We start from the raw sequence: 56,350 nt of genomic DNA on the forward strand, positions 1-56,350 counted from the left end.
GGTGGAGCGGGCTCCGAAGCCAGAACTGACGTCCGGCAGCCTTGACGATGTCATCCGCCAGACCTTTGACGCACTCCGAACGGCCTACAGCCTGGCGCCGGCGCTCCTCCCCCTCCTGCTCACGCAACCGGTGTCACACCCGGCAGCATTGGAGGCCTACGACCGTTTTGCCGAAGCGTTTGAGCTCGCGGGGACGCCAAGGCATCTTGTCCTTCCCGTTTTGGAAACCCTTGACAGCGCCGCGATCGGCGCGAGCCTCGACGCGATAACCATGGAATCCGCTTGGAGCATCAAGGAAGAGGATCACGGCACCTTTCCCCATCTGACCGCGGCACAGAGAGCCGTGGCAGAGCACCCCGTGGACCGCTTCAGCTTCCTTGCCGATGTCCTTTCGGCAGGATTGCGGGCCGCCATCAGAGACGCCTGATCCTTCCCGGGCAGGCGTCGAACACCCGAATACAACCAGGAGTCATATCTTGACCACGCCCGAGCCCACAGATCTCATCATCCTCTCGTCCCGTATTCTCTACGGCGAGGAGCTCAAGGAAACGGCCGGCTTCGTCGCGGTCTCCGATGGCCGCATCGTCCTCGTCGGCCGAGCCGAGGCAGCCGAAGAATGGACTGCGCTGGCCAAGCACGTGGTCGACGTCGGCGATGCAACAGTATGCCCGGGCCTGATTGACGCCCACATCCACCCCATCGCCGGGGCGGACATCGCACGTGGCCTTGACCTGAACGGAATCACCGAGCTCGACGCCGTTCGCGCCGCCCTTGTAAAACACGCAGCCTCCACGGGCCACACCGTTGGTTCCGAGTGGCTCTTCGCCTGGGGGCTCGACCCGATCATCTTCGGGGAGGCAAGCTTCAACAACTCCCTCTTCGACGGAATCCTCGATGACGAACTCGTGTTCATCACCCTCTTCGACGGCCACGCCGCGCTCGTTTCCGACGCCGCCCTCAACCTCGCCGGCATCACCGGAGCGGAAGAGCTGCCGAGTACCGGCTATGTCGGCGTCGACCAGCTCGGCAAGCCCAACGGCATGCTCTACGAAATGGCTGCCCAGGACCTCGTCCGCAGCATCCTGCCCCAGCGCTCCTTCGAGCAACGCGTCGACGAACTCGAGAAACTCCTGCGTTCCATGGCCGAGTCCGGGCTGGTAGCGGGCCACATGCTTGACTTCGGCGTCCCGGAAACCATTGAGGTGCTGGAGGCCCTCGAGCTCCGAGGGGATCTCGGCATCCGGCTGCGGATCTCCCCGTGGCTCATGCCCGGCGCCACCGATGAGGATCTGCGGGCCATGCTCGCGATGCAGGGCCGGCACGGCAGGCGCTGGCACGTTCACGGGATCAAGCTCATGATGGACGGCACCATCGACAACGGAACGGCCTGGCTTTTTGAGCCAGACACCCACGGAGAATCCCTCCATCCGCTCTGGCACGATCCTGAGGCCCTAGCAGCAGCCATGAGGTTCTTCCACGAACACCGGATACCCACAACCACGCACGCCATTGGCGACAAAGCCGTCTCCTTCGTCGCGCGGACCATCGGAGACCTTCCCAAGAACGGCACGGTCCACCGGATCGAGCACATCGAGTCCATCCCGGATTCAGTCCTGGAAGAGATCATCCACGCCGGCGCCACCACGAGCCTGCAACCGACCCACTGCACCCTCTACAGCCGCGCCGACCACACAGACAACTGGTCTCGCAGGCTCGGCACCGAACGGGCCAACCACGCCTGGCGGACCCGCGACCTGCGGGACGCCGGAGCCGTCGTTGCCCTCGGTTCGGACTGGCCCATCGCTCCCTTCGACCCGCGGGCCATCATCGCCTCAGCCCAGACACGACGTCCAGCGGGAAGGCCGGACGTCCCACCCGTCCAGCTCCAACAGGCACTGTCCGCGCGTTCCGCGCTCGAAGGCTACACCAGCCAATACTGGCGGTCAGTTGGTGAAGAAGGCGGAATCGTTGAGGAGGGGGCCCGCGCCGACCTGACGGTGGTAGGGCACAATCCACTGACAACAGAGCCGGACGAGTTCGCCCAGACTCCGGTGATCCTGACCGTGGTTGACGGGAAAGTTGTTGTTGATAACCGTCTGGCCCTGGCAACGGGAATCGTTCACGTCGGTCAGGCATAGTTCCAGGCCACCGGGACGAACGCCCCGGCTTGAGCGCCTTGACGATGCCCTCACGGTGCTGGCGTCCGGCGTAGCGGAAGCTGTTGCGGATCAGGTGCACGTTATGCCGACGTCGGCATAACGTGCATAGTGGGTATCCGGTTAGCTCAGGTAGTCTGGCTAGATGTCGAGACCGGATTTTCCGCGGACGATTCTGGAGTTCCAGGCACGGTTTGGTGACGAGAAGGCGTGTCTGGACTATCTGGCTGAGTGCCGCTGGCCGGACGGCTACGTGTGTCCGCGGTGTCAGGGTCGGTATGCCTGGCCCCTGGCGGCGCGGGGACTTTGGGAATGCGCCGCCTGCCGTTACCAAGTCTCGCTGACGGCCGGTACTGTGCTCCACAAGACCCACACAGCGCTGCATTTATGGTTCTGGGCGGCCTACCTGATGACGACGGGTACCCCGGGGATCTCCGCCCGGCAGCTGCAGCGACAGCTCGGATTGTCCCGGTACGAGACGGCGTGGACCATGCTGCACAAGCTGCGCCGGGCTATGGTCAACCCGGAACGCACCTTGCTGACCGGTGAGGTCGAGGTGGACGAGTGCGAGGTCGGCGGTCCTGAGATCGGCAGACGCGGCGGCAGGAGCCTCACAGCCCGGGCCACGCAGGTCGTCGTCGCAGTGGAGGTGCGCGGCCAGGGCTCGGGAAGGGTGCGAATGAAAGTGATCCACGATGCCTCCGGTGACACTCTGACCGGTTTCGTGATGGACACCGTGGCCCCTGGGGCCATCGTGCATACTGACGGGTGGATGGGCTACGCCCCCTTGGCCAAAAAGGGCTACACCCACCGCCCTCGCTCCCAGCGGGCTGCCAAGAAGGCCGGCGACACCGACCCGGTCCTTCCCCGCGTGCACCGCGCCATCAGCAACCTCAAGACCTGGCTGCGGGGAACCCACCGCTCCGTAGGCAATGAACACCTACAGGTGTACCTGGATGAATTCACGTTCCGCTACAACAGGCGCGGCACGCCCATGGCGGCCTTCCAGTCCCTGCTCGGCCTCGGCACTACGCAAGCACCGACGACCTACCGCCAAATCACTGCCCACGATCCGGGATCGGACCCCGTTACCTGAGCTAACCGGATACCCACTACGTGCATTATGCCGACGTCCGGATTATGCCGATGTGGCCTCGGGTTCCGTTTCGGGGCGGGGGTTTTGTGCTGGCGAGGTCGGCATAATCCGGTGAGTTGATCCATGCTTGCCTTTCCGTTCTGGAGAGGAGAGCGTCATGGTCAAGTTGCTGCGGTCGTTAGTGAGCGGGCCGTTGGAACCGCACGTTGAGGGGTTCGCCGAGGAACTGCTTAGACAGGGGTATTCGCGGGCCTCGGCCGAGCAGCACGTCTGTTTCATTGCGCATCTGGATCGCTGGATGCAGGCAGCGGGCGTCAGTCTTGGCGATCTGAGCGGTCAGGTCCTGGAGGTCTATCTGGTTGAGCGCCGTGCGGCCGGTTATCGGGAATACCGGTCAGTGAAGGCCTTGCGGCCGCTCCTGGACTACCTCGTTCGGCTGGGAGTGGTGCCTGTTCCGCCGGAGGTTCCGCTGGGACCGATGGAGGAGCTGTTGTCCCGCTACCGTGTCTGGCTGCTTCGTGAGCGGGGCCTGACCGCGGGCACGGCGCGCGGCTACGTCGACTGCGTGCGGCCGTTCCTTGTGAGTCGTCTGCGCGGTGACGTGCTCGAACTTGCCAGCCTGACTGCAGCCGATGTCACGGGATTCGTTTTGACTGCTTGTTCTGGGCGGGCCGTCGGGTCGGCGAAGTTGATCGTGTGCGCGTTGCGGTATGACGTCCTCGAAGGCCACGTGGCCCTGGATGTTCAGTGCCTGGACCGGATCTATCTCAATGGCTACGTCCCGAACCTGCAGGTCGGCGGTCAGGTCGTTTCGTTCATGACCAGGCATCTGGGCGATCGAATCCCTTCCCCGGCGATCCTGGAAAAGATCGGAACCGTCTTTCGCCGCTCGGTGAATTCCTTTGCCGAGGCCAACCACATCCCGTTGATCCGCTTCGCCAAGGACGACCGCAAGATCGACGTGATGCGACGCTATATGCGCGCGCAGGAAAGGGTTGGCCGGTCCGGAGTCGTCGCGATCGGGGTTGCCCAGGAGTACCAGAATGTTTTCGCCTCCACCCAGCGCCAAGGCACCAACGGAATCCCGTGCTTTGGCTTCCACAAGGCAGACCGGCGGGTGACGTGTTTCTACTTCTATCTCTGGGATGCCGACTTCGGTCCGGCGTTCATCAAGATCTGCGCGTACTTCCCGTATCCAATCAAGGTCTGGATCAATGGGCACGAGTGGGCCAAGCGCCAAGCCACACACGCGGGGATCGCCTTCACCGAACTCTCCAACGGATTCGCCGCTTGCGAGGATCCCCGGTCGCTGCAGGAGATTTGTGACCGACTCGGCCCCGGTAACATCGAGGTTTTCTTCCAGCGCTGGCTCGCCGTGCTCCCCTTGCCGCTGACCGATCACGATGCGGACGCCGGGTACTGGTGGGAGCTGTCCATGCGCCAAGTCGAGATCTCCGGGACCCTCGTCTTTGACGCGCCCCGCCACGCCCGCGGCTTCTTTGAGGCACTCGTCGCGGACAATCTCGATATCGGCCGGCCCGACAGCGTCGAACTCATCTTCACCGGACATGCCCCGCACAGCAGAGCCGGACGACCAGTCAAAGTGGGAACAGTATGTTAAACGAAGATTGTCACCCGGGACACCGACGTGACCGTCAACGCGTTCTACAAGCATTCAAGGATCAAGCAATACCTCAAGGACGGCCGGGCACTGCGTATCGAAACCGTCGTGAACTCACCGGACGACCTGCGCTGCCACCGCCGTCTGGAGCACCTGCCCGAACTGCAGTCCAAAGCCCGTGACATCAACGCCCGGCTGCTCGATACTGAACGCGTCGGGCAGGGCCGTGTCCTTGCGAACCCAGCCTTTGAGCGGGTCGCGCTCCCTACGCTTACCGCGGACGGAAAGAGGGCTCCGGCCTTACGGTTCGGTGACCCCCGGGTCATGGCCCTGCTCGGCGCCTTATGTGTCAGCCTTACCGCCCTCGGATTCACCCATAGGAGCCTGCGAGCCCGGGTGAACCATCTGCTGGGCATCGGACACAGCGCCAACCAAATGAGCTACGACCTTGCCAGGCTGCGCCGCAACGGACTCATCGAACGACGCCCACACACCAACACACCTACAAGCTCACCGCTGATGGGCTACGTGTCGCACTGTTCTACACCAAGGTCCACAACCGGCTCCTGCGCCCCCTCCTCGCAGCAGACAAAGCCCCCGCACCGGCACCACTGCGCCAAGCCCTGGCAACCATCGACCGCCACGTCAACGGCTACATCGACAACGCCCGGATGAAAAACACTGCCTAGAACTCAAGACAAAGATCAAAGTTCTGACCAGCAAGGAACGCTAGGAGCGCGGGTCAGTAGTCGGCCGGGTTCTTAAAACGCCGTGTGAATTGCCGGGGTGCGGGAGGGGTGGCTGGAAGAATCGGGAGTATGAATTCCGGTTCCCAGGATGGCCTTTTTGATGAAGCTCTCGTGGAGCGGGTGGAGCGTTTTGATGACGGGATCGTTGAGGCCGGTGCTGGTGTGAAGAAGCGGTTCAAATCCTTTGAGCCGGACGCGGTGATGCTGGTCCCGCCGTCGCTGGATGAGTGGTTGCCGGGCAATCATCTGGCCCGGTTCATCGCTGATCTGGTGTCCCGGGAGCTGAATCTGTCCCGGTTCTACGGCTCGTATGGGAAGACGAAGGGCCAGCCGCCGTATGATCCGCGGTTGATGGTCCGGGTCCTGCTTTACGGCTACTGCGTCGGGGTGCGTTCCTCCCGGGAGTTGGAGCGGGCGTGCGTGGACGTGGTCGCGTTCCGTTGGCTGGCCGGGCAGCAGGCACCGGATTTCCGGTCCATCGGCCGGTTCCGCAAACGCCATCTCGCGGCGTTGGGGAACGTGTTCCTGCAGGCGCTGGAACTCTGCCGGGCCGCGGGCATGGTCTCCTTGGGCCGGGTTGCCCTGGACGGGACGAAGGTCCGGGCCAACGCGTCCCGGCGAAAGGCGATGAGCTACGGACGGCTGACCGAAAAACAGAGGATCCTCGCCGCGGAGGTCTCGGACATGCTCGCCGACGCCGAGGCCGTGGACAGGGAGGAGGATGCCCGGTTCGGGGCGGATACGCGCGGCGATGAGCTCCCGCCGGACCTGGCCGACCGGCAATCGCGGCTGGCGAAGATGGCCGCGGCCCGCAAACAGCTCGAAGAGGACGCGGCAGCCAAAGCACGCCAAGAGGCGGAGCAGAAAGCCCGGGACCGCGGCGATGACGACGGGGCGGCTGCGGCCAAGGGCGAGGAAGCCGCGGCCAAAGCGGAGGTCAGACCGAGGGCCCAGCGCAATTTCACGGACCCCGACTCCCGGATCATGAAGACCGCAGACGGCTCGTACCACTATTGCTACAACGCCCAGGCCGTGGTCGACGCGGACCATCAGGTCATCGTCGCCACCGATCTGAACAACACCGCGGTGGACGTGCAGCAACTGGTCCCGATGACCGAACGCACCGCCGAAACCCTGGGCCGGATGCCCGCCCAATGGACCATTGATGCCGGATATTGTTCAGCAGCCAACCTCGAACACGTGAAGGAAATCGAGGCCGCCGGCGGGACCGAGTTCTTCATCGCGACCGGCCGGCTCAAACACGGCGAAAAGGTTCCCGAGACGCCCCGGGGCAGGATCCCGGCCACCGCCACACTCCGGGAACGGATGGCGAGGAAACTCAAAACCAAGAAGGGCCGGGCCGTTTACGCGCGGCGCAAGGCGATCATCGAACCGGTCTTCGGGCAAATCCACACCCGCCAGGGCAAACACGTACTCCTGCGCGGCCTCGAACAGGCCAAACACGAGTGGGAACTGATGGCAGGCTGTCACAACCTGCTGAAATTGTTCACTTTCAAAGCCAAAGCCGGTCTCAACGCCCCGGCCGGAGCCTGACCCACGGGCCAAGGCGGCCACGGCTGCCCGGCCCGCGGCCGCTGCCAATCCTCGAAGGAGGCCCACCACCGCCGCGGACAGCCCGGTCATCAAGATGGCAACGTGTCACCGGTCAGTAGACAGGACCACTCCTGGATGACGGAAACCACTACCGCCCCACGCTCCTAGGGGGGAATCTGCCACGCGGGGTCAGCGCCAGCCGAGCTGCGGAGCCACATACTTCAGGATCGACTCGATGACGTGGGCGTTGTAGTCGACTCCGAGCTGGTTCGGGACCGTGAGCAGTAGGGTGTCTGCCGCGGCGATCGCCTCGTCCTCGGCCAGCTTCGCGGCCAGCTCGTCGGGGGCACCCGCGTAGGACCGGCCAAAGACCGCGCGCGTTTTCTCGTCAATGTTGCCCACCTGGTCGGAGCTGTGGCGGTCGCGGGCGAAGTATTGCCAGTCGCGCTCGTCCGTCAGTGCGAAGATGCTGCGGCTGACCGAGACGCGCGGCTCCCGCTCGTGCCCCGCCTCCTTCCAGGCCTGCCGGTAGAGCTCGATCTGCTCGGCGTGCTGGATATGGAACGGCTTGCCGCTCTCGTCATCCTTGAGCGTGGAGCTCTGCAGGTTCATGCCGAGCTTCGCCGCCCAGACGGCCGTGGCGTTCGAGCCGGAACCCCACCAGATGCGCTCACGCAGGCCCTCCGAGTGCGGCTCCACGCGCAGCAGGCCCGGAGGGTTCGGGAACATCGGGCGCGGGCTCGGCGCCGCGAAGCCCTCGCCAGTGAGCACCTCGAGCAGACGCTCGGTGTGCCTGCGGCCCATGTCGGCGTCCGACTCTCCCTCGGCGGGGGCGAAGCCGAAGTGACGCCACCCGTCGATGACCTGCTCGGGTGAACCCCTGCTGATGCCCAGCTGCAGCCGGCCGCCCGAGATCAGGTCGGCCGCGCCGGCGTCCTCCGCCATGTAGAGCGGGTTCTCGTAGCGCATGTCGATCACGCCGGTACCGATCTCGATGCGGCTTGTCCGTGCCCCGATCGCAGCGAGCAGCGGGAACGGGGAGGCGTATTGCTGCGCGAAGTGGTGGACGCGGAAGTAGGCGCCGTCCGCCCCCAACTCCTCGGCCGCGACCGCAAGGTCGATCGCCTGCAACAGCGCGTCGGACGCGTTGCGCGTGCCGGACTCCGGGTGGTCGGTCCAATGGCCGAAGGACAGGAATCCGATGTTTTTCACACCATAAACCAACGTGGGTGACGGCAGTTCTTATTCCCGCGGGGCCTCAGCCTCGCACCCCCTCCCGCGGCACGGGCCGCCTCCGCCACGGCCGGAAATGCGGCCCGTCCGTCGCCTCCCTAACGGGTCGCACAGGGGCAGTGAATCGTTCAGGGTCGCGGTTTCCTGTCGGAGGAAGCGCGACAGTTCCGGCAAGGGTCCCGGCGTCCCGCCGGTCCGTATGGCCGTCTTAAGGATGCCGAAGGCTTCGTGAACCGCCGCCAGCACGCCCGTGCCCTGCGTACTCGATCACAGCCATTAGCCGTGGATCCCGCCGTCTCCCTACGCAGCGGACGGACAGGTCGCCGGCCACGCCGCCGGAAGGAGCACCGGACCAGGACCGTGATCCTGGACCGGCCTGCAGAAGTGACCGGCAGATCAGTACCAGGGCATTGGGGACTTAATCATTGGAAGGGCGGCCGCTCAGCCATTGCCACACTGGTCAAACGGACGACACGCTTCATCGTCCTCGTCCTGGTGCATCTGGCAGGGAACCGCGGTGCTTAGAACCTACGCGACCGGTTGGCTGAATCGATGAGCCCGCTCCCGGCCCATCTGCGTCGTTCCCTGACTTGGGATCAGGGCACTGAAATGGCCTGCCACCAGGACTTCACACGGCGGACCCTCATCCCGGTCTACTTCTGTGACCCCGCCAGCCCCTGGCAGCGCGGCTCTCAGGCGAGTCCCCTGGCAGGCAAGCTGGGCCGCCGTCGTCCACCCGTCGCGTTGATTGGGTGGGTCTGAAACCATCCGGCGGTTGGGTAGCCATGGTCAGGCGAGGGTGGTGAGCCTGAGCGAAGCGACCTTTGCGGTTCCTCCGGTGGTGTACAGCGATACACCGGTGCTGGAGGGGTCCGGGAAGATCAGTTCGGTGAGGGTGACTTCTCCGTCTTGGGCGAAGATCTCCACAGAGCAGTGATCAACGAAAATACGCAGGTTATACGCTCCATCCACGGCACGCAGGGGCGCGGTGTCGATCGATGCAAAGGCGCTGTGGAACGCCGTGTTGCCTGAGACCGTTCGATCCACGAGCAGTCTGCCGTCACCCGGACGGATGCCGATCCTTGTACCTTCGTTGCCGTTGCCGCGGATCACGAGGCCAAATTCATCTGCGGAACCGGGCACAAACGTTACCTCGATGAGTTGCACGGCGCCCCCTCCTGCCACGGAACGGATGCCATCGACGTCGAGCTCTGTGTAGGCAACTGTGCGGGTAAGCGCTGCGGGGTCACTCACTGCCTGCTGGGTGAGGTGCGGTGCCCCTTCGGAGGTGACCAGCGAGACTTCGCGTACAAGCGACATGGGGCTTCGCCACGGGGAGGTTGGAATGTCGTTGCCGTACTGCCAGTTGTTCATCCAGGCCATCATGAGCCGGCGGCCGTCCGGAACGTTGCTGAAGGAAACGGCAGCGTAGTAGTCCCGGCCCCAGTCGAGCCAGTGATACTCGGTCAGGCGCGCCGGATCCTGGTCGCCTTCAGTGACCGTGGTTTCGGACCTGAACGTCACGCCGTCGAATTCGCCAACGAAGTACTGTCCCGCAGATCCTCCGTTTGGCCCGCCGGGATTGAGGTTAACGGTCAGGACCCATCTGATCAGGTCCTCGTTCCCGTCAAGTGGAAGCGGGAACAGGTCAGGACATTCCCAGACTCCGCCGGTGGCGTTGGCGGGCCCGAAACTGCTGAGGTAGTCCCAGCTCTTGAGGTCATCGGAGCGGTACATCACGACGGTGAAATCCAGTGCCTCGACAGCGACCATGACCCAGTAGGATCCGGAAGTGCCGTCGTACCAGAAGACCTTCGGGTCCCGGAACTCGGCCGAGTCCCTGCTCAAGACGGGGTTGCCGTGGTATTTGGACCAGGTGTAGCCGCCGTCGGTGCTCCACGCGAGTGACTGGGCCTGGATCCCGGCGTGCTGTGAGTTCTCCTTGTAGGCACTTGTGTAGATGGCGACCAGGGGTGCAGCAGTTCCGTCGCCGAGTCCGCTGGTGTTGTGCTGGTCGTAGACGACGCTGCCGGAGAAGATGTCCTCGTTTTCGTCGCAGGCAATGGCGACGGGTTGTTCTGTCCACGTGATGAGGTTCGTGGAGGTGGCGTGCCCCAGGACATGTTTCCCCAGACATTCCCGAAGGGGTTGTTCTGGTAGTAGAGGTGGTAACTACCCTCGTAGTAGATGAGGCCGTTGGGGTCATTGAGCCAGGTGTCCTTGCTGGCGTAATGCATCGCCGGCCGGAAAGCTTCACGTGTGGGCGCGGTTACCGCGGTCATGAATCAAAGTCTCGTTTCATTTCGTCTTCCTGAGGAAGGGTGGGGCGGCCTTCCAGCCGGCGAACGGCGCGGGTCGCTGTTCGGCGGTTGGACGGATGCTGGTGTTAGCAGTTGCTCTTGTATCGGTCGTACGTCCGCTTCGCGGCGGGATGCCCCGGCCATGAGCTGGATGTCTTAGGTGATAGAGCGATTTGGAAATGACTCCAAAGGCGGGAGAGGTCGGACTGAGTTAGGGGAAGAGGTTCCGGGCTCCTCCAAAGATCTCAGCCATGGTCCAGGCATCGAAGGAGAGCAGCCTCACGGTACCCTCGGCGGCCAGGCTCACGTGCTCACCGGCCAGGGTCGGGTAAACGCGGGCGGTGAGCGGCTTACCGTTGGCGAAAATTTCGACGGCGGATCGGTCCACCAGGACGCGCAGGTGCACCCGGCCGTCGGGCATCGGGAGCGGTCCGGACTTGTCCTCGACATCAACGGTTGGATCGAGGCTGCTCTGAGTACGGTCGAGGCGGAGTGTGCCTTGGCCGCCGCCTTCCGTGGTCCGGCACAGCTCGATCACTGTTTCCTCCTTGGATTTGCCGGAGACGCCACCGTCAGCCGATCCCAGCAAGCCCAGTCGCAGCACAGCACCAGGCTCGAGCTGCACATCCAGTTCGAGGTCCAATTGGCTGCCGGACACCCCGGTAGCCACAGGTGCCCCGGTACCCACCAGCTCCTGTCCGGGCAGGCCCACATGGTCCCGGCGCAGCTTCTCGATTTCGGGCACGGGCGCGAACACCAGGGTTCCGTCGTCGGCCAGGGTGGTGACGCGCGGAAGGCTCATGACGCCCGACCACCCGGCCTCGATCATCGCGGCGTCGCTGCGGCCCTCCTGAAGCCAACCAAATAAGATGCGTCGGCCGGACTCATCCTGGAATGACTGCGGCGCATAGAAGAACCGTCCACCGTAGTCGAGCCGATGCAGCCCGGCGGGCTCGAAGGAGTTTTCCGAATAGCGGCCGGTCCAGTACAGCGGGTGGCGGGTGTCGCCGTTGTCCCATGCGGAAAAGACCAGCACGTCGGGCGTGTCACCAGAAGTAGGAACCGTACCCAACGAGCCCCCGCGTGCCCGGAACAGGTCCACGCATTCCCACATGGTCCCGGTCCAGTCGGAATCGGCAGGATCGCCCTGTGAGGCGTCGCCGATGAACAGGGGCCCGACGTATTCCCAGGAGCGCAGATCCGCCGACTCGTACAGGAACGCCGTGCCGCCGCGACCACGAATGCCCGAACCTACCAACTGCCGCCAGGTGGAACCCTCGCGCCACACGCAGTGATCGCGATACGCCGTGATGTCCACCCCGGCCGGCGGGGCTGCGATAACCGGGTTCTGAGGCAATTTGCTCCAGCTCAGCAGGTCTGCGGATCCCACGGCAACGCAGGGCAACTCCTGCTCGCCTAGCCGTCCCGAGTACACCAAGGTAGGCGTGCCGCCGTCGTTCACCAACACCCCCGACCAGCAGCCGTCGGCGTCCGGACCTGCGGAAGGTTCCAGCGCCACCGGCTGGTCCGTCCAGTGGACGAGGTCGGTGCTGGTCGCGTGGCCCCACTGGATGCGGTGGTGGAAGGCGCCTTCGGGGTTGTACTGGTAGAAGAGGTGGTAGGTGCCGTTCCATTGGCTCACGCCGTTGGGGTCGTTCAGCCAACCGGCCGGGGACACGAAATGGAAGCGCGGCCGAAGAGGGTCCGCATCGGCACGGGCAATCAGTTCGTCCTGGGGAACGGTGCCGAGCGGGTGCGTCGGTTCAGTCATGCGGAGGCCTTGCTGTCCGTAGGTTCAGTTGCCAGCGCGTGGCCGCCGGCCCCAGCCTGCGGGCGGTAGAGGTGGCAGCGCACCCAGTGGCGGTTTTCGGGGTCGCCCACGCGGTGGCGAACGGGTTCCTCGGCCGAGCAGGTCTGGTTTGGGTCGCCGTCGAAAGCGCAGCTGGTCGAAGCCATCACAGCCTGGCGCAGCTCGGCCCGACGGACGGGATCGTAGGAGCCCGCCCGGGCCGGATCCGGGACGGCAGAGACCAGCAGCCGCGTGTACGGGTGGGCCGGATTGGCCAAGAGATCCAAGGACTCGCCCTCTTCAACGAGCTCTCCCGCGAACATGACCGCCGTCCGGTCCGCGAGGTATCGGGCCGAGGCGAGGTCGTGCGTGATGTAGAGCATGGAGATTCCCTGCTCATCGCGGAGCTTTCGCATCAGGTTCAGCACGCCGATCCGGACCGAAACATCCAGCATGGAGGTGGGTTCGTCGGCGAGGATGACCCGTGGTTCCACGGCAAGGGCCCGGGCAATCGCGACTCGCTGGCGCTGCCCGCCGGAGAGCTCGTGCGGGTAGGAGTTCAGCATGTCGGCCTGCAGGCCCACGGTGGTCATGAGCTCCTCGAGTCGCTGCTGCGTCTCTGTCTCGGAGCTGCCGCCCTTCCGGTGGATCGCTAGCGACCTCCGCAGGAAGTGCTCCACTCTGTGAGCAGGATTCAGCGAGCCGAAGGGATCTTGGAAGACCATCTGCAGTTGGGAGCGGAAGGCTCGCGATGCTTGGAAGCGGTCGCGCTTGAGGACGTCGACGCCGTCGATCAGGATCTCGCCGGAGCTCGGCTTTTCCAGCCGGGCAACGCAGCGGGCCAGGGTGCTCTTACCCGACCCGGACTCTCCCACGAGCGCCACGATTTCGCCGCGGCCAATGGTCAGGTCCACGCCGTGCAGGGCCCGGACGGACTCCCGGGAGAACAAACCACCTATAGGGAAAGACTTTCCTAGTCCGCGGACCTCGAGGGCTGGAGCTTCGGTGTCAGCGGAGGGGCGCTGGGATGACAGTACAGCGTGGCTCATCGTGCGGCTCCTTCCATGATGGCGGTGTCAGCCGCTGAAGCGTCGGCACCGACAGGTGCCACGAAATGGCCGGGTGCCGCTTCGGTGAGGTCCGGGATGTTCCGGAACTTCACGCCGTCGGGCAGTCCGGTCAGCGGAACCCGCGGACCGGTGAGCGGCGGGAACGCACCCATGAGGGCCTGCGTGTAGGGGTGGCGGGGGTTGGTGTAGACGTCCTGGGCTTTCGCGGTCTCCACGATCCGGCCGCCGTACATCACGGCCATGCGGTGCGAGAGCTCCACCATGAGGGACATGTCGTGGGTGATGAAGAGGACGGAGAAGCCCAGTTCGCGTTGGAGTTCCTTGATCTGCGCCATGATTTCCTGCTGCACCACCACGTCCAGCGCGGTGGTGGGTTCGTCGAGGATCAACAGGGACGGCTTGAGCGCCACGGCCATGGCGATCACGGCGCGCTGCCGCATGCCGCCCGAGAGCTGGTGCGGGTAGGACTTGAGGCGTGCGGGGTCGATCCTCACCAATTCGAGCAACTCACCGGCACGCCGCAGCGATTCCTTGCGCGAGTAGCCCGCATGAGTGGTGAAAATATCCACGATCTGCTCGCCGATGGTCAGCACCGGGTTGAGCGAGTTCATGGCCGACTGGAACACCATGGCCACGTCCTGCCAGCGGAAACGCCGCAGCTCCTCCGGGCTCATGGCCAGGACGTCCTTGCCGCCGAAGGAGATGCTGCCGCCGGCGATCTTCGCGGGATCCTTAAGGAGCCGCATGATCGAGTTGGCGATGGTGGACTTCCCACAGCCGGACTCGCCCGCCAGCCCGAACACCTCACCGGTGCCGATGCTGAAGGAAACACGGTCGACGGCGGTAGTGGAGCGGGTGTCGCCGATGTACTTGACGGTGAGGTTCTTGACCTCCAGGACGGGCTCGTGGGAGCCGAAGGAAACTTGGGAGACTGTCACTTGGCGGCGCTCCTTTCGGTGATTTTTGGGGTTTTGATCTTCCGCAGCCGCGGATTAGTGACTTCGTCCACGGCGTAGTTGATGAGCGCCAGTGCGAACGCGACCAGCGCGATGCAGACACCCGAGGGAACAAAGACCCACCAGCTGCCGGTCAGTAGGGCGCCCTCGTTGCCGGCCCAGAAGAGGTTGTTGCCCCAGGAAACGGTGCTCACGTCACCCAGGCCAAGGAACTCCAGGCCTGCCTGGGCGCCGATGCCGTAGATCACGCAGGCCAGCAGGGTACTCATGACGATCGATGCCATGTTGGGCAGGATTTCGCGGAACATGATCCGGCCGGCCCGTTCGCCGGACACCACGGCCGCGGCCACAAAGTCCTTTGAGCGGATGGACAGCGCCTGGGATCGCAATACACGTGCCGACCCAGCCCAGCCGGTGACCACGAGGACCAGGATCACGGTTCCCAAACCCGGCGGCAGGAACGCGGCCAGGATGACAAGGAGGGGCAGTCCGGGCAGGAGCAGGAAGACGTTGGTCACCAGGGACAGTGCTTCGTCAATGAACTTGCCAAAGTACGCCGAGGCCAGGCCCACCAAAATGCCGATGAAGGTGGATGCGAAGCCGACAGTCAACCCGACGAACAGGGAACTGCGGGAGCCGTGGACAGTCAGGGCAAGCACGTCCTGACCTTTGGCCGTGGTGCCGAGCCAGTGCTCGGGAGACGGTTCCAGCGAGGCCATCGCGGTGATCCGCGACGGGTCTCCGGGGAACAGCACGGGGGCCAGCAACGCAAGCGCGATGAACACGAGCATCACGATCATGCCCACCAGGGCCTTCTTGTTGGTGATAAGTCCGTGGACGAAACTGCGGTTGGGCTTGAGGGCAGCTGTGGGCTCAGTGGGCTGCTTGAGAATTGCGGTTGTCATGATGGGTCCCTCAGTTGCTGCGCACGCGCGGGTCGAGGCGGACGTAGAGGATGTCCACCAGGAAGTTGGCCAGCAGCACGGCGGCGGTGATGGTCAGGAACAGGCCCTGCATAAGCGGGTAGTCGAGGCCTTGGACGGCGTTGAGGAGCTGGTAGCCGACGCCGGGATACGCGAACACCACCTCGGTCAGCATGGCACCGCCCACCACGAAGCCTAGGCTCATGCCGAAACTGGTCACGGAGGGGAGCATGGCGTTGCGTGCGGCGTAGCGGAACATGATGCGTCCCGGCCGTAGTCCCTTGGCCTCGGCCATGGTGATGTAGTCCTCGGAGTTGGTTGCGATCATGGTGTTGCGCATGCCAAGCATCCACCCGCCGATCGACACCAGCACGATTGTCAGCGCCGGAAGCACCAAGTGGGCGCCGACGTCGGAAAGGAACTCCCAGGTGAAGCCGGGTTCCACACCGTCACTGAACGCGTGGCGCAGCGGCGACCAGCCTAGGATCACTCCGAACAGGTACAGCGCGCCCATGGCGAGCCAGAAGTATGGGAAGGAGCCGATGAAGATCAACACTGGCGGCAGTGCGGAGTCGATCGCGCCGCCTCGCCGCCAGGCGGCCAGGATGCCGAGCAAGTTACCTACGACGGCGGCAATCACCAGTGCGGTGCCGCCGAGCAGGAGGGTCCAGCCGATCTGGGCGGCGATGACCTCGGTGACCGGGGCGGGGAAGCGGGAAATCGAAATGCCCATGTTGCCCGTGACAATGTTGTGCAGATAGTCGATGTACTGCTCCCAGATGGGACGGTCGTCCACACCGAGCAGCTTACGCAGTGCGTCGATCTGTTCAGGCTGCATCTTGCCCTGGGTACGGGCAAACATGCGCGAGACGGGGTCACCGGGCATGAAGCGCGGGAGCAGGAAGTTCAGGGTGATGGACGCCCAGAAGGCGATCAGGTAGAAACCCAGTCGGCGCAGGATAAAGCGCACGGTTTCCTCCATTCAGGTATTGCGGTAATGGGGAGGGGCGGCATGCCCGGCGCGGTGATCCGGCGCCGGGCATGCCGGGCTGCTGGGCCCTGCGGGGCCCAGCTGTTACTTGCGCGGTTCCAAAGTGGTGAGAATCAGCACCGTGGTAGGAGAACGATCGGAAAGTGTGGCATAAGGGTTGTCCTGCGACGGCCATCCCGTGAAGTGGACGTCCGTGTAGTCGCCCCATTCAGGTCCTGAGAACAGCGGCACCAGCGGGGCGGCGTCGTTGTATTCTTCCTGGAGCTTGTACGCGACGTCCTTCTGCTTGGCTTCATCGCCGGCGGCAACGAAATCCTGCAGGAGCGCATCGGCTTTGGGGTCACCAAAGCGGTGGTAGTTGTCGAACGTCTTGGTGCCGACCGGCTTCACTGTGGCGCTGCCCATGGCATTGTTGAAGTACTTGAACGGGCTGGGATCGTTGGCGCTCCAGACAATGCCGGAGTCAAACGTGCCCTGTTCGTATCCGGCCACCACGGAGGCCCAGTCCGGAGAGTCCACCTTGGCCGTGACTCCCACTGCTTGGAGGTTCTGTGAGATCACGTTGGCTACGGACAGCCAGTCGGAGGAGCTGGCGCCCACGGAGATCTTGAACTCGAAAGGCGTTCCATCCTTCAAGGCGCGCTTGCCGTCGGCCCCCTTGGGGTAGCCGGCTTCGTCCAAGACTTTGTTGGCTTCGTCCACGTTGAGCTTGGTCCAGCTGCAGTTGTCCTTGACGGCCGGGTTCTTCCACTTCTCGTAGTTGCCGGAAAGGCCGGTGCAGTCGGCGGGCTGGGCGTAGCCGCTCATCCCGATCTTGGTCACTTGGTCGCGGTCCACGGCCATGCTGAGCGCCTTGCGCACCTTTGGGTCGTTAAACGGAGCCTTGGTGGTGTTGAGCTGCCAATTGATCATGGCACCCGTGGGCGGGAACCAGTAGTGGCGGTGCTCCTTATCTTTGGAGATGAAGGTCTTCTCGATGTTTGGGATGAACTGGGTGGACCAGTCGACATCCCCGTTGACGCTGGCCAGATTGGCTGCGTCGTTGCCGGACATTGCAAGCATCTTGATGCCAGCAATCTTCTGTTTTTCCGGCTGCCAGTAGTTGGGGTTTTTCTTGAGTGCGTAGGACTGAGCCTGGAAGGAATCGACCTCCGTGTAAGGTCCTGTTCCCACGGGCGTGGCGTTGGCGTCCTTCGCCGGGTCGGCGATCGCAGACCAGATGTGCTTGGGCAGAATGGGTAGCTGGCCCACTTCGTAGAGCGCCGGAGACCAAGGCTTGTTGAAGGTGAAGGTCACCTTGTTGGTTCCCTCGGCGGTGGCGCCGACGAGGTACTCGTAGCCGCCCTTGAGCTTCTTCTGCAGCTCGAACGTGTAGGCGACGTCGTCGGCCACGAGTGGCTTGCCATCGGACCACTTCACACCGTCGCGCAGGGTGAAGGTGATGGATTTGCCGTCAGCAGCAGTCTTCCATTCGGTGGCGAGCCACGGCGTCGTGTCTCCCTTGGCCGGGTTGAAGACCAACAGGGGTTCGTAGATCGCCTGGTTGACCATGGGATTCACCGCGGGCGCAAAGGGATTGAAGTTGCGGTCGAAGGTGCTCATGTCTTCCCGTGGGATGGTGAGCATGGCGTTCGTGTTGTCCGAAGTCGAGGAGCTTGTGCCTGACTTGTTGACGGTGGCTGCACAGCCGGTCAGCAGCAGTGCGCCTACCGCCAGCCCGGCCGCGGTGATGCGGGCAGACCTCAGGAATCGGGGTTGTGTCATGATGGTTATCTCTTTCCTATCTTCATCAGCAAGGTGAAGGGGTGGGTAAGGGTTAGCTCTTCGAAACTTGATTTCGCTGTCAGACCGAAGAGCGTTCTAGCAGCGGACAGTCGACCAATTGCTGGTCGGCAGTGATCGGCTGTCCTGCTGTAAGAGCGGCGAGCGTCTGGACTCCCAGAGCGCCCATTTTTTCGAATGGCAACGCAACCGTGGTCAGCTTTGGCCTGAGGTAGGCCGCAATGAGTTCCTGGTTATCGAAGCCGATCACGGCGATGTCTCCGGGATGGTCAGTCCCCGTTCCTTGATGGCGTCGTAGGCGCCCATCGCCATGCGGTCATTGAGGCAGAACAGGGCAGTTGGCCTTTGATCTTTCGGATAGCGGTCCAGGATTTCGCAGGCCGCCTCGTAGCCCCCATCCGCCGTCGCATGCCCGGACACCACCAGCTCCGGATCCAGTTCCAGCCCGGCGCCCGCGAGTGCTTCTCGTGCACCCTCCAAACGCCCGACGGCCGCGGGAATGTGCGGCTCCAGATTGATGACTCCGATCCTGCTGTGGCCGGCCCGGAGCAAACGATCGACGGCAACCCTGCCGCCCGCGCGCTCGTCCGGGACGATCGAGGGCAGCTTCCCGTCCGCGTCGAAACAATTGATCAGGACAGTGGGAACCTCGTGGGCGCTTTCCGGAACATGCACGCCGCGATGGTATGTTGCCGCGTACAAAAGTCCTTCCACTCGTTGTTCCAGCAGCTTTTCAATTGCTGCATCTTCCAGGCCTTGGTTGGGTCCTACGGCATCGGCCTGGTCGGAAGGCGCGATGAGCAGGAACCGGTGGTCAAGCCAGGCTTGATCCTGGGCGCCCTTGATGATGTCCACCGCAAACGGGGCCGTCACGATCTCGGTGACGAGTCCGTACCAATCACTGCGCTGGGAAGCCAGTGCGCGTGCTCCGGCGTTCGGGCGGTAACCCAATGCCTGCACGGCGTCGTTGATGCGGGTGCGCGTTTCCTCAGAAATGCTGGCGTTTTCGCGGTTGCTCAGCACGAACGAGACCGCCGTACGGGAGACACCGGCGTGCTGGGCGACATCACTCATGGTGACACCCCGCTGCCGCACAGCCGCGGCTTTCTGGGGGGTCGTGCTTTTCGCCATTGAATGCTCCGGTGTCTTCGTTGATCCTGGGTGTAGTGTCAGGGTTCGGTCTGAGGTCGTATCGCAATCGTTGGCAAGTAACGCGGGTTACCTTCAACGATGTGATTGAGGTTACACGCGTTACCTCGTAGCTGTCAACGGCTTCCACCGGCATGCCACCCGGCACGAGCACACATTGAACTTCCTGGTGGCGGCTTAGCTGGCCGCTTGTTTGGCCAGTGTGCGGGCGAGGCGGTAGGAGTCGGTCCCGGTTTCGATGATGGTTCCGTTGAAGGTGAGCCGGTCCGCGACGGCCGCGCAGAGGCGCGGGTTGGTGAAGGTTTTCGTCCAGCCGGAGAAGGATTCGTTGCCACCGAGGCTTTCTCTTCGCGTTCGGTGAGGACCTGGAAGAGCAGCTCGGCTCCGCGTTTGTCCAGTTCCATGTGGCCCGGTACTCCTGAAGGTGCCGTGAGCCGCCAAATTTGTTTTAGTGGGCAGGGTTTCGGATGTATTGGTAGACGGTTTCCCGGCTGACGCCGTGTTCGCGGGCCAGTGCCGCTTTCGACTCGCCCGTTGCTGCACGCCTGGACAGTTCTGCCGCCTGCTCCGTTGAGAGGGCTTTTTTGCGTCCCCGGTAGGCTCCGCGTTTTTTGGCCAGGGCAATGCCTTCGCGTTGCCGCTCTCCGATGAGGGCACGCTCGAATTCCGCGAAGGCGCCCATGACAGAGAGCATGAGGTTTGCCAGGGGTGAGTCTTGGCCGGTGAAGACAAGGTTTTCCTTGACGAACTCAATGCGGGCGCCGCGGTTAGTCAGTTTCTGCACCAGGGAGCGCAGGTCATCGAGGTTGCGTGCCAGCCGGTCCATGCTGTGCACGATGACGGTGTCGCCGTCGCGGGCGAACTTCAGGAGTTCCTCCAGCTGAGGACGTTTGGTGTCTTTGCCGGATGCTTTGTCCGTGAACATCCGGCCCACCTGGATGTCCTCCAGCTGTCGTTGGGTGTTTTGGTCCAGGCTGCTGACTCTGATGTATCCGAGACGCTGACCGCTCACGCCATCTCCAGGATTGAAACTGTCAGGATGGAATTTAGGACCTGCGGCAACATGTGTCAATAAATAAAAATGGACTTCATTCTGACGGAGGTGTTGGGTCATTGCCTGACGTCGGGTTGGGGTGTACCCCAGATGGACATCCCGCACGGCTGGAGCATTCGAAGGGACCAAAAGGCGATTTGCGGTTGCCCTATGGCTACAACCTCGCAAGAGGCCCGCTTGGTCGCAGGTGAAACATCCCTGCCTCTGGAGGAAGATCGCCAATCTCCGAGGTCGACACCGTTGTCTCCTCCTGCTCGGCTTCTCACCGCCCGGCGATTTAGTTATGTTCGCCCTGCTCCCTCGTAGGCCCGGTGTGGCCACGCGCCTCCGGCAGATCCGAGGATCGGAGCATCCGAGCGGGAGATGACTGGTTGGATTGGCCTTGGCTATCGCCGCGATTGCTGCGGTCCGCGTGCTGGGATTGATCCATCGATCAGGCGGTAAGGGCCCCGGGTTGATGTTGTCTGCATCGGATATCCTGTCCCGTGATTTTCGTTGAAACCGTTGACTTGTCCGGTGGACAGGTCGTAGATTCCCGTTTTGACAACGTTGTCTACGCTCCGGTGAGCGTTTACCTTGCCGCCGGGGCGGTGCTGGCCATGGGCGCCTGGATCCAGATCGGACGCACCAACGCCGCCAGCCCGAACGCCGGGGTCGATCTGAACCTGGACTCCATTACCGCCGTCGTGATCGGCGGAACCAGCCTCTTCGGCGGCCGCGGCTCCATCTGGGGTTCCTTGCTTGGAGCATTGATCGTCGGCATCTTCCGCAACGGCCTCTCCCTCGCAGGCCTGGACGTTCTCTACCAGACTCTCGCCGTCGGCATCCTGATCATCGTTGCCGTGTCTATCGACCAGTGGATCCGAAAGGTCAAGTCATGACCATGACAGAATTTGCAGCCTCCCACACCGCCACCCGCGAACCCATCCTCAAGGCCAGGAACCTCGTCAAGACCTTCGGCCGGGTCGTCGGTCTCGACGGCGTGAGCCTGGACCTGTACCCGGGCGAAGTCCTGGCCGTCATCGGCGACAACGGTGCCGGCAAGTCCACGCTCATCAAATGCCTCACCGGCGCCGAAATCCCCGACACCGGGGAACTCTACGTATCGGGGAAACAGGTGCACTTCAAACGACCCCAGGACGCCCGGGTCCACGGAATCGAAACGGTCTACCAGAACCTGGCCGTTTCACCGGCACTCGATGTCGCCTCGAACCTGTTCCTCGGCCGCGAAGAACGACTCCCCGGCCCCCTGGGGAGCCTGTTCCGGATGCTCGACACCAAAGGCATGCGCAGGAAGGCCAAGGAAGAACTCACCCGCCTGGGCATTTCCACCCTGCAGGACGTCACCGTGCCGGTGGAAAACCTTTCCGGCGGCCAGCGCCAGGCCGTCGCCGTCGCCCGCGCAGCGGCTTTCGGGTCCAAAGTGGTTGTCCTTGACGAGCCGACGGCCGCCCTGGGCGTGCGCGAATCGAACCACGTCCTCCAACTCGTCCGCGACCTGCACGACCGCGGCCTGCCGGTCATCCTGATCAGCCACAACATGCCACACGTGTTCGACGTTGCCGACCGGATCCACATCCAGCGCCTGGGCAAGTGCGCGGCCACCATCACCCCGCAGTCACACAGCATGACCGACGCCGTCGCCATCATGACAGGCGCCGCAAAGGCCTGACCGCGGCCGCCCCTCCAGTTCCGCTGGAGCCCCCTCCTCCGTCCGCGCCTCCGTCCGCGGACCTGCTAACAGGTCCGCGGACGGATCCATACCGGGCTCCCACCAGTTAACCCGAAGAAAGAACCCCGATGCACAAGCCCCAACCGGACGGCTCCAACCACGAGCTGATAGACGTTGTCGTCATCGGCGAAGCCCTGATCGACATCGTCAACGGCCCCGAAGGATCCATCAGTTATCCGGGCGGGTCCCCGGCCAACGTCGCCTACGGCCTCGGCCGGCTCGGCGTCCGGACCGGGCTGCTCACGGCAATCGGCGACGACGAACACGGCACCGCCATCACCAACCACCTCCACAGCGCAGGCGTCGAGCTTCTTCCCGGATCCACTTCTCTTGAACGGACGGCAACCGCCACCGCGACATTGGCTGCCGACGGCTCAGCCAGCTACGAGTTCGACATCGCCTGGCAGCTGGCACCTGCGGCGCCGGCCATGATCCCGAAAATTCTGCACACGGGCTCGATCGCCACGTTCCTGGCCCCGGGAGCCGGCACCGTCCGCACTCTTCTCGAGCAGTGCCACCAGTCCTGCCTGGTCACTTACGACCCCAATATCCGCCCTGCTCTCCTTGGCAGCCACACCGAGGCAACGACGATCTTCGAGGACCTGCTTCCGCTCACGGACGTCGTCAAACTCAGCGACGAAGATGCACACTGGCTCTACCCCGGATGGTCCCCGGACGACGTGGCCGCCCACTTGCTGCAACATGGCGCGCGCCTGGCCGTCATCACCAAGGGCGCCGACGGTGCCCTGCTCGCCACACCTGGCGCCCGGTTCAGCATCCCGTCCGTGAAAACCGAAGTTGCCGACACCATCGGGGCAGGCGACTCCTACATGGCCGCTCTCATCTTTGGACTGCTGACCCGGGGCGAGGAAGCATTCGGGCCGATCGCGCTCGAAAACATCGGACAAACCGCGTCAATGGCCGCCGCAATCACGGTCAGCCGCCCGGGCGCCAACCCGCCGACCTCCAAAGAGCTTCTTACAAGGCTGGCCGAGCGTCAACGACCCTATGCCACCATCTAGTCCGGGTAGCCGTCCTCGCCAAACCACGCCCCCCGCGCGAACTTAGGAAGAATGGAAAGGATCCTCTTCCTGCTGGAATGGCTCCAAGACCCCGATCTGAGGCCGCCCTTCGGGACGACGAGGCGCACGCAGCCCGCCGGTTCGATGTCCAATATTGAGGCGGCCGGGGACGCTGGTTCGGATGGTGGTCAGTAGCCGCAGGGAGCGCTTGTGGCTGCCGATTCCGAACGGGCTTTGGCCGTGCCAGTTTTAAGCGGCCCGCGGCATGGCCAAGAGGAACGGCCAATAGGACCGCGAAAAATCATCGGTTCCGCTACAAAGCAGCGGCCCGGACCAGAAGACGGGGCCCCGCTGCACGGTCACGCGGCTCCGGAGACACCGGACCCACGTGTCCTTGTGCAGGAAACGATCTACGACGAGGTCGTACAGAAGTTGGCCGACAAGGCAAACCAGATCCGTCTTGGGGATCCTCTGGACCAGCCCCAGTACCCGTGTTCCTGGATTTCACCGCTGTATCCTCCGGCGGCCACCCGCGCGGCCCCTTCTGGGAAGGTGTTGGAGGAGTACAGCGCCTCAAACCCGCGTGCTTCCGGGTTGACTGCTTCGATCCAGCGGCCGTGCTCTGCGGGCTCCAAACCAGCCCCGATCAGTGCGTCGCGGTGCTTCTTGAACCAGCGCCCATAGGCCTCGGCGTCGTCCCAATCGGCAATGATGACCTGGTTATCGAAGCCCTGTTCGTCCGTGTGGACGGCGTGCTCACGGGATATCGGTCCGTCTTCTTGTGCACACAGCTCCCACATTCCAGCGGAAGCTACTTTCGCATCACTGAGGAGGACTAAAGAAGACGGTCGTTTTGAAACACGGGGCTGGGCCGTCCGCTAATGTCGCATAGGTCGAAAGGAACCTCCCGCATGCCACACGTATAGAGATGCCTTGGAGGTAAGGGAAGTCGGCCTTTCACCGCAGCCCGGCCGGAGTGAACCTTGCTTGGTACCAAATCTCAGCAGCGTTGAGTCAGTAGCGTTAAGACGGTTGTTTAGCCATGGTGTGGGCGAGGCGGTAGGAGTCGGTGCCGGTTTCGATAATGGTGCCGTTGAAAGTCCGCCGGTCCACACCCTGAACCACCAGAACGGCAGCTAAACCGGGCACCGCGGGCCGGCCCTCGTCGTCAGGCAAGCAGGACTCGATGGATATGACGCTTTGCAAGCGCTTGCGTTAATTGTTGAAATCGTCCTAGCATGGACGCATGACAGTAAGCGTGGAATCGGTCGCGGAAATGGCTGGAGTTTCTGTATCGACGGTCTCTCGTGCCCTGCGTTCCGTCCCTGGCGTGTCAGCCGCGACTCGCAAGCGCGTGCAGAATGCCGCCCGGGAATTGGGCTATTCGGCGTCTCCCGCTGCTTCGCGGCTTGCTACGGGCCGGACGCACGCTGTGGGCATTGTGGTGCCGGTCCTGGCGAAGTGGTTTTTCGGAAAGGTCATCGGTGAAGCTGCGCAGACCCTCCGCGAAGCCGGGTTTGACGTGCTCCTTTTTGAGCTGGCCACCCTTGCGCAGCGGGAGCGGTTCTTCGGTGGCGCGCATCTGCATGGCCGGACTGACGGGGTCATCATCATGGCGCTGCAACCCACGAAGGACGAGTTGGAATCGCTCACTTCGCAGGGTCAGGCAGTGGCGTTGCTGGGTGCGGAAGCGCAGGGCATCGGTTCAGTATCCGTGGACAACGTCGGCGCCGGGCGGGCTGCCGTGAGGCATCTGCTAAATCTCGGCCACGAACGGATCGCGTTCATCGGCATCCGTGATGAGGAAGGCAGCAACCTCGGCGGTGTACCTCCCTTGCAACGGCTCATGGGCTATCGGGAGGCCCTCTCCGAAGTCGGACTGCCCCGGGACAGCAAGCTTGAACAGTTGGATGAGAACAGTGTCGCCGGGGGTGCCGCTGCCATGTCGCGGCTGCTTGTCGCGGAACAGGTCCCGACAGCGGCTTTTGTCGCCTCCGATGAGATGGCCTTCGGTGTTCTCAAGGTCCTCCGCAAGGCAGGCTTGGACGTTCCACGGGATTTCTCCGTGCTGGGGTTCGACAATCATGAGCTCTGTGACGTCGTGGACCTGACAACCATGGACCACGAAGTAGCCGAACAAGGACAGGACGCCGCCCGGATCCTCCTGGACATCCTGAATGGACGGCCCCCTGCCACCCTCGTGTTTCCGGCGCGCCTGGTTGTGCGGGAGACCACCGCACCTCCCCGTGCCCTGCGCTCAACTGCCAGGACCCCGGATTCTCCTCATTCCGCCGGACACTCCGGCACCCCCTGAAAGGAAACTTCATGCAATACCGCAAACTCGGCACCGGCGGCATGTACGTCAGCGCCATAGCACTGGGCAACTGGGCTACGCATGGCGAAACCGTGGACCAGGACCTCGCCACGGAATGCGTCCGCAAGGCGCTGGATCTGGGCATCACCACTTTCGACACCGCGGACGCCTATGCAGGCACCAAGGCCGAATCCATGCTCGGCGAAGCCCTGAAGGGAGTCCGGCGCGAAGGCGTAGAGATCATGACCAAGGCGTTCTTTCCCACGGGACCGGGCAAGAACGACCGCGGCCTGTCCCGCAAGCACGTCATGGAATCCATCAACGGTTCGCTGAGGCGTCTGCAGACGGACTACGTGGACGTTTACCAGGCTCACCGCTACGACTACGAAACCCCGCTGGAGGAAACCATGGGGGCCTTCGCGGACATCGTCCATGCCGGCAAAGCCCACTACATCGGCGTGTCCGAATGGACCGTGGAAGAGATCCGGGCCGGCGCAGCGCTGGCGGCCGAACTGGGCATCCGGCTCGTGTCGAGCCAACCGCAGTACAACATGCTGTGGCGCGTGATCGAGCCTGAGGTAGTACCGGTCTGCGAAGAGCTCGGGATCACCCAGGTGTGCTGGTCACCGCTGGCTCAAGGCGTGTTGAGCGGCAAATACGGTGCTTCCACGGTTCCAGCCGGCAGCCGTTTCAGCGACGATGACGGCGGACTGAAGACCGAGCACAAGTTCATGCAGCCGGAGGTGCTGGAACGCGTGGAGAAGCTCAAGCCGATAGCCCAAGATCTAGGCGTGCCGTTAGCCACCCTGGCCGTGGCCTGGGTGTTGGCCAACCCGAACGTTTCCGCAGCGATTGTCGGCGCCAGCCGCCCCGAACAGCTCAACGACACAGTCAAAGCTGCCGAGCTGGTTCTAGGGCGCGAAACGCTTGAACTGATCGACGATACTCTTGGCGACGTCGTGGAGCGCGACCCTGCGAAGGTTGAGTCTTTCCCGGAGCGGGTTTAAGCCGGAACCGCCACAACCCATAGAGCCCCGGCTGCTAAGGCAGGTTTTTGGTGGGGTCCCGGCTGACGGGTCCTTGGGACTACTCGGAGCCTGTTGCCCTGCCATAGGGCCTCTTTGGACAGATCATCAGAACCCACTTATGCGGCAGCACCGATGCTGCCCGTAAAGAAAGTGAAACTCATGGAAGCATCACCATCGGTCTCGCGCCGTGTACTACTCACTGGAGCCAGTGCGGTTGCGCTCGGCGGATCGATTGCGCTGTCGGGACAGGTCGGGTCCGCCGCGGCAGCTACGACAATAGCCCAAGGCACTGCAACGGGCGGCTCGCTCTCGAGAGGAACATCCCGGATGCGACCGGACTATCACTTCAGCGTGCCCGACAACTGGAAGAACGACCCCCAACGACCCATCTACCTTGACGGGGAGTACCACTACTACTACTTGTACAACGCTGACTACCTCAATGGCGGTGGTGGCACATCGTGGCGCCGTGCAACCACCACCGATCACGTCACGTTCCGTGACCGGGGTGTCGCGATCAAGAAGTTCAGCAACAGCAACGGCGACTGCTGGTCAGGATGCCTCGTGGTTGACGAGCGAAACACTGCGGGATACGGAGCGGGGGCGGTAATAGCCCTTGTCACCCAAGCGCCGGAAGGCCGCCAGGCCCAGTACCTTTGGTATTCCACAGACCGCGGGCGGTCGTTTCAGGCCGGCGGCCCGGCCCCGGTGCTACCCAACCCGGGAGTGAATGATTTCCGCGATCCCAAAGTGATCTGGGACGCTGACCGTGACCGGTGGTTCATGGTCAACGCCGAAGGGCAAAAGCTCGGTTTCTACACCTCACCGGACCTGCGGTCCTGGCAGCGCGTCGGCGAGTTTCAGCGTAACGACTTGGGGGTGCTCGAGTGCCCCGACATCTTTCGTATAACAGCCGACGACGGTACCTCGCACTGGGTCCTCGGCACCAGTGCGAACGGCAAGGGTCGCGGACTGCCCGCGACGTACGCCTACTGGACTGGAGCCTTCGACGGCAGTTCCTTCACGCCCGACCGTCCCGAGCCGGAATGGCTCGATTATGGCTTTGACTTCTACGGAGCAGTGACCTACCCGCATCACGAAGCATCGGGAACCGAGGACGACACCCTTCGCCGGGCGATCGGATGGGCGAACTTCTGGGACTACCCCCACAACACACCTACCCTCGCAACCGACGCCTACAACGGCGACGACATGATCGTCCGCGATATCCGCCTCAAGCATGGAAACGGTGGCTACTACCTCGCTTCCGCCCCCACGTCCGCGCTTGGGAACCACGTGAAGTGCGAACATCGCCTGGGCGATGTGGCGGTAGCAGGTACAAAGGACCTGAAGGTCCGGTCACTGGCCTACGACCTGTCCTGCGAGCTGGTGTGGGACCCGGCCGCGCCACCCGCCAATCTTGGTCTCGAGGTATGCCGCGCCCCTGATGGTGGCAGGCATGTCGCCGCAGGTGTATTCCTGCCCGGCCCATTCTCTTACGTCAACCGGCGCCCCACGATCAACCCCACAGCCGGCGAAACCCAAACCCCGATCGACCCCTCGACAGGGCAGCTCACCATCCGCATCCTCGTGGATCGCACGAGCGTCGAGATGTTTGTCGGAGATGGGCGCGTGGTGCATTCACACCGGGTGTTCCCCCTTGAAGGAGACAATGGCATCCGCCTCTACGCCCACGAAGGAGCGGCCACGTTCCGGAACTTGACGATCCGGGAACTCACGGTCACGCCATAGCCCGTCCTCCAACTTCCTCCTGCTTCAGCCAGTACGGATGCACCTCTGTTTAACCACTGCCGTACCACGTCGGTCCGCGGAACCGCCCGACCGGTCCGCGGACTGCCGGGTCCGGAGTCTCAAAGCGCATGCTCACGCTGACCCTCCAGCAGTTGCACCGTGATGGTCTCTCAGTAGACACTGTCAATTTGCCTTCCGTCGGGGGAGTGACGCCTGGTTGTGACTTCTCATTGGGTGTTTGCGGCCACTGTCAGCCGCCGTGCATGGCTCAGCTCAATCCGAGGATGCCATCGGTGTCGGCTGGTAGGCGGTAAATTTCCAGTCGCCGCCGTCTTTGGTCCACACCGCGAGGGTGCTGTTGTTGAGGATTCTATTGCTGCCATCGACGGTGAGGTGGGCGTTCATCTGTCCAAAGACAAGGGCGGTGTCTCCGACCAGCACAATGTTGTCCACGGGGTGATCGATGCGGTGGTAGCGGAGGGTGCCCGTGCGGAGCTTGTTCAGGTACGAGTCCAGCGAATCGCGGTTTCCGCCTGTGTGCCCGTACACGAGGTCGGCGTGGCACAGGCCTTCGAAAGTGTCGTAGTCCTGGTTAAGGACCGCTGCATACCGCTGGTCTTCGAGGCCCCGGATGAGGGCGTGGTCAGGGCCGATCGTCTGCGCCAATGTGTAGGGCTCCTTCGTGGTGTTTCAGGCGGGAAAGGCAGCGGGGCACGCCGTGGGCTTCCCCCGCTGGCCATCAGGTGTGATTGTGATGAGTTAGAACGTGACGGGGTCGCCGTTCAGGGCCGCGGTGAGTAGGCGGCGGATGCTGTCGCCCGTGATTTCGCGAGGGTTGGCGTAGGGATTGCGGGTTGCGAGATCGACGGCCGTTTCGACATTCTCTTCGGTCAGCCCGAGTTCGCGCAGCGAGGCGGGGGCGCCGAGCTCGAGGCTGAGTTCGCGCAAGTAGGCGGCCGGGTCTGCGGCTCCGGTGGCCCGCCGGAGCGCTTCAACGGCGGCAGGGACTGCCGGGGCGTTGTAGGCAAGGGCGTACGGGAGGACGACGGTGTGGGTTTCGGCGTGGGGGAGGTTGAATGCGCCGCCCAGCGTGTGGCAGAGCTTGTGGTGCAAGGACATGGTCGTGGCGCCCAGGGTTGCCCCGCAGAGCCAGGCGCCGTAGAGCGCGTCGCTGCGGTGTTCGATGTTTTGGGGGTCATCAACGATGTTGGGCAGTGCGGTGATGAGGGCGCGGATTCCTTCTTCGGCCATCAGGGAGATGATTGGGGAGCCGTCGGGGGCGTAGAGGGCCTCGACGGCGTGGGCGATCGCGTTGAATCCGCTGGTGACGGACATGCCGACCGGCAGGGAGAGGGTCAGTTCCGGGTCGTAGATGACGCTGGTGGGCAGGACCCTCGGGTCCTTTCCGGTTTTCTTTACGCCGTCGGCTGTCAGTCCCCAGACCGGCGTCATTTCAGAACCCGCGTAGGTGGTGGGCAGGGCGATGATCGGGGTGCCGTATTCAAGGGCGATGGCTTTGCCCAGGCCGGTGGTGGAGCCGCCGCCGACGGCGATGCAGCCGTCGGCCCCGGCTTCGGTGGCGAAGCGCTGGGCGTCCCGGGCAGTCTCGATGGGGACGTGCATTTCGGCCTTGGCGTAGACACCGACGCTGAGATCGCCGAGGGAATCGGAGATCTCCTGGGCGAGATCCGTCTGGAATCCGGTAGCGAGGACGAGGACCCTCTTGAGGCCCAGTTTGTTGACTTCATCGGCCAGCTTGGACCTGTAGCCGGCGCCGAAGCTGACGCGCATCGGCAGTGCTTCATAGAAAAACGGGATGGACATGGCGGTCTCTCCTAAAACTCGGGGTGCAGGACAATGTCGAAGCGGCCGTGTCGGAACGGGCTTGGAATGCCGTGCCGTGCGGCATCTTCCGGGTCCGGATTCTCGGTGAAGTCCTTGACCAGGGACCCCTTGACGGCGAACACGGCATCAGAGTCGATGTAATCGCTGCCGCCGATGAAAATGTGAGTAGTCAGTTCCCGGTAGCCCGGCGCTGTGACGAGGAAGTGGATGTGGGCGGGACGGTAGGGATGGCGGTCGGTCGCCCTCAGCAGTTCGCCGACGGGTCCGTCGGTGGGGATCGGGTAGTACATCGGGACGACGCTGCGGAAGTGGAAGCGGCCCTCTGGGTCTGAGCGAAGCAGTGCCCGGCCGTTGCCGACGCTTTGGATGCCCGGCTGCTGGACGTCGTAGAAGCCCTTGGTGTCCGCCTGCCAGATGTCAATCTTGGCGTCCGGGATGGGCGTCCCGTCGATGGAGATGATGCGGCCGCTGACTACGCAGCGCGGACCTTCACTTTCGGGGGAGACGTCGTCGCCGAGTTCACGGGCCGGGGATTCGACCATGTGGAAGGGGCCGAGGACGGTCGAGTCTGTCGCCTCGGGGGTTTCCTGCCCGTTGATGGTCTCAACGAGCATGGAGACGCCGAGGACGTCGGAGAGAAGGATGAATTCCTGCCGCACGTCGGTGCAGGTCTTTCCGGTCCTGGTCAGGAAGTCGATGGCCTGTTCCCACTCCTGGATGGAAGGGGCTATGTCTTGGACGAAGGCGTGCAGGTGTGCGGTCAGGCTGCCCAGGATCTGTTTGAGTCTCTCGTCCGGGGTGGTGGAGAAGCTTTGCAGCACTTCCGAGGTGAGGGTATCGGCGTCAACGTTCGTTGCCATGGTCTCGTCTTCCTGAATGGGTGTTAGCGGGGAGGGTGATTGTCGGGGAATTCTTAGGTCGTACGTCCAGGAGACATCGACGGGGCCTTAGCGACGAGTCCCCTCCGGGTTGCAAGGCCGGCACCGGCTGCACCCTGATGCTAGTGCAGCCGGATGGCCCAGTCCGGCTAGCGTGAAGCCGTAGCCAGCCCCGGTACAGCGGCCGCCGGTTCTTCTAGGCGCAGCAGTTTTTCGGCGTTGCGGAAACTGATCTTCTCCCGGTCCGATTCGCTGATGGGTGCGTTGTCGAGGAATTTGGCGGCCTCTTCGATCGTCTCGAACGGGTAATCGGTTCCGAAGAGGATGTGTTCAGCGCCGACGGCGAGGATTGCGCAAAGCAGGGGCGCGGGCGAACACACGCCGCTGGTCGTGATGTAGAGGTTGTCCCGAAGGTATTCGGATGGTTTGCCCTTGGCCAGTTCGATGCCGTGGTGGTTGTGGAAGTCCCATCTGGAATCCAGCCGCCAAAGGGCATAGGGGAGTCCTTCGCCCATGTGGCCCAGGAGGAGCTTGGCCTTGGGGAAGTCATCGAAAACTCCGCCGAATATCAAACGGAGGGCATGGGTTGAGGTGTCGATGCCCCAGCTCCACATGGGGCCGACGAGTTCCGGGTGACCGTCCAGCACGTGGGCGGTGTCCACACCGTTGGCCGGGTGCAGATACAGCGGCACGTCGAGGCCTTCGGCGATCTCCCAGACGACGCGGAGCTTCGGGTCATCCAGATACATGCCGTTGGTGTGGGCGTTCACGAGCGCGCCCTTCATGCCGAGTTCGGTGACCGCGCGTTCGAGTTCCTTGGCTGCTGCCTGCGGGTCCTGCAGGGGAAGGGCTGCGAAGCCGGAGAATCGTGTGGGGCGTTCGGCCATGATTCCGGCGAGGAAGTCGTTCACGGTTTTGGTCTTGGCGATCGCTGTGGTCGGGTCCTGCTCGGCCTGGATGCCGGGGGAGTTCAGGGAAAGGACTTCCATGTCGATTCCGTGCAGGTCCATCTCCGGAAGCCGTTCTTCGGTGAAGTCGAGCAGGCGCCTGGAGGCGTCCGCCCAGGCCTGGGGCTGGGCGATGGAGCTGGTGCTGCTTCCGTATCCGACGAGGTCCGGGGTGACGAAGTGTTCTTCGAGGGCAATCTTTTTCAAAACGATCTCCTTTGGCCGCGAAATCAATTCACCAATATGCATTGACTTCACTAATAATGAATCCTACGCTGGCATTGTGTCAAGGATCACAGGAGTGGTCCATTTCAAGACCTGAGGATGACGATGGAAACTTTTGATGTTGCCGTAGTGGGTTACGGCCCTGTAGGCATGGCCACGGCAGCGCTGCTGGGCCAGGCCGGCCACAAGGTTGTGGTGTTGGAAAGGTACGCGGGGCTCTACAACCTGCCCCGGGCGGCCATTTTCGATGACGAGACGATGCGGACCTTCGCCCGGCTGGGAATCGCTGAGGCAATGCTGCCCAAGATCAATGCCCAGCGGAACTACGAGTGGCGCAACGCCGCCGGCGATCTGCTGATTGAGCACGAGTTTGCACTGAAGGGGCCTCGGGGTGGGCGGAGTGGTACATGATGTATCAGCCTGACCTCGAAGAGGAGCTGGACCGTCTGTGCCGCTCCATGTCGAACGTCACCGTGCGGTTCAATGCCCCCGTCGAGGGTTATGAGGAATCCGCTGACGGCGTGGACGTGAAGGTCCCGGACGGTGCCGTGCGGGCCTCCTACGTGGTGGCCTGCGACGGCGGAAACGGTTTCACCCGCGGCTGGATGGGCTCGGAGTTGGAAGACTTCGGGTTTTCCGAGCCGTGGCTGGTCTGCGACTTCCGGCTCACCGGTGACGTCGACGTTCCGCTCGCACGCCAGGTCTGCGATCCGAAGCAGCCGCAGTCCATCATTTCACTCGGCCCTGAACACCACCGCTTCAGCTTCATGCTCGACTCCGAAGAAGCATTCCTCACTGAACGCGACCCGGACCGGGTCTGGGCACGCGTCAACGACTACCTGTCCCCGGACCAGGCGGAACTCATCCGCGTGGCCACGTACACCTTCCGTTCCCTGATCGCGCACCCGTGGCGGCAGGGAAGGATCGTCCTGGCAGGCGACGCGGCACATCAGATGCCGCCGTTCCTCGGACAGGGAATGTGTTCCGGTATCCGCGACGCGCAGAACCTGGCCTTCAAACTCGAGCTCTTACTCGCAGGCAGGGCGGGGGAGAATATCCTTGACACCTACCAAAGCGAGCGGGAACCCCATGTGGCGGCCGTCGTGCACAAGGGCATCGAACTCGGCAAGGTCCAGACCATGCGCGATCCCGAGAAGGCCCGGCAGCGAGACGAGCAGTACATCGCAAACCGCCGGAACAACCTGAAGCCCGAGAAACTGAAATTCCCCGGGCTGGGCCCGGGATTCATCGCCCCCATGTCCCATCCGGCCAACGGCCGCCTCTTCATCCAGGACGAGGTCCGCACCGGGACGGCATCCGGGCGGTTCGACGAAATCTTCGGATACGGCTTCAAACTGCTCTGCCACGGCTCCTGGTACCGGGAGACCCACCCGTCATCCGCCGACATCTCCGCCGACGTCGTCGTCGTCGATCCAGAGACCGGACAGATCAGCGGCTCGTTCACGGATGTCAACGGCAGCTACCTGAACTGGTTCGGGAACAACGGCTGTTCCGCTGTTCTTGTCCGTCCCGATTTCTACGTCTACGGAGCCGCGGGAACGCGCCTTGAGTACGGTTCACTCCTCCGCGACTACCACAACGCCTGCTCAACGGTGAGCAGCACTACAGCACCAATTGGAGTGTAGGCCCATGTCAACAACACACACGACGGTCGGACAACGGCACGTCCGGGCCATCACGGAACGGTCCCTTCTGGCCATCGCCTTCGTGATCGCCGCGCTCGAAGGCTACGACCTGGCAGTCTACGGCGTGTCCGTCCCTGCCCTGCTGGCCGACGCTTCACTGCACGTAGACAAAGCCTCCGCAGGAGTGCTGGGCTCAGTCGTCGGGGCAGGCATGCTCATCGGAGCCGGCCTGGCCGGCGCCATGATGCGCCGGATCGGAGCCCTTCGGCTGATCCTGGCCAGCTGCATCATTTTCTCCGCCGGCATGGTGATCTCCGCATCGGCACAGAATGTGGCCCTCTTCGGGGCCGGCCGCGCACTTGTCGGTCTCGGCCTCGGCGTCGTCCTGCCCACGCTGCTTGCCTATGTAGCAGACCTGTCCGTCCCCACCCACCGCAACCGAAACACCGGCATCGTCATGGCCGGCTATGCCGCCGGCGGCCTGGCAGCGCCCCTGCTCGGAGCCGTCATGCTTCCGGGCGTCTCGTACCGTTGGCTCTACCTCATCGGGGTGCTCCCGGTCCTTATTATCCTGCCCTTCGCCTGGAAACTGCTGCCGGTCCCGCCGGTCCACCTCCTCCGAACCGGCAAAATTGAGGACGCACACCGACTCAGCGAGTCCATGGGCCTGCCCGTGCCGGTACTGACCGTCGCCGGAAAGCGGCACCTCGCCGGCATCGGCCCGCTCTTTTCTCCCGGAGTCGCCACCGCAACCCTGCTCTTCTGGGTGATGACATTCTGCGGCCTCCTGCTGGTCTTCGGCATCACCGCCTGGCTTCCAACGATGCTGCAGGCCAGCGGCTACTCCCTGGGATCGGCCCTGCTGCAAACCGCCGCCATGTGGGTCGGCGTCGGCGTCGGCGTCGTGATCGGCGGCCGGATCGCCGACGCCATAGGAGCCAAACCGGTGGTCATCGTGGCATTCCTGACCGGTGCCGTCAGCCTGATCGTCATGAGCCTGAACCCCAACGTGATCGTACTGTTCATCTTCATGTTCCTCAGCGGAGTGGGCTTCATCGGCTCCCAGATCCTCGTCAACGGCTTCATCCTGACCCGCTACCCCGATGACATCCGCGGAAGCGGACTTGCCTGGGCGCTCTCCTTCGGACGCCTCGGCGCCATCGTCGGACCCTCCCTCGGCGCCTGGGTCATGACCTCAGGACTCTCCCTCGAATGGAACTTCTACGCCTTCGCCATCCCGGCAGTCCTCGGAGCCATAGCCTCAATGCTCGTACCCCAAGTGAGGGTGAAGACCATTACACTACCCGCAGCGACGAATGCGCCCCGGACCGGAATCCCGGAGCCGGAAGCCTAGGATCCACTCAAGGGCACACCCCGCCAAGTACACTGGCTGCACCCCATTCGGACATCACCCACTGGGGTGTGGCCAGTAGCGCATCGGGTGCCGAGGCGAAAAGACAAAAGGAAGTGACCTGATTTGAGCGACTTGGACCAGGAGTCAGCCTCCGAGCGTCAAGGTATACAGTCCGTGGAGCTGGCAATGCGGGTACTGCAGGCCCTCGAGGCTGGCGGCGGCCCGATGTCGTTGTCCGAGATTGCCGAGGGCAGCGGCTTCCAGCCCAACAAGGCCCATCGGTACCTGGTCAGCCTCGTCCGCTCCGGGCTGGCTTCCCAGTCTCCGAAGACGGGCAGGTACGACTTCGGGCCGGCCATGCGGCGGCTTGGCGCCGAGTCCCTGCGCCGGACAAACGAAGTCTCCGTGGCCTCGGACTATGCAATGCGGCTGCGGGACGCGTGCGGGCATTCCGTCAACCTCTCAGTTTGGGGTGAGGACGGGCCGGTGGTCGTCCGCTGGGACTACGGCGCCCACGTACTCCCGTTTAATGTCCGGGTAGGTGCAAAACTTCCTATGCTGACTTCCTCCGGCGGACTTGTATTTCTCGCTTACCTGCCCGAATCCATGTCCGCCGCTGCCTTGACGGCTGACCGGGCACGATTCAGGGCCGAGGCATACTCGGACGCTGACATTAGCCGGAAGCGCAGCGAAGTCCTTGCCGCAGGCTACGCGATCACATCAGGGGGGATCATCCCCGGCATCTCCTCGATCTCGGCCCCCGTCTTTTCCTCAGTGGACTCGCTGCCCCTCGCCATCACCGTCGTCTTTCCGGCCGAAGAAGTGGACAAAGGCGAGATGGACAAGGTGACAGCTGCCCTCCTCGAAACCACACGGACAATCTCCAGCGAGTTGGGCGTTTCCACCGACAAAGCATCGTGAAGGCCGCCCTATACGGTCAGGACGTGGCGCGACATCTATTGGTGCTTCCTTTTCAGTGTCGGCGTCCGTCGTTGACATGATGCGACGAGCAGCAGGTGAGCTTTGCCGGTTGGGGTGTGACAGGCCAGACTCAGGCGGACTGCGCGAGCGGGGTGTGCATCATCCAACCTGGAAGGCCGCTTAGCCCATCTCCAAGCACGTCACCGGAGAAAGCGATACCTCCGAGCAAAACAGCATCGGTACCGATAATTGCCTGTACCGATAATTGCCTGTCGAATTTCCACCCGGTGCCCGGTCGTTCGGAGACTTCTCATCTCGACAGAGGCTCGAACGCTCTCGAAACGCAGCGGGCCGGCCTGGGCAAGGCGGCCGCCGATGGCGACAACGCTGGGAGCGATGACCTTGGCCGTGTTGGCCAATTCGGGGTGGATCTTTCCGTCTCGGTCAAATAGCAGAAGTCCCTGCCAGTTGACTGCGCTGCGGGTCAACACCATCCCCGCAGCCTCAGCCTGCTTTCCGGTTTTGGGATCCAGCGTCGCCGCGTCCACCTGCCCGGAGACGAGGGCGTTAGTGCGCGCCGTGACGTCGTTCAACACTTTGATGGTTACCTTGTCGAACTTCTGCGGGTCAGGGTTCCGATAGCCTTCCGGGCGGAAGAGAAGGGGACGACAGCGGTTGGGGCCCGCTTGCCGTTGAAGGCGAAGGTGCCTGCCAGGCAGCGGGCGGTGGCGTTGGCATGGGGGTCGGCGCCGAACCATCCCAGCGCCTCCCTCCAGCCTGGCGGATAGGACCTGCCGGCAGCGTGCACACCGTCGAAAACCATCCTGCCCTCGGTCAGGGTCCCGGTCTTATCGACGCATAAAACGTCCACACGGTCCAGGCCCACCACAGCCGCCAGTTCCTGCACCAGCACATCTTGGCGGGCAAGCCGAACGCCCCCGACCGCAAATGCAACACTGGTCATAAGCATCAGGCCCAAGGGAACCATCGCGATGGCCCCCGCCACCGTTCCAACGAGCGCCTACACCCAGGCCCCGGTACTGAAGCCACGTCCCAGCCGTCTTTCGCCTGCATCTGGCCATTGGTGACGATCGCGCCGACAGGAAGGAGCGCCCAGCTGATCCATCGAAGGACGCGGTCAATCCCGTTTGCGTATCTCCGAATTAACCAGTGGGAATCGTTTGGCTTCAGCCGTGAGCTGGCTGGCATAGGAGCCGGATCCCACGCCAACTACCCGCGCCACGCCTTGCCCGGCGGTGATGGTGGACCTCGACCGCACGGTCGAGCCCCTGGCCTTGCCCGCGGGATCAGACTCACCGGTAAGGAGGGCTTCGTCAATTTCCAGCCGATCTCCGCCGATGATTACGGCGTCTGCCACGACCTGGTCTCCGGCCTGGAGCACCGTGACCTCGTCCAAGACGACATCGGAAACTGCAACTTCCTGGACGTGGCCTTCACGGAGCACCCTTGCCCGCGGGGCATCAAGAACGGCCAGCCGGTCCAGCAACCTCTTGGCGCGGTACTCCTGGACCACGCCGATGACGGCGTTGCATGTCGAAGGGTTCTCTGTCCCGTTCGGTGTGCTGCTGCAAGGCATCAAGAGGGTGTGCACAATGTGCACACCCCGTCGACGGGCGTCCGCTCGGCTTGCATTGTGGTCCCTTCCTGCAAACTTTTCGGCCGGTGTCAGTTCATGCGTCCTGGCGTTCTGAGTGACATGACCTCCGGGAAAATCGGTGTCTGTCGCGTTGTTAGGATGGCCGGCCGCCCAGTTGTCCATCACGTGAGTCCTCTCCGCTCGTCCTGTGGTTCCATTGCGTCTATTCATGCTCTGGGCGTCGTTTCCGACATGACCCGCGGTGGCCTCGCCTATTTTGTGTCCTGCGGCCGGCGGTTTCGCGCCGGCGCTTATCCATGCCTGCCGCATGCGGTTTCGACATGACTCTCGGGTGGAACATTCGGGGGACTACCGGACCGCTACACGCGTTTCAGTGCCCCATGTAGTGGCGGCTCGCCAGCCAAAGGCCCGGCGGTCTGCAGGAAAAGGCCTCAATACCCTGTCGCATGTCCTGACGCAGTGCGATCATCCGATTATGAGCGAGAACCATGCGGAGGACGCGGTTCGGTACGTGCCCATGAGGGGATTCATGACGTGCCGCAGGGCAGAGGTGATTGGGGCACGCCCATCACCCGGCAGCTGCGCACCGTGGGCCGGCGGCGCCGGGATGCTGAATTGAAGCTTGAGCAGCATCTGCAGGAGGCCCGGCACAAAAACAAACCGCACGACGGTCCGGCGGAGCCGATACCCTCCGGATGATTCTGGAGGTGCGGGCGCTGGCCACGGTCCACCTGGCCAGCCAGAACTCGTGTGTGGCCGTCACCAGGTCGGGGATTCGGATGGGTGGACATTGACACCGGGAGCAAACCGGTTCGGCTGTGGCTGTCCGGTTGGGGATGTTGCTTCGACCGCTTGACACCGCCGCTCATTCCATGGTCTGTTGGCAAGTTTTGTTGTTTACTGGTGGTCTCTCCATTGCCGCAAGCGGAAAGAGGCGGATCATCATGGATTCGGGCCAGCTGTTGTGGATCATCATCGTCGTCGTAGTGGCTCTCGTAATTGTTGGGTTGGTGGTCTTCTTCGGCCGCAAGGGGAAGCTGAAGGCTGACCGGCGTCGGGCGATCGCGATACGCGAGAAGGCGGAGACGGATGAACTCGGCGCACGGGAGGGTGAAGCGAAGGCGGCCCGGGCGGAAGCGGACGCACAGCAGGCCAACGTGGATGCCGAACGCCTCCGTCGGGAGGCCCGCGATGGTCAGGAAGAGGCACGGAGTGTTCGTGAAGCTTCGCAGGAACGGGTCCGGGAAGCTGATTAACTGGATCCGGATGTTGATGCCGGCGGACGCCGGGACGCGCAGGCCGGGGATGGTCAGCCGGGCCCGGGCGGCGATGCCAGTCAGCCCGGCCGGCCTGCTCAAGGAACCGGGCCAGGATAAGAAACCTCCGGCGATGGCCAGAGCAGCCGCCACCAGGTCGGGCCAGAAGATCCGCTAAGGCTGCCGCTCTGATCCGCGATGGATCAGTTCCCTCCACCGTGTGAATAATTACGCTGCAGCGTCAGCAGAATCCGGTATCGGAGGACGAATGCGGGCCAGAATCATCGTCGGAATATTAGTGGTCGTCTGGCTTGTGATCGGCGTCGCCGCAGCCGTTCAGCGTGGTTATTTCGCCGGTCAGCCGGCATTCTGCGCCTCGGTTGGAACTGTCGCGCTGACAATCGTTGCGGGGCCGCTGAACTACACGGGACTGAACCCCAAGATTGCCTGTGACATTCCCCAGCCATCGCAGTAGCCCCGGGCCCGGAGCCCGGTGGTCGGGCCGGAACCGGGCTCTTGTGAAGAGCCGCCGGTAGGCCTGGATTGCGGAGTACCCACCCGGGGCCAGGCCCGGTGGCGGTGTCATTGTTGAACGTTTCAAAAAAGAAAGGCGGGTAGCGGTCATGAACGTCCTTCTGATCGTCGTAGTGGTCCTTGCGGCGCTGTTCCTCTTCGGAGGCGGACTGGTTCCTTCTTTGAACTTCCTGATCTGGGTTGGCGTGGTGCTGTTGATCCTCGCTGCCGTCGGTTTCTTCATGGGGCGCAGGAGGACCTGAATAGCCCGGGCGGCAGGAGTCTGTGTGCTGCGGGTCGTTTTGTCCTGGAATCGTCCACGGCCGCATTGATCTGGATCCGGGTGTGAACAGAGGCTTTCCGCAAGATCGGCAGGGCTCGCGTCCGCTTCGCGCAGATCGGCACCGGTGAGGTCTGGTGACCTTCCCGCTGCGCTGCCTCTTCGCCTGTCGACGCGCTCCTGGCGGCTCCCGGGCGGGCCGGCCGTTCCCCCCTAGTCAGTGGAGCAGGAGCCGGCCGCGTCGGCGGGCGGCTTACATCCGCGCGACTTTGGCCTTCACCATCAGGTAAAGGCCATAGCAGATCAGACCGGCGCCGACGGCGGTCAGCATATAAACTCCGTACGGCTGCTCGCGCAGGGCCTTCAATCCGCCGTCCAAGCCGGTGGACTCCTGAGGGTGGGCGTTAACGGTGGCAATGATGACCAGCAATCCCACCAGAAACAGTGCGATGCCCTCGGCTACGTAGCCGACCACGCCCAGCCCCGTCACAACGGACCGGCCCGTGCCCGAGGACGGCAGCCGCAGATCCTTCTTGAACGATGCCTTGAATCCGAGGACCACGAAGACAATGCCGACGACGGCGACCGCGGCCCCGATGGCGATCAGCAGTAACGCACCCCCGGGTGCTTTCATGATTGAGACCGTGAAATCGCTCGTGGACTGTCCGCTGTTCTTGCTGTGTCCGCTTGCTGAGGCAGCGAAGGTGAGCGCGATGACGGCGTACACTGCCGCCTTGCCTGAGGCGGAAAGTTTCTTCCCCACCTTCTTCTTGGCTTCCAGCTGACCGTAGGCGAACACGGCGTTACCGATTTGCCAGAGCGCCAGCGCCACACAGGCAGCGAATCCGGTCCACAGCAGCAGCAGTCCCGCGGGCTGGCCGGCGAGCTGGGCGACGGCCCCGCCCTGGTCCGCCTGTCCGGCCTTGCCGGAGGCCAACTGGATAGCGACGGACCCGGTCAGAACGTGCAACACGCCGCTGACGGCAAAACCTGCCCTGGCGGCGATCACGAGAGCCCTGGAGTTCGATGCTTCCTCGACCGCGTCCGCGGCGTCCTTCAGCTCTTTCTTCATTTTCCGATCCTCAGTGCCAGCGCGCGCAAATGCGTTGGTGTGCAACACGCTATTTTCTCACGGGAGCCCACGCTCAAACAGGCCCGGTCTGAGCCGGCGAAGACGAACTGGCCCGCGGCCGGGTCAGGGGCCGGTGCGCATGCGATCGCGTGCGCATTTCACAACGGCGGACAAGTCGAGCCCGTAGGTCGGCCCTTCGCCGGAACCGTACTCCTCGAGTCGGGCGGCGCCGCGCTCGAAAAGCCGGAGCGCGCCAACGCTGTTACCCCGGGCGGCGTGGGTAAGCCCGACGCAGATTTGGGCGAGTCCTTGCCAAAGGTTGCGTTCTTCGGCTGGCCCAGCTTTCCAGCGGGCCTCGAGTACTTCATGGGCGGCGAAGGGCCGGCCAGCTTCCACGAGACTCCGGGCCGAGACTAAAGTCTGCGCCGGCGGCAGCGGCTCCTCCGAGACCGGTTCGACGCCAGCGCTTCCGTACGGCAGCGGCCGCCCAAGAGCGTCACGTGGCCGGGCCTGTCGCGGGCGCCTTGAAGCGTCCCGATCCCTGTCACCAGTCATTGCAGTTTCCGCGCTGGGCGTCCCTGGACCTTGTCAACCTTCATACGTCCAATGCTAAGACCCGGCCGTTCGAACATCCGTCACCGCACTTAGGTCCTCTGCGGGGGCTCGTCGGAGGGTTCATGCACCCGACGTGAGGTGTCGCCACTGACCATACACAAAGCCGACTGCGCGGAATATACTTTAGCTCCCACCCCACATTGGGAGAGAAGCGATGATGCGCGGATTTGGCAGACGCAGATTGGGCGGACGCGGAATAGGTCTTATCGGGGTGATCTATCTGGTCATCGGACTGCTGGTTGCTGGAACTCACGGCTACCTCGTGGCCTGGAATATCCCGGGTAATGTTTTGGAAGGTCTGGCTGCCATACTTCTCTGGCCGCTCGTCGCGTTCTTCGCCGTCGATCTGCATGCCCTAATCGTTTGAACCCAACAAGAATCAAGCCGCGCGACGACAGGACGTACGCAGCTACGCTACGGTTGAGGCCGCTGCCTCAGGAGTGTGGCTCCAAATGCGTCCGAGGGACCCATATTCCCGGTTTGCGAATTTGGGTTGGAGTGAGCGAAGGCGGTGGCCCTGCCGAGTGAGTCAGGCAGTCTGCCGGGTGTTTGACGACCCGCGCCAGGCGTCGCTGCCCGCGCTTTGGTCTCAGCGGTTTTCTGAAGGACCTCCAAGTCGGCGCTTCTTGGTCAAGTTGTCGGGTCGGACGTCCAGCGTCACCGGCACAGGCAAGAAATCAGCGCGGGCCGGGACTTCGTTATGAGCCACGACGCCCGGACTGCTGAAGCGCCTTGAGGTGCCTGAGTTCTCGGCTCGAATACGACGACATGATCGACTCGGCAGATCATCTTCTCTGCGACGCACTGCCCGGCCACAACCGTCATGGGTGTGACGGCTCGTCCCTCCTGCACGTCCAACAAGTGGCGGCCCGCAATATAGCACTTGAGTTGTAGAACCCCTGAGTTGTATTATGGACTCGATGTGGAATGTTGACGTGGGACTAGTTGAGCCGCGGCTGTTGGGTCTTGACCAAGACTCGTATGAGCAGATTGTTGCTGCATTAGAGCTTCTCGCCGAGCGCGGACCTCAACTTGGTCGTCCATTGGTCGACACAGTGGTTCGTTCACGGCATAAGAACATGAAGGAGCTGCGGCCGGGATCGAGCGGGCGGTCGGATCGAAGTAGAACTCGGCGACGAACGAATCCAGATCGCCTGACGAAGCGACTCGGAGCGATCCGCGACGGCAGTCGTCTTGCCCGTACAGCGAGGTTCAAAAGGTGGAAAAAGTGGTGTGCACAATGTGCACACCCTGGGCCTCGGGCTCGGTCGTACCGGGGTCGGATCGGCCCGGATTCCGGATGTTTCCGCGGGATCCCAGTGTTTGCAAGGGCTGGAACCCGGTTCGAGTCCCACCTCGGGCACGCATAACCCCTCGTCAGAGGGGTTTTGCTTTAATGTGTGGACATTGACCCTCCCGCGGGTCCCTTTGACACTGTTCCCTGCTTGGCCTGGCGCCGCGGTCGCCTGTTCGGTTATGTGGGTGGCGGGTTCAGGGTCCTGGCTGGTGGGCCCTCCGCCTGCTGGGATGTGAGGTTATAGGGTCTCCGTGTGGTAACTCGAGAACGAGGTCACTGCGAGGGGCGTGAGTGACTCCTCTTCCCGGCACGCACCACCAACAGGGGGCGGTGATTCGAGGCCCTGGAACGGTAACCAGGCTCAGCGGAGTTTCCCGTCCTCCGGCAATATCGAGGTCAAACCGGCCTCTTTGTGCGGGCACCTACCGGGCCTGTGGGCTTTGGTGTGAGCGAGCCGGTAAGAGTCTGTGCCGGTCTCGATGATGGCACCATCAAAGGTGAAGCGGTCCACGATGGCGGCGCAGAGGCATGGGTCGCTGAAGGTCTTGGTCCAGCCGGAGAAGGACCAGACTAGGATCAAAAGCCTCAGCTGCCAACGGCCTCAGGAAGGGTTGTTCGTGGGCGAGATCCTGGCCGATGGTTCGGATCCTGCCATTGGTCCGTCGACCGTCGTCTTTCGCTTCCAAGGGGAGAAGTCGGCAGCTGCCAACATGCAGGCCAGCAAATCCACCACCTGCGTTAGTGGATGATGGATCTATAAATGTAACCAGAGCGCGTTGCATTCGACGGGAGGCAGGTATGGAAGAAATCTCGGATTTCCGGGCACCCTTATACGAGGTTAAGGCCAACCTTTTCAAGGGGCTGGCCCACCCCGTGAGGATCAGGGTACTGGAACTGCTCTCCGCGGCGCCGGAGGTGTCGGTTACTGACATGCTTGCCGCGACTGGGCTGGAAGCCTCCCATCTGTCGCAGCACCTGACGGTGCTGCGACGCTACCATCTGGTGAAGGGCGAACGCAGGGCCCTGCAGATGTTTTACTCGCTTGCTTACCCACAGGTCGCGGACCTTCTGGCTGTGGCCAGATTGCTGCTCAATGACATGCTCCACACCACCCGCGAACAGCTGGAATATTCGGGGGAAACATCAGTTGAGGCCGCCCCGCAGGCAGGGCCCTGTGAGGGCCCTGAATACCGCGCGCACGCTGCTGCCTTCCCGGAAGGACAACGCCGAACTGCCCCGCAGCTGGAAGGGGACCGCGTCGCCGGCGACACCGTCGGAATCGTCGCGCCGCCCTCGCGCTGGCCTCGGCGTAAGCCCCGGAGCGGGTGCGGCCAGTGGACTGATCACCGCTGTGATCACCCGGGTGGTCGCGGCTGTCTCCGGTGGATTGACCCTCCAAATCTAGTCCGTACGGTTCTGGCCGCCGGTTTCATCGCGGTGCGCCTGCTGTGCGGTGTTAGCGTCCGGCGCCTCATGCGAGGCCGGTCCGCCTATGCCGTAGAAGTCGCTTTCGGGCGAGGCATAGGCCTTTGGGGTGTCGTGCTTAGGGGTACCGGATGTCGCTTCGTTCTTGTGCGGTGTGGTGTCGTGCGGGGGTGCGCCGGTGATTTCTTCCTTCGCTTTCGTCCCGGCCTGGCTTGCCGGTTCGTGAACCTCAGGTGTTTTGTTCCCGGGGGCCCGGCGGTGTCGGAGACGTTGTCCCTGTGGGTTGGGCCTTCCCGTAAACCGCGGATTTTTGCGGCTCTCCTGACGTAACTGTGGGTGTTTTCGGAGCGCCTTAACGGCCGCACGCCGTTTCCTGTCTAGGTTTCTGACTGTCTAAGGAACAGAAACTATTAGAGCGGGAAAACGGCGTGCGAAATGCAAGACTATGGCGAACTCTGCTCGGTGTCGAGAAAACAGTCGTCGAAGCCATCGATTTTGATGACGAAGCCGGGGTCCTGGTCGCCTCGGTCCGCCCGACTGGATCGGTCCGGAACCGCTGCGGCATCTGCCGGCGCAGGTGTCCGAAATACGACCAGGGGCACGGCCGCCGGCGCTGGCGTTCCCTGGATGCCGGCACGGTCCAGGTCCAGGTGGAGGCCGACGCCCCGAGGATCCGGTGCCGTGAACACGGCGTCACCGTGGCCGCCGTCCCGTGGGCCAGGCATCAGGCCGGACACACCCATCATTTCGATGCGCAGGTCGCCTGGCTTGCCACCCAGACATCCAAGACCGCGATCACCGCGCTGATGCGCATTGCCTGGCGGACCGTCGGGGCGATCATCACCCGGGTCTGGGAGGACACGGCGGCCACTTACGACCCCTTCGCCAACCTGGTCCGGATCGGTATCGATGAGATCTCCTACAAGCGCGGGCACAAGTACCTGACCGTCGTGGTGGACCATGACAGCGGCAGGCTGGTCTGGGCCGCCGTTGGCCGGGACAAGGCCACCCTGGGCACGTTCTTCGATGCCCTCGGAGAAGAACGGTGCGCCGGGATCACGCATGTTTCCGCGGATGGCGCCGACTGGATCGCCGCTGTCGTGGCCGCCCGGTGTCCCGCCGCCATCAGGTGTGCCGACCCGTTCCACGTCGTCAAATGGGCCACCGAAGCCCTCGACGAGGTCCGCCGGGGCGCGTGGAACGACGCCCGCCGGGCGGCCCGGACCGGAGAGGCCAAACGAGGCCGGGGACGCCCGTCCAAAGACGCCCCGGCCAGGCCCCACAGCACTCTTGCCGCCGGGGTGAAGAACTCGCGCTATGCGCTGTGGAAGAACCCGGAGAACCTCACCGAAAAGCAGCAGGCCAAGCTCGCCTGGATCGTGCAGACCGACCCCGGACTCGGCCGGGCGTACTACCTCAAGGAAGGGCTGCGCACGGTCTTCAAACTGCCCTACGACGAAGCCGGAGAAGCGCTCGACAAATGGGTTGCCTGGGCGCGCCGGTGCCGCATTCCATCGTTCGTGAAACTGCAAAAGAGCATCGTCAAACACCGGGAATCCATCCTCGCAGCGATCGAGCACGGGCTCTCCAACGGACGCATCGAATCCATGAACACCAAGATCAGACTCATCACCCGCATCGCCTTCGGCTTCAAATCACCCGAGGCCCTCATCGCCCTGGCCATGCTCAGCCTCGGCGGTCACAAACCGGTGCTCCCGGGCCGAAATTAGCCCACGGATAAGTCAGGAGAGCCATTTTTGCTTTGAGTTTCCCGTAGCTGTCCCTGCCTGCCCGGGTCCCAAGGACAAAGCCGACTGCCATACCTGATACGAATACGAGCTTGTTTTTCATTATGGTGCTCCTGCTTCTTTTCGGTGACAGTCCGTGCGCTGAATCGGACCGGCATCATTGTGCGACCCGACGCGGCGAGGGTAGTGGGTTCCGGAGCGGGCCACCCGCTTCGGGGTGCGGGAGTGCTTCCGTGCGCACACCTCGCGTCGGCACGTCGCGGTGGTCGCCGGCGACCTCCTGACCGGCGTCATTGTTCATTTGGCTGTGGTTCCGTGGGCGCGGTTGCGGGTCGATGCCCAGTTTCGTCAGTGCCGTACGCACAAGCGCAGGGACCGCTCCAGGGGGAACGGCGAGTGCCTGGCTGATGCACTCATCGTCCCGTCCGTGTGCGAGCAGGGACAGCAGATCACGCTCCGCAGGGGCCAGGTTGACGGGGGACGACGTGACCGGCCGGGGCTTCCCGTCCACGGTCCGGGCGGCAGCTGAGGAGAAGTCGTGGATGACCTGGGATCTGACGGTGGCGTTGATAGGGGAGTTCCCGCCCGCTGTGCGCCGGATGGCGGACAGCAGAACATCCCGTCGGAGCTGTCGCAGCACCAGGCCGCTGGCTCCAGCGGGGACCGCTTCCCGGACCGAGAGGTCATCCTCGTAGCTGGCCAGCAGCAGGAACTGCAGCGAGGGCAGAAGACCGCGTGCGGCGCGGCAGAATTCGACTGCGGTACTGTCCTCCAGCCGGATGTCCACCACGGCAACGTTTGGCCGGATGCTCAGGACCTGCGGCAGGGCTTCAGCTGCGGAACCGGCTGTGTGCGCCGGCCTGAACCCCTCGCTGTCCAGAAGTATCCGTAGCTCCTCCCGGACCGAAGGCAGGCAGGCCAGAATCAGGACGCCCGGGCCGGGTGTCGTTGAAGGGCCGGCCTCATGCCTGTTGATTCCATTCCTCCTCGTCCTGAGTCGTCGCAGTGCGCATTTAAGTTTCGTTCGTTCGTTTGGACCCCGTAAGTGCCGATGGTCCCGCCACAGCAGCGGTGTCGGTGGGCGGGGCGGTCAGAAGAGGGGCGGGGCGCCTGCCGGGAGGATGGCTGCGATGTTCCGGGGTGTGCGGATGACCTGGCCGGCGAAGGCGAACCCGCCGCCGAACCCGAAGAGCAAGGCGGGGCTGTCCGGGGGTACTTCCCCGGTGCGTACGAGTTTAGCCAGGGCGATCGGGATGCTGGCTGATGAGGTGTTCCCGGAGTGGATCACGTCGCGGGCGGTGATTTCCCGGGGGATGCCGAGCTGGTCGGCGAGGGGTTCGATGATGCGCAGATTCGCCTGGTGCGGAATGAACGCGGCGAGATCCTCGGGGCGGATTCCCGCCAGTTCGCAGGTCCGGCGTGCCAGTTGCGCTGCCTGTGTGATGGCCCAGCGGTAGACGGTGAGGCCCTCCTGCTCCAGGTGCAGGGAGGGCTCTTCTATTCTGACTGCCTGTGCGAGGCCCGGTACTGAGCCCCAGTGGACCGGCCCGACACCGGGTTCGTCGGTGGCTGTCAGGATTGCCGCGCCGGCTCCGTCTCCGACCAGGACGCAGGTGCTACGGTCGGCCCAGTCGGTGAAGTCGCTGAGTTTTTCCGCTCCGATGACAAGGGCCGTGGTCGCGGACCCTGCCCTGATCGCCTGATCGGCGATGGCCATCGCATGGGTGAAACCGGAACAGGCGGCGTTGACGTCGAAAACGGCCGGTGACCCGGCTCCGATGCTGGCCGAGACCCGGCCAGCGGTGCTTGGGGAACGGTCCTTGGCCGTGACGGTGGCAACGATGATCAGGTCCAGGTCCACGGCGTCCAGCGCGGCGTCCTGAAGGGCGTCCAGTCCGGCCTGGATGGCCAGGTCGGCCACGGATTCGGTGTCCGCGATGCGGCGCGATTCGATGCCCACCCTGCTGCGGATCCATTCGTCACTGGTGTCCACAATCAGGCTCAGTTCACTGTTCGTGAGGATTCTGCCGGGTTGGTAGGATCCGACGCCGACGACACGGGATCCGCGGACAGGCGCGTCCGGCATGCTACGGGGCGGGGACGGGTTCATGGGTGGCTCCTGGTCTGGGTGCGGTATGGCATGACGGTGCCCGTCAGCGCGGGTGAGGGGAAACGTGTTCGGCGATGGCATGCTCCCGGGAGGGGGCGGTGAGTTCTTCGATTCGGGCTGTGAGTTCTTCGATGCGGACTGTGAGCCGGGTGAGTTCTTCGTGCATGGGTGCCTCGACGGCGCCGAGTTCGGCCGCGGTTTCAGCGGCGACGTTTTCGACGAGCCAGGAGGCGACGGCGGCGGTGACTATCCCCAGGACTGCGATGCCGCCGATCATGAGTCCGGCGGCGACGAACCGGCCTAGCTGCGTGACCGGGTAGAAGTCGCCGTAGCCGACAGTGGTGATGGTGGCCACGGCCCACCAGAGGGCGTCGCTGAAAGTGGTGATGTTCGCTCCGGTGGTGTTTTGTTCCACGTCCAGGGCGGCCAGGGCGCCGGCGTAGGTGAGCAGGGCCGCGGCAGAGAGGACATAGGCGATGATCCGGCCCCGCAGGGCGCTCCCGGCGGCGCGGTGCATCAACTGCAGGAGCGTGATCAGACGCAGCAGGCGAAGGGGCCGCAGGACGGGCAGGACCACGATGAGCAGTTCGTGGAGGTTCCGGAGAAACCATCTGCCCCGGCGGGGGGCCAGCAGAAGATTCATGGCATAGTCCACGCCGAACGCGGCCCAGGTGACCCAGATTACGGCCTCGATTGCTCCTGACCGGGCTTCGGGCAGGTTGGCGATGACCTGGAACGAGTAGGCGGCCAGGAACAGAACGGCGGCGGCGAGCAGCGGCCATTCCGACGCCCGGCGCCAGGCCTGTTGGGTCAGGGCCGGGTGGCCGGGCCGCTGCCGCGCACGGGCGGCGCCCCGGTCGCCGGGACCGGGGCGGGCGTCGTTGCCCGTCCCCGCGACGGGACGGGGCTTACGAGTCGTGTACCGCATTGCTGTTCTCCGCGGAGGGGGTGGTTCTGCGCCCGCGCAGCGTGTCGAAGAGCTCGCTCAGGCTCATGTTGGCAGCCGCTGCTGCGGCGGCGGGGGATATCCGTGCTGCCATGGCCTCGCACAGGGCCTGGACGAGGCGCTCGTGGGCCTGGTCGTTCCGGAACTGGATCATTTCCAGTTCCGCCGAGGCGGACCAGATGTTACTGAGGTGTTTGTCCATGGCTGTCCTCCTGTGCGCGGGGCCGGGCGCGGATACGGCAGATGCCGGGAGAGGCTCAGTCCTCGGTGTTGGTGGAGTGGACATCCCGTCCTCCGATCTCCCTGGCGGCCGGGGCGGCCGGGGCCGGTATGCGGTCCGGTTCGTAGTCTTGGCGGCGGAGTTCGGGATGGTGCAGGTCAAGGGCCGGGCGTTCGGAACGGATGCGGGGCAGCGAGGTGAAGTTGTGGCGCGGCGGCGGGCAGGACGTTGCCCATTCCAGGGAGGCCCCGAAGCCCCACGGGTCATCCACCCCAACCTTTTCGTTGCTGCGCCAAGTGATGTAGACGTTCCAGAAGAACGGGATCAAAGAGGCGCCCAGAAGGAAGGACGAGAAGGTGGAGAACTGGTTCATCCAGGTGAAGTTGTCCTGGGGCATGTAGTCCGCGTACCGGCGGGGCATGCCGTCGACGCCGAGCCAGTGCTGGATGAGGAAGGTGCCGTGGAAGCCAAGGAAGAGCATCCAGAAGTGGACCTTGCCCAGGCGCTCGTTGAGCATCTTGCCCGTCCATTTCGGCCACCAGAAGTAGAACCCGGCGAACATGGCGAAAACGACGGTGCCGAAGACGGTGTAGTGGAAGTGTGCCACCACGAAGTAGGTGTCGGAGACGTGGAAGTTCAGCGGCGGGGAAGACAGGATGATGCCGGTCAGTCCCCCGAAGAGGAAGGTGACCAGGAAGCCCAGGCTCCAGAGCATGGGTGTTTCGAAGGTGAGGGAGCCGCCCCACATGGTGCCGATCCAGTTGAAGAACTTCACACCGGTGGGGACGGCGATCAGCATTGTCATGAAGGCGAAGAACGGCAGCAGCACCGAGCCGGTGACGTACATGTGGTGCGCCCACACGGTGACCGAGAGCGCGGCGATGGAGATGGTCGCGTAGACGATGCCCTTGTACCCGAAGATGGGTTTGCGGCTGAAGACCGGGAAGATCTCGGAGACGATGCCGAAGAACGGCAGCGCGATGATGTACACCTCGGGGTGGCCGAAGAACCAGAACAGGTGCTGCCAGAGGATCGGGCCGCCGTTTGCCGGGTCGAAGATGTGGGCACCGAACTTGCGGTCGGCGCCGAGGGCGAACAGGGCCGCGGCCAGGGGCGGGAACGCCATCAGGATGAGGATGCCGGTGACCAGGGTGTTCCAGGTGAAGATCGGCATCCGCCACATGGTCAGGCCGGGGGCACGCATGCAGATGATGGTGGTGATGAAGTTCACCGCACCCAAGATCGTGCCGAAACCGGACAGGGCCAGGCCGAAGACCCACAGGTCTCCGCCGATTCCCGGGGTGAAGGTGGTGTCCGACAGCGGCGCGTAGGCAGTCCAGCCGAATGATGCTGCGCCCTGGGGGGTGAGGAACCCGGAGACGGCGATGAGGGAACCGAAGAGGAAGAACCAGAAAGCCAGGGCGTTCAGCCGCGGAAAGGCGACGTCGGGGGCGCCGATCTGCAGCGGCATCATGACGTTGGCGAATCCGGCGAACAGCGGGGTCGCGAACATCAGGAGCATCACGGTGCCGTGCATGGTGAAGAGCTGGTTGTACTGTTCCTTGGTCTGCAGGAGCTGCATGCCGGGTTCGAAGAGTTCGGCCCGGATCAGCAGGGCCATCACGCCGCCGAAGCAGAAGAACGTGAAGGAAGAAATCAGGTACATGTACCCGATGGTCTTGTGGTCGGTGGTCGTGATCCAGCTCACGACAATCCGGCCCTTGGATTTGGGAACCACGGGGAGAGGGACCGTGGCCGTGCTGGCGCTTGGGGTCATGAGGGGACCTCGCGATGAGAGTGTTGGGCGGGCGCGGACGGGGCCGGTGCCGGAGCGGCTGGGCTGCGGGCCAGAATGACGCAGTCCAGCGCGGGGCGGCGGGAACCGGGGACGGGCCGGGACCGGGTCTCGGCTGATTCAACGTGCAGGCCGGCCCGCCGGGCCCAGGCGGCCACCCGGGCGCTGTCGTGCAGCACGGCTGCGGTCCGTAGTCCGAGGGCGCTTTCGCGGGGGTCCGCCGGGTCGTGGCCGATGTGCAGGAAGAGCCCGCCGGGGGCCAGGCCCGGGGAGGTGCGGGCTATGGTGCCCTCAAGGTCCGCGCCGGGCAGGTGAAGGAAGGCGGCCAAGACCAGGTCAAGGCTCCCCGGGGCGGGGGTGTGGGCGGTGACGTCGGCTACCGACCAGGTGATCAGGTCCGTGACGCCCTCGGCGAAGGCGCGTTCGCGTCCGATGGCCAGGGCTTCGGTGGAAAAATCCATGGCCTGCACGTGCCAGCCGCGGCCGGCCAGCCACACCGCGTGGCGGCCGTCCCCGGCCCCGAGGTCCAGCGCCCGTCCGGGGGCCAGTCCGTTGAGTTCCGAGCGCACGGACGAGCTGGCCGGGGACCAGCCGTAATCGGCTTCGGCGTACCAGCGGTTCCAGACCGCGGCGTCGGCGGGGTAGCCGGGCCGTCCCCTTGCGTGCTTCCATGCCGGCAGCGGCATGCCGTCCACGCTCATGGCCGGCTCCTGCCCGGGCGCAGGGCTGCTGCCCCTGCGGGCCCGCCGTGTGAGTTGTTGCGCCGCCGGAAAGCGGCGATTCCGGCGGGGAAGCCGACGGTTGGGCCGGTCAGTACCACCGCGGCCAGCCAGGCCGGGTTCGTGGGCCCCGCGAAAAGTGCAGGGAGGTTGAACAGCAGAAGGGCCGCGAGTGCGAAACCCAGGAGGTATTGCGGCATGCGGTCCGGTTCGGTCCGGGGTTCCAGGGGTGCTGTTGGCGGCAAAGGATGCTCCTGATCATTCATCGGACCGTGGTACTGCCGGGAGTGGCTGCCGCGTCCCGGCCATGGACGGGGTCCTGGCCGGTGTCGGCCGCCTTGTCCTGTGAGGGATGTTCTGCGGTACGGGCGGCCCTGGCACGGGCGACGTGGCTGCGGGCGTGTTCCACGGCGGGCGGCAGATCATCGAAGAGGTGTTTGTGGTGGCGCAGGGATTCCAGCACACCGACCTTGGTGACCAAGGCCAGGTGGCGTTCCTGGATGCCTTTGATCAGCACGGTGATGCCGCGGCGTTCGAGGGCGTTGACGATGTCGGTGATGACCCGGGCCCCGGTTGCATCCAGGACCTGGAGCTGGGACATGCGGATGATGACGACATCGACGTTTCGGATCGCACTGACCCGGTCCAGGACGCGTTCGGCCGCGGCGAAGAACAGGGCCCCGTCGAGCCGGAACACGGCGATGTGCTCGTCGCCTTCCTGAATGGGGCCGGGGATCTCTTCGCGGTGCACGCCGCTGGACTTGACCAGGGTGCGCAGGGCGAAGAAGGACGCGACGGCGATGCCGATGGCCACCGCCTCGATCAGGTCGAAGGACACGGTGATCAGGGCCGTGACGAAGAAAACGACCGTGTCGGCCCGTGTTGATCCGATGACGCTGCGCAGCGTGGCCAGGGAGACCATGCGGGTGGCAGTGACCATCAGGACACCGGCGAGGGCGGCGAGCGGGATCCGGGAGACCGGGCCGGTGGCCAGGTACACGACGCCCAGCAGCACCAGGGCGTGCGTGACGGCGGCGAGCCGGGTCCGGCCGCCGGAGCGGATGTTCACGGCGGTGCGGGCGATGGCGCCGGTGGCGGGCATGCCGCCGAAGAACCCGGAACAGACGGAGGCAAGGCCCTGGCCAAGGAGTTCACGGTCGGCGTCGTAAGGGCCGGTATCGGAGATCGACGCGGCAACGCGGGCCGAGAGCAGTGACTCGATCGCGGCGAGGGCGGCGATGGTCGCGGCCGGCCCGGCCAGGGCAGTCACGGTGCCCCAGTCCAGGGCGGGGATGACCGGGGCCGGCAGGGTGTCGGGCAGGGCGCCGATCCGGGCCACCGGCAGGTCCAGCACCTGGGCTGCGATGCTGGCGATGATGATGGCGATCAGGGAGCCGGGGATCTGCGCGTGGATCCGGGGTGCGGCGATCATGATGACGGCGACCAGCGCCACCAGTGCCAGCGGGGCCAGGAGAGCGGCGGGGGATGCCGTGACGAGACCCTGGACGGCGGAGGCGGCGGCGTTGCTGCTCGGTCCGGCTTTGACGCCGAACGCGGCCGGGACCTGCTGGAGGAAGATGATCATGGCGATCCCGAGGGTGAATCCTTCGATCACCGGCCAGGGCAGCAGCGTCACGACCCGGCCGAGCTTGAGGACACCGGCGGCGACGACGATGACCCCGGCGAGGACGGCTACCGCGGCAAGGGCCCCGGCGCCATGTGTGGCGATGACGGGACCCAGGACGACGACCATCGCCCCGGTCGGGCCGGAAACCTGGATGTTGGAACCACCGAAGACGGCGGCGACGATGCCGGCGATCACGGCGGTGATCAGTCCGCTGGCTGCACCGGCCCCGGAACTGACCCCGAAGGCCAGAGCCAGCGGGAGGGCGACGATGCCGACGGTGACCCCGGCGATGAGGTCCCCTTTCCATGTGCGGGGCAGATCCGCATAGTCCCTCCGGCCGGGCAGGAGCGCCCGTGCCGCGGTCAGGGCCTTCATCGTGAGCTGCCGGCGGCAGCAGCCAGCGGGGACGTGCCCGCCGAATGTTCGAGCTGCTCGCGGGTGGTGTGCAGCATGTCGTTGAGCAGCAGACGTGCCACGGACAGCAGGTCAGCGACCTGCGGGTACGCCAGTGAATAGAACATTTGCAGGGCCCTGCGTTCGCCCTTGACCAGATGGTAGCGGCGCAGCACGGACAGGTGCTGGGACAGATGCGAGGCCTCCAGGCCCGTTGCGGCGAGAAGCTCCGTCACGGACACCTCCGGCGCCTCGCACAACAGTTCCAGCACCCTGATCCTCACCGGATGCGCCAACCCCTTGAAAAGGTTGGCCTTCACCTCGTACAACGGTGCCCGGAAATCCGAGAATTCTTCCATGCCTGCCTCCCGGCCGATCACAATATGTGCTTGCTTGACTATTTTATAGTTCCATCATCCAATATAACAGGGGCGGAACATTCCGTCCCTGTCAGGCCCGGGTTTCCGCGGACCGACGGACACTCCACACCGGCCCAGGGCATCGGCAGCTTTGCCCGACCGGGGAAAGGGGCACCCATGCCCTGCCCGATAAAGACCCCGGCGGCCGTCACGGCCCCGCCGCCCGCCAGAGGCCCGGCACCGGGGACCCCGCCCCAGCGAGACGGGCCAGGCGCGGCACGCCGCGGCCTTCCGAACCGCTGCCCGGACCCGGCCCCTCCGGTCCGTGCAGCGGCCGGGGCGGGCGGCGGCATGAGGGACCCGCGGACGGCGTCGCGGGTCGAACGGCCAGCGCCCGTTCCTGCCCCCGCGCCTCCGGCTCCGCTCATCGCGGAGGTATCGGTGGACACCTCCGGCCCGGACGTGCGCGTGGAATTCGAACTGAACAGGGCGGCAGGCAGGGGAAGCTACCTGGTCGGGCTCCGTGCCGGCGACGCGGGACGGACCACGATCCGGCACCTCACGGTCAGCCTGCGGGACGGGCGCGTCACCGGCCTGTCCACCTACGATTTCGGGACGGTCACCCGCACAGTGCATCCCCGCGGCGGCGCCTCCTGCGTGGGTGCCTCCGTCACTGCACTCTTCCCGCGGGCCTCCCTGGCCGGGCTGGGGGAGGACCGCCGCATCACCGCCTACAGCTCCCTCAACGGACAGGAACTCCAGACAGGGATTCCCCTCACCCGGGCGGTAACGGGAGGCCTCAGGCTATGAGCGGAGAGCCCGCGGATTTTTCCCGGCACAACCCGGGTACCGGCACCCCCCGGGATTATGCAATCTTTTTCACCAGGGAACCGGCAGCCAACGCAGCTGCCGTGGAGAAAGAGCTCGATGCCCATCTGGGGCAGTGCAGCAGCCTCCGTCAATGGACCGCAGCACGCGGCGCGACGCTGGCCGATGTCGCGTCGGGGGTGGAAGTTCTCGAAGGGCTCCTCACCGGGCCGGACAGGAACGGGCCCGCGCCATGGCGGCTCAGGGTCGAAACCGGGCTGTTCATCGGCACCGTCCTGGTCCGGAACCTCCCCGTGGCCCGGTGGCGCCTGTTGCCCAACGGCTACCCCGTCGTCCACCTTGCCGAAAACACCGACCTGGACGTCATTGCCCTCGCCCGGACGCGCCTGGAAACCGGCGCCCCGGACCTGAGGACCGTCCTGCCCTACGCCGAAAGCCTGACACCGGCACCCTAAATACCTGCCGGCAGCTTCCCTGCCGTTGCCGGTGACGGCAGGTCCGGCCCCGGCACGGATGCCGGGGCCGGACCTCCGCGTCTGCCGCGTCAGCTTCCGACCTTCACCGGGTGATTTGCCGCAGCTCCGCGTCACGGGGCTGAGCCGCGTTCAGACGTCCCTGCTGTCCAACCGTGACGGCAGTGCCGGTGCGGTCTGAGCCAGGGACCATGCCAGCTGCTCCTGGTTGGTCTGCAGGACGTTCAGCAGCAGCTCCCGTGCGGCGGCGAGCAGGTCCGGGACCTGCGGGGAAGCCAGTTCATAAAAGACCTGTGAACCCCGCCGGGTGGACCTCACCAGATGATGGTGGCGCAGCACTGACAAGTGCTGGGACAGGTGGGAGGCCTCCATCCCCGTGCTGGCAAGGAGGTCCGAGACGGGCACCGTGCCTTCTGCCGCCGCCAGCAGCTCCAAAACCCTGACCCGGACAGGGTGGGCCAGACCCTTGAAGAGCTCGGCTTCTACCTCGGACAGGTCCACTTGCCGGTCGGGAAATCGGTCCATCGGAACAGCCGCCTTCACTAAAAATAATCCGCGGGCACACCGGTCAAGGCGACCCCGGTCTTCCCATGGACGCATCTCCCTCCGCGGCAAAGTTCACGCGCATGAAAAAGTGCCCCTCCGGGCGCTCCCCGAACTGCTTGATTTCGACGAATGCCGCAGCCCTGTTCCGGCAGAAACCGGAAACGGCGTGCGCATTCCCTTTCCGCTCCGGGCAACCGAGCGTGGGGACGTGCTCCATTGCGGCCGGCTGCCGGATTGCAAGGGTTCCGGCTGTGATTCACCACGCCTTCTGATGCGCCAGCGGTGCCGTCCAGCCTCGGGGCACCATAACCACCCCCGGGCAGGCCAGCGGGCCCGCCCGGGGGGTAGACGATGTGGCCGGTCTGGACGGGTCGGGATACTTAGGGATAGGGCCCTTTGCCCTATGTCACGATCAGGCAAGAG

53 protein-coding genes and 9 pseudogenes (2 of these 62 cut by a window edge) are annotated in these 56,350 nt (G+C 64.2%); 28 read left to right on the forward strand and 34 right to left on the reverse strand.

The window, feature by feature from the left end; translation table 11 throughout:
- The 6 genes from FCN77_RS10910 to FCN77_RS10930 form a co-directional block, all read left to right on the forward strand.
- Positions 1 to 427, forward strand: partial view of a TetR/AcrR family transcriptional regulator gene (locus tag FCN77_RS10910; protein WP_137322284.1) — the 3' portion only. Its footprint begins 212 nt before the window's first position; the window shows 427 of its 639 coding nt (coding positions 213–639); its start codon lies off the left edge, out of view; its stop codon occupies positions 425 to 427.
- A 49-nt stretch (positions 428 to 476) separates the two neighbouring features.
- Positions 477 to 2,138: an amidohydrolase gene (locus FCN77_RS10915; RefSeq protein ID WP_175417225.1), complete on the forward strand. Its 1,662-nt coding sequence runs from the start codon at positions 477 to 479 to the stop codon at positions 2,136 to 2,138.
- 163 nt (positions 2,139 to 2,301) lie between these two features.
- Complete coding sequence (locus FCN77_RS10920) at positions 2,302 to 3,252, forward strand: IS1595 family transposase (RefSeq protein WP_137322286.1); 951 nt, start codon at positions 2,302 to 2,304, stop codon at positions 3,250 to 3,252.
- Positions 3,253 to 3,409: 157 nt separating this feature from the next.
- On the forward strand, positions 3,410 to 4,873 hold the full coding sequence (locus FCN77_RS26265; RefSeq protein ID WP_217496274.1) for a hypothetical protein: 1,464 nt from the start codon (positions 3,410 to 3,412) through the stop codon (positions 4,871 to 4,873).
- A 27-nt stretch (positions 4,874 to 4,900) separates the two neighbouring features.
- The gene (locus FCN77_RS26270) at positions 4,901 to 5,548 is read left to right on the forward strand and encodes a hypothetical protein (protein ID WP_217496275.1); all 648 of its coding nucleotides are present in this window, start codon (positions 4,901 to 4,903) and stop codon (positions 5,546 to 5,548) included.
- A 143-nt stretch (positions 5,549 to 5,691) separates the two neighbouring features.
- Positions 5,692 to 7,176 carry an IS1182 family transposase gene (locus FCN77_RS10930; RefSeq protein ID WP_137322287.1) on the forward strand — a complete coding sequence of 495 codons (1,485 nt, stop codon included), beginning with the start codon at positions 5,692 to 5,694 and terminating at the stop codon, positions 7,174 to 7,176.
- Between the two features lie 189 nt (positions 7,177 to 7,365).
- Here FCN77_RS10930 and FCN77_RS10935 read toward each other — a convergent pair whose 3' ends face one another.
- From FCN77_RS10935 to FCN77_RS10990, 11 genes and pseudogenes are all read right to left on the reverse strand, one after another.
- A complete protein-coding gene (locus tag FCN77_RS10935) occupies positions 7,366 to 8,388 on the reverse strand; it encodes an LLM class flavin-dependent oxidoreductase (protein WP_137322288.1) in 1,023 nt (340 codons plus the stop codon).
- An 810-nt stretch (positions 8,389 to 9,198) separates the two neighbouring features.
- Positions 9,199 to 10,691: pseudogene (locus FCN77_RS10945) on the reverse strand (glycoside hydrolase family 32 protein).
- 229 nt (positions 10,692 to 10,920) lie between these two features.
- Positions 10,921 to 12,480 (reverse strand): glycoside hydrolase family 32 protein, encoded by a 1,560-nt coding sequence (locus tag FCN77_RS10950; RefSeq protein WP_137322289.1) that lies wholly within the window; start codon positions 12,478 to 12,480, stop codon positions 10,921 to 10,923.
- Positions 12,477 to 13,547, reverse strand: coding sequence for an ATP-binding cassette domain-containing protein (locus FCN77_RS10955; RefSeq protein ID WP_137322290.1), 1,071 nt, complete (start codon positions 13,545 to 13,547; stop codon positions 12,477 to 12,479). Before FCN77_RS10955 ends, FCN77_RS10950 begins: the two co-directional genes overlap by 4 nt.
- Complete coding sequence (locus FCN77_RS10960; RefSeq protein ID WP_137322291.1) at positions 13,544 to 14,506, reverse strand: ABC transporter ATP-binding protein; 963 nt, start codon at positions 14,504 to 14,506, stop codon at positions 13,544 to 13,546. Before FCN77_RS10960 ends, FCN77_RS10955 begins: the two co-directional genes overlap by 4 nt.
- Entirely contained in the window at positions 14,503 to 15,429 is a 927-nt protein-coding gene (locus FCN77_RS10965; RefSeq protein ID WP_137322292.1) for an ABC transporter permease, read from the reverse strand. The genes FCN77_RS10960 and FCN77_RS10965 overlap by 4 nt, the downstream gene beginning before the upstream one ends.
- 10 nt (positions 15,430 to 15,439) lie before the next feature.
- The gene (locus FCN77_RS10970) at positions 15,440 to 16,417 is read right to left on the reverse strand and encodes an ABC transporter permease (protein ID WP_137322293.1); all 978 of its coding nucleotides are present in this window, start codon (positions 16,415 to 16,417) and stop codon (positions 15,440 to 15,442) included.
- Positions 16,418 to 16,522: 105 nt separating this feature from the next.
- The gene (locus tag FCN77_RS10975; RefSeq protein ID WP_137322294.1) at positions 16,523 to 18,202 is read right to left on the reverse strand and encodes an ABC transporter substrate-binding protein; all 1,680 of its coding nucleotides are present in this window, start codon (positions 18,200 to 18,202) and stop codon (positions 16,523 to 16,525) included.
- 79 nt (positions 18,203 to 18,281) lie between these two features.
- A pseudogene (locus FCN77_RS10980) lies at positions 18,282 to 19,351 on the reverse strand (LacI family DNA-binding transcriptional regulator).
- Positions 19,352 to 19,546: 195 nt separating this feature from the next.
- Positions 19,547 to 19,779 (reverse strand): annotated as a pseudogene (locus tag FCN77_RS26275) (ATP-binding protein); the annotation flags it as partial.
- Between the two features lie 38 nt (positions 19,780 to 19,817).
- Positions 19,818 to 20,381 (reverse strand): recombinase family protein, encoded by a 564-nt coding sequence (locus tag FCN77_RS10990; RefSeq protein WP_137322295.1) that lies wholly within the window; start codon positions 20,379 to 20,381, stop codon positions 19,818 to 19,820.
- Positions 20,382 to 20,986: 605 nt separating this feature from the next.
- On the opposite strand from FCN77_RS10990, the pseudogene FCN77_RS10995 reads away from it, so the two are divergent.
- The 4 genes and pseudogenes from FCN77_RS10995 to FCN77_RS27670 all read left to right on the forward strand — a co-directional run.
- Positions 20,987 to 21,304 (forward strand): annotated as a pseudogene (locus FCN77_RS10995) (ABC transporter permease); the annotation flags it as partial.
- Positions 21,301 to 22,095, forward strand: coding sequence for an ATP-binding cassette domain-containing protein (locus FCN77_RS11000; RefSeq protein ID WP_137322296.1), 795 nt, complete (start codon positions 21,301 to 21,303; stop codon positions 22,093 to 22,095). The pseudogene FCN77_RS10995 and the gene FCN77_RS11000, both read left to right, overlap by 4 nt.
- Positions 22,096 to 22,223: 128 nt before the next feature.
- Complete coding sequence (locus FCN77_RS11005) at positions 22,224 to 23,177, forward strand: carbohydrate kinase (RefSeq protein WP_137322297.1); 954 nt, start codon at positions 22,224 to 22,226, stop codon at positions 23,175 to 23,177.
- A gap of 240 nt (positions 23,178 to 23,417) precedes the next feature.
- Positions 23,418 to 23,615: pseudogene (locus FCN77_RS27670) on the forward strand (hypothetical protein); the annotation flags it as partial.
- On the opposite strand, the gene FCN77_RS26285 reads toward FCN77_RS27670, so the two are convergent.
- Together FCN77_RS26285 and FCN77_RS11015 are read right to left on the reverse strand one after the other, a co-directional pair.
- Positions 23,588 to 23,977: a phenylacetaldoxime dehydratase family protein gene (locus FCN77_RS26285; RefSeq protein WP_368074328.1), complete on the reverse strand. Its 390-nt coding sequence runs from the start codon at positions 23,975 to 23,977 to the stop codon at positions 23,588 to 23,590. The pseudogene FCN77_RS27670 and the gene FCN77_RS26285 overlap by 28 nt on opposite strands.
- A gap of 223 nt (positions 23,978 to 24,200) precedes the next feature.
- Positions 24,201 to 24,290, reverse strand: a pseudogene (locus FCN77_RS11015) (AAA family ATPase); the annotation flags it as partial.
- Positions 24,291 to 24,453: 163 nt separating this feature from the next.
- Here FCN77_RS11015 and FCN77_RS27675 point away from each other — a divergent pair.
- From FCN77_RS27675 to FCN77_RS11030, 4 genes and pseudogenes are all read left to right on the forward strand, one after another.
- Positions 24,454 to 24,507 (forward strand): annotated as a pseudogene (locus tag FCN77_RS27675) (hypothetical protein); the annotation flags it as partial.
- Positions 24,508 to 25,491 carry a LacI family DNA-binding transcriptional regulator gene (locus FCN77_RS11020; RefSeq protein ID WP_254678946.1) on the forward strand — a complete coding sequence of 328 codons (984 nt, stop codon included), beginning with the start codon at positions 24,508 to 24,510 and terminating at the stop codon, positions 25,489 to 25,491.
- A gap of 11 nt (positions 25,492 to 25,502) precedes the next feature.
- A complete protein-coding gene (locus FCN77_RS11025; RefSeq protein ID WP_137322300.1) occupies positions 25,503 to 26,498 on the forward strand; it encodes an aldo/keto reductase family protein in 996 nt (331 codons plus the stop codon).
- Between the two features lie 348 nt (positions 26,499 to 26,846).
- Positions 26,847 to 28,271: a glycoside hydrolase family 32 protein gene (locus FCN77_RS11030; protein WP_137322301.1), complete on the forward strand. Its 1,425-nt coding sequence runs from the start codon at positions 26,847 to 26,849 to the stop codon at positions 28,269 to 28,271.
- A gap of 273 nt (positions 28,272 to 28,544) precedes the next feature.
- On the opposite strand, the gene FCN77_RS11035 is transcribed toward FCN77_RS11030, so the two are convergent.
- The 4 genes from FCN77_RS11035 to FCN77_RS11050 form a co-directional block, all read right to left on the reverse strand.
- Positions 28,545 to 28,937, reverse strand: a complete 393-nt coding sequence (locus FCN77_RS11035) for a nuclear transport factor 2 family protein (protein ID WP_137322302.1) — start codon at positions 28,935 to 28,937, stop codon at positions 28,545 to 28,547.
- A 93-nt stretch (positions 28,938 to 29,030) separates the two neighbouring features.
- Positions 29,031 to 30,095: a maleylacetate reductase gene (locus FCN77_RS11040; protein ID WP_137322303.1), complete on the reverse strand. Its 1,065-nt coding sequence runs from the start codon at positions 30,093 to 30,095 to the stop codon at positions 29,031 to 29,033.
- Positions 30,096 to 30,106: 11 nt separating this feature from the next.
- Positions 30,107 to 30,976, reverse strand: coding sequence for a dioxygenase (locus FCN77_RS11045; protein WP_137322304.1), 870 nt, complete (start codon positions 30,974 to 30,976; stop codon positions 30,107 to 30,109).
- Between the two features lie 167 nt (positions 30,977 to 31,143).
- The gene (locus FCN77_RS11050) at positions 31,144 to 32,148 is read right to left on the reverse strand and encodes an amidohydrolase family protein (RefSeq protein ID WP_137322305.1); all 1,005 of its coding nucleotides are present in this window, start codon (positions 32,146 to 32,148) and stop codon (positions 31,144 to 31,146) included.
- Positions 32,149 to 32,271: 123 nt separating this feature from the next.
- On the opposite strand from FCN77_RS11050, the gene FCN77_RS26290 reads away from it, so the two are divergent.
- The 4 genes from FCN77_RS26290 to FCN77_RS11065 all read left to right on the forward strand — a co-directional run bounded on the left by FCN77_RS26290 (position 32,272) and on the right by FCN77_RS11065 (position 36,087).
- The gene (locus FCN77_RS26290; protein WP_217496276.1) at positions 32,272 to 32,577 is read left to right on the forward strand and encodes an FAD-dependent monooxygenase; all 306 of its coding nucleotides are present in this window, start codon (positions 32,272 to 32,274) and stop codon (positions 32,575 to 32,577) included.
- On the forward strand, positions 32,574 to 33,812 hold the full coding sequence (locus tag FCN77_RS11055) for an FAD-dependent monooxygenase (RefSeq protein ID WP_217496277.1): 1,239 nt from the start codon (positions 32,574 to 32,576) through the stop codon (positions 33,810 to 33,812). The genes FCN77_RS26290 and FCN77_RS11055 overlap by 4 nt, the downstream gene beginning before the upstream one ends.
- Positions 33,813 to 33,816: 4 nt before the next feature.
- Positions 33,817 to 35,166 (forward strand): MFS transporter, encoded by a 1,350-nt coding sequence (locus FCN77_RS11060; protein WP_137322306.1) that lies wholly within the window; start codon positions 33,817 to 33,819, stop codon positions 35,164 to 35,166.
- Between the two features lie 123 nt (positions 35,167 to 35,289).
- Entirely contained in the window at positions 35,290 to 36,087 is a 798-nt protein-coding gene (locus tag FCN77_RS11065; protein WP_217496278.1) for an IclR family transcriptional regulator, read from the forward strand.
- A 200-nt stretch (positions 36,088 to 36,287) separates the two neighbouring features.
- Here FCN77_RS11065 and FCN77_RS11070 read toward each other — a convergent pair whose 3' ends face one another.
- From FCN77_RS11070 to FCN77_RS26810, 3 genes are all read right to left on the reverse strand, one after another.
- The gene (locus FCN77_RS11070; protein ID WP_137322307.1) at positions 36,288 to 36,683 is read right to left on the reverse strand and encodes a hypothetical protein; all 396 of its coding nucleotides are present in this window, start codon (positions 36,681 to 36,683) and stop codon (positions 36,288 to 36,290) included.
- Positions 36,684 to 36,691: 8 nt separating this feature from the next.
- Positions 36,692 to 37,051 carry a hypothetical protein gene (locus FCN77_RS26805; protein WP_254678947.1) on the reverse strand — a complete coding sequence of 120 codons (360 nt, stop codon included), beginning with the start codon at positions 37,049 to 37,051 and terminating at the stop codon, positions 36,692 to 36,694.
- 174 nt (positions 37,052 to 37,225) lie between these two features.
- The gene (locus tag FCN77_RS26810; protein WP_254678948.1) at positions 37,226 to 37,684 is read right to left on the reverse strand and encodes a hypothetical protein; all 459 of its coding nucleotides are present in this window, start codon (positions 37,682 to 37,684) and stop codon (positions 37,226 to 37,228) included.
- A 965-nt stretch (positions 37,685 to 38,649) separates the two neighbouring features.
- Here FCN77_RS26810 and FCN77_RS11085 point away from each other — a divergent pair.
- The 3 genes from FCN77_RS11085 to FCN77_RS25935 all read left to right on the forward strand — a co-directional run bounded on the left by FCN77_RS11085 (position 38,650) and on the right by FCN77_RS25935 (position 39,737).
- Positions 38,650 to 38,961, forward strand: a complete 312-nt coding sequence (locus FCN77_RS11085) for a hypothetical protein (protein ID WP_137322309.1) — start codon at positions 38,650 to 38,652, stop codon at positions 38,959 to 38,961.
- Positions 38,962 to 39,229: 268 nt separating this feature from the next.
- A complete protein-coding gene (locus FCN77_RS11090) occupies positions 39,230 to 39,436 on the forward strand; it encodes a hypothetical protein (RefSeq protein ID WP_137322310.1) in 207 nt (68 codons plus the stop codon).
- Between the two features lie 148 nt (positions 39,437 to 39,584).
- Complete coding sequence (locus FCN77_RS25935; protein WP_175417228.1) at positions 39,585 to 39,737, forward strand: hypothetical protein; 153 nt, start codon at positions 39,585 to 39,587, stop codon at positions 39,735 to 39,737.
- 270 nt (positions 39,738 to 40,007) lie between these two features.
- Here the strand turns inward: FCN77_RS25935 and FCN77_RS11095 are convergent, their stop codons facing one another.
- The gene (locus FCN77_RS11095) at positions 40,008 to 40,826 is read right to left on the reverse strand and encodes a DUF1206 domain-containing protein (protein ID WP_137322311.1); all 819 of its coding nucleotides are present in this window, start codon (positions 40,824 to 40,826) and stop codon (positions 40,008 to 40,010) included.
- Positions 40,827 to 40,949: 123 nt separating this feature from the next.
- The gene (locus tag FCN77_RS11100; protein WP_137322312.1) at positions 40,950 to 41,381 is read right to left on the reverse strand and encodes a DUF309 domain-containing protein; all 432 of its coding nucleotides are present in this window, start codon (positions 41,379 to 41,381) and stop codon (positions 40,950 to 40,952) included.
- Between the two features lie 271 nt (positions 41,382 to 41,652).
- Between FCN77_RS11100 and FCN77_RS25940 the strand changes: the two genes are divergently transcribed.
- Entirely contained in the window at positions 41,653 to 41,808 is a 156-nt protein-coding gene (locus tag FCN77_RS25940) for a hypothetical protein (protein ID WP_175417229.1), read from the forward strand.
- A 553-nt stretch (positions 41,809 to 42,361) separates the two neighbouring features.
- Positions 42,362 to 42,811 (forward strand): type II toxin-antitoxin system RelE/ParE family toxin, encoded by a 450-nt coding sequence (locus FCN77_RS26295; RefSeq protein ID WP_217496279.1) that lies wholly within the window; start codon positions 42,362 to 42,364, stop codon positions 42,809 to 42,811.
- A 288-nt stretch (positions 42,812 to 43,099) separates the two neighbouring features.
- Here the strand turns inward: FCN77_RS26295 and FCN77_RS26300 are convergent.
- Positions 43,100 to 43,303, reverse strand: a pseudogene (locus FCN77_RS26300) (ATP-binding protein); the annotation flags it as partial.
- 52 nt (positions 43,304 to 43,355) lie between these two features.
- Between FCN77_RS26300 and FCN77_RS27370 the strand changes: the two are divergent.
- From FCN77_RS27370 to FCN77_RS11125, 3 genes and pseudogenes are all read left to right on the forward strand, one after another.
- Positions 43,356 to 43,487 (forward strand): hypothetical protein, encoded by a 132-nt coding sequence (locus FCN77_RS27370; protein ID WP_302647384.1) that lies wholly within the window; start codon positions 43,356 to 43,358, stop codon positions 43,485 to 43,487.
- Positions 43,488 to 43,536: 49 nt separating this feature from the next.
- Positions 43,537 to 43,863, forward strand: a pseudogene (locus tag FCN77_RS11120) (ArsR/SmtB family transcription factor); the annotation flags it as partial.
- Between the two features lie 728 nt (positions 43,864 to 44,591).
- On the forward strand, positions 44,592 to 45,893 hold the full coding sequence (locus tag FCN77_RS11125; protein WP_137322105.1) for an ISL3 family transposase: 1,302 nt from the start codon (positions 44,592 to 44,594) through the stop codon (positions 45,891 to 45,893).
- A 175-nt stretch (positions 45,894 to 46,068) separates the two neighbouring features.
- Here the strand turns inward: FCN77_RS11125 and FCN77_RS11130 are convergent, their stop codons facing one another.
- From FCN77_RS11130 to FCN77_RS11170, 9 genes are read right to left on the reverse strand one after another with little or no spacing between them, the layout of a single operon-like run.
- A complete protein-coding gene (locus FCN77_RS11130) occupies positions 46,069 to 46,980 on the reverse strand; it encodes a response regulator (RefSeq protein ID WP_137322314.1) in 912 nt (303 codons plus the stop codon).
- A 21-nt stretch (positions 46,981 to 47,001) separates the two neighbouring features.
- A complete protein-coding gene (locus FCN77_RS11135) occupies positions 47,002 to 48,021 on the reverse strand; it encodes a beta-ketoacyl-ACP synthase III (RefSeq protein ID WP_254678949.1) in 1,020 nt (339 codons plus the stop codon).
- 43 nt (positions 48,022 to 48,064) lie between these two features.
- Entirely contained in the window at positions 48,065 to 48,949 is an 885-nt protein-coding gene (locus FCN77_RS11140) for a potassium channel family protein (protein ID WP_368074329.1), read from the reverse strand.
- The gene (locus tag FCN77_RS11145; RefSeq protein WP_137322315.1) at positions 48,930 to 49,169 is read right to left on the reverse strand and encodes a hypothetical protein; all 240 of its coding nucleotides are present in this window, start codon (positions 49,167 to 49,169) and stop codon (positions 48,930 to 48,932) included. The genes FCN77_RS11140 and FCN77_RS11145 overlap by 20 nt, the downstream gene beginning before the upstream one ends.
- Before the next feature lie 55 nt (positions 49,170 to 49,224).
- Positions 49,225 to 50,964, reverse strand: a complete 1,740-nt coding sequence (gene ctaD / locus FCN77_RS11150) for a cytochrome c oxidase subunit I (protein ID WP_137322316.1) — start codon at positions 50,962 to 50,964, stop codon at positions 49,225 to 49,227.
- Positions 50,961 to 51,683 (reverse strand): cyclopropane-fatty-acyl-phospholipid synthase family protein, encoded by a 723-nt coding sequence (locus FCN77_RS11155; RefSeq protein WP_254678950.1) that lies wholly within the window; start codon positions 51,681 to 51,683, stop codon positions 50,961 to 50,963. The genes ctaD and FCN77_RS11155 overlap by 4 nt, the downstream gene beginning before the upstream one ends.
- Positions 51,680 to 51,946: a hypothetical protein gene (locus tag FCN77_RS11160; RefSeq protein ID WP_137322317.1), complete on the reverse strand. Its 267-nt coding sequence runs from the start codon at positions 51,944 to 51,946 to the stop codon at positions 51,680 to 51,682. Before FCN77_RS11160 ends, FCN77_RS11155 begins: the two co-directional genes overlap by 4 nt.
- A gap of 17 nt (positions 51,947 to 51,963) precedes the next feature.
- Complete coding sequence (locus tag FCN77_RS11165; RefSeq protein WP_137322318.1) at positions 51,964 to 53,703, reverse strand: SulP family inorganic anion transporter; 1,740 nt, start codon at positions 53,701 to 53,703, stop codon at positions 51,964 to 51,966.
- Positions 53,700 to 54,080 carry a metalloregulator ArsR/SmtB family transcription factor gene (locus FCN77_RS11170; protein ID WP_137322319.1) on the reverse strand — a complete coding sequence of 127 codons (381 nt, stop codon included), beginning with the start codon at positions 54,078 to 54,080 and terminating at the stop codon, positions 53,700 to 53,702. Before FCN77_RS11170 ends, FCN77_RS11165 begins: the two co-directional genes overlap by 4 nt.
- A 351-nt stretch (positions 54,081 to 54,431) precedes the next feature.
- On the opposite strand from FCN77_RS11170, the gene FCN77_RS11175 reads away from it, so the two are divergent.
- Positions 54,432 to 54,890, forward strand: a complete 459-nt coding sequence (locus FCN77_RS11175; protein WP_137322320.1) for a hypothetical protein — start codon at positions 54,432 to 54,434, stop codon at positions 54,888 to 54,890.
- The gene (locus tag FCN77_RS11180; RefSeq protein ID WP_137322321.1) at positions 54,887 to 55,363 is read left to right on the forward strand and encodes a DUF6278 family protein; all 477 of its coding nucleotides are present in this window, start codon (positions 54,887 to 54,889) and stop codon (positions 55,361 to 55,363) included. The genes FCN77_RS11175 and FCN77_RS11180 overlap by 4 nt, the downstream gene beginning before the upstream one ends.
- Positions 55,364 to 55,513: 150 nt before the next feature.
- On the opposite strand, the gene FCN77_RS11185 is transcribed toward FCN77_RS11180, so the two are convergent.
- Positions 55,514 to 55,906, reverse strand: a complete 393-nt coding sequence (locus FCN77_RS11185; protein WP_137322322.1) for a metalloregulator ArsR/SmtB family transcription factor — start codon at positions 55,904 to 55,906, stop codon at positions 55,514 to 55,516.
- A gap of 433 nt (positions 55,907 to 56,339) precedes the next feature.
- Positions 56,340 to 56,350, reverse strand: the end of a protein-coding gene (locus FCN77_RS11190; protein ID WP_137322323.1) for a glutathione peroxidase. The gene runs 475 nt beyond the window's last position; only the last 11 of its 486 coding nucleotides appear in the window; its start codon lies off the right edge, out of view; it ends in the stop codon at positions 56,340 to 56,342.

It is taken from the genome of Arthrobacter sp. 24S4-2, from assembly GCF_005280255.1.
Taxonomy (GTDB): Bacteria; Actinomycetota; Actinomycetes; order Actinomycetales; family Micrococcaceae; genus Arthrobacter.

Coding starts and splice junctions, on each gene's coding strand:
- FCN77_RS11040 (WP_137322303.1), bottom strand. CDS start 30,095: ATGTCCATCCCGTTTTTCTATGAAGCACTGCCGATGCGCGTCAGCTTC.
- FCN77_RS26295 (WP_217496279.1), top strand. CDS start 42,362: ATGTGGAATGTTGACGTGGGACTAGTTGAGCCGCGGCTGTTGGGTCTT.
- FCN77_RS11165 (WP_137322318.1), bottom strand. CDS start 53,703: ATGAAGGCCCTGACCGCGGCACGGGCGCTCCTGCCCGGCCGGAGGGAC.
- FCN77_RS11085 (WP_137322309.1), top strand. CDS start 38,650: ATGGATTCGGGCCAGCTGTTGTGGATCATCATCGTCGTCGTAGTGGCT.
- FCN77_RS26290 (WP_217496276.1), top strand. CDS start 32,272: ATGGAAACTTTTGATGTTGCCGTAGTGGGTTACGGCCCTGTAGGCATG.
- FCN77_RS10930 (WP_137322287.1), top strand. CDS start 5,692: ATGAATTCCGGTTCCCAGGATGGCCTTTTTGATGAAGCTCTCGTGGAG.
- FCN77_RS11175 (WP_137322320.1), top strand. CDS start 54,432: ATGAGGGACCCGCGGACGGCGTCGCGGGTCGAACGGCCAGCGCCCGTT.
- FCN77_RS11005 (WP_137322297.1), top strand. CDS start 22,224: ATGCACAAGCCCCAACCGGACGGCTCCAACCACGAGCTGATAGACGTT.
- FCN77_RS10965 (WP_137322292.1), bottom strand. CDS start 15,429: ATGACAACCGCAATTCTCAAGCAGCCCACTGAGCCCACAGCTGCCCTC.
- FCN77_RS10950 (WP_137322289.1), bottom strand. CDS start 12,480: ATGACTGAACCGACGCACCCGCTCGGCACCGTTCCCCAGGACGAACTG.
- FCN77_RS10920 (WP_137322286.1), top strand. CDS start 2,302: ATGTCGAGACCGGATTTTCCGCGGACGATTCTGGAGTTCCAGGCACGG.
- FCN77_RS11170 (WP_137322319.1), bottom strand. CDS start 54,080: ATGGAAGAATTCTCGGATTTCCGGGCACCGTTGTACGAGGTGAAGGCC.
- FCN77_RS11045 (WP_137322304.1), bottom strand. CDS start 30,976: ATGGCAACGAACGTTGACGCCGATACCCTCACCTCGGAAGTGCTGCAA.
- FCN77_RS11155 (WP_254678950.1), bottom strand. CDS start 51,683: ATGAGCGTGGACGGCATGCCGCTGCCGGCATGGAAGCACGCAAGGGGA.
- FCN77_RS11135 (WP_254678949.1), bottom strand. CDS start 48,021: ATGAACCCGTCCCCGCCCCGTAGCATGCCGGACGCGCCTGTCCGCGGA.
- ctaD (WP_137322316.1), bottom strand. CDS start 50,964: ATGACCCCAAGCGCCAGCACGGCCACGGTCCCTCTCCCCGTGGTTCCC.
- FCN77_RS25935 (WP_175417228.1), top strand. CDS start 39,585: ATGAACGTCCTTCTGATCGTCGTAGTGGTCCTTGCGGCGCTGTTCCTC.
- FCN77_RS10955 (WP_137322290.1), bottom strand. CDS start 13,547: ATGAGCCACGCTGTACTGTCATCCCAGCGCCCCTCCGCTGACACCGAA.
- FCN77_RS11180 (WP_137322321.1), top strand. CDS start 54,887: ATGAGCGGAGAGCCCGCGGATTTTTCCCGGCACAACCCGGGTACCGGC.
- FCN77_RS26265 (WP_217496274.1), top strand. CDS start 3,410: ATGGTCAAGTTGCTGCGGTCGTTAGTGAGCGGGCCGTTGGAACCGCAC.
- FCN77_RS10975 (WP_137322294.1), bottom strand. CDS start 18,202: ATGACACAACCCCGATTCCTGAGGTCTGCCCGCATCACCGCGGCCGGG.
- FCN77_RS11055 (WP_217496277.1), top strand. CDS start 32,574: ATGATGTATCAGCCTGACCTCGAAGAGGAGCTGGACCGTCTGTGCCGC.
- FCN77_RS11095 (WP_137322311.1), bottom strand. CDS start 40,826: ATGAAGAAAGAGCTGAAGGACGCCGCGGACGCGGTCGAGGAAGCATCG.
- FCN77_RS11145 (WP_137322315.1), bottom strand. CDS start 49,169: ATGGACAAACACCTCAGTAACATCTGGTCCGCCTCGGCGGAACTGGAA.
- FCN77_RS11140 (WP_368074329.1), bottom strand. CDS start 48,949: ATGCGGTACACGACTCGTAAGCCCCGTCCCGTCGCGGGGACGGGCAAC.
- FCN77_RS11090 (WP_137322310.1), top strand. CDS start 39,230: ATGCGGGCCAGAATCATCGTCGGAATATTAGTGGTCGTCTGGCTTGTG.
- FCN77_RS26810 (WP_254678948.1), bottom strand. CDS start 37,684: ATGCCTTGCAGCAGCACACCGAACGGGACAGAGAACCCTTCGACATGC.
- FCN77_RS11030 (WP_137322301.1), top strand. CDS start 26,847: ATGCGACCGGACTATCACTTCAGCGTGCCCGACAACTGGAAGAACGAC.
- FCN77_RS11185 (WP_137322322.1), bottom strand. CDS start 55,906: ATGGACCGATTTCCCGACCGGCAAGTGGACCTGTCCGAGGTAGAAGCC.
- FCN77_RS26805 (WP_254678947.1), bottom strand. CDS start 37,051: ATGACCAGTGTTGCATTTGCGGTCGGGGGCGTTCGGCTTGCCCGCCAA.
- FCN77_RS11100 (WP_137322312.1), bottom strand. CDS start 41,381: ATGACTGGTGACAGGGATCGGGACGCTTCAAGGCGCCCGCGACAGGCC.
- FCN77_RS11025 (WP_137322300.1), top strand. CDS start 25,503: ATGCAATACCGCAAACTCGGCACCGGCGGCATGTACGTCAGCGCCATA.
- FCN77_RS26285 (WP_368074328.1), bottom strand. CDS start 23,977: ATGTGGGAGCTGTGTGCACAAGAAGACGGACCGATATCCCGTGAGCAC.
- FCN77_RS11000 (WP_137322296.1), top strand. CDS start 21,301: ATGACCATGACAGAATTTGCAGCCTCCCACACCGCCACCCGCGAACCC.
- FCN77_RS11060 (WP_137322306.1), top strand. CDS start 33,817: ATGTCAACAACACACACGACGGTCGGACAACGGCACGTCCGGGCCATC.